This window comes from Paenibacillus montanisoli, from assembly GCF_003268025.1.
Taxonomy (GTDB): Bacteria; Bacillota; Bacilli; order Paenibacillales; family Paenibacillaceae; genus Paenibacillus_Z; species Paenibacillus_Z montanisoli.
Window position 1 is genome coordinate 461,373 of the sequence record NZ_QLUW01000004.1, and the last position, 57,671, is coordinate 519,043.

A 57,671-nucleotide genomic window follows, 5' to 3' on the forward strand; every position below is an offset into this window, starting at 1 on the left:
ACAAGTACAAACGTACTTGGAGCTTGCAAAATACCCAACCGACGCGACGTTCCAACATTGGGACGGACTTAAAGTTACCGGCCGCGAAGGCAATACGCTCAAGCTGAAGCATACTTCATTTCAAGATGGCAGCTCGAAAACAATCGACTATTCGCTCGAATGATCTAGCGAGAGACCTGCGCATGAGATGCGCGGGTCTTTATTTTTACGAAAACAGCGAAATAACAAAGAACCCGACACGCTAAATGTCGGGCTCCACTAGTAATTATAATTCCGGATAAATCACTTTGAACTGCGCTTCCTCTACCCACTCGCCCCGCTCGAAATCCCGGCCCCGCACGAGCACGCAGTCGGCATAAACCTCTACGTAATAGCCTTGGCTGCCGTCCTTATGCTCGTCCTCGTCCGTCCACAGGTACGCGGTAGACGCGGCGTTAAACATCGCCGGCAGCTCCTCGCCGCCGTCGAAATAATTATGCGGCGCCGCAAGCTCCCAGTGCGTGTGGCCGGTAAACAAAATGGCTTGGCGATGCTTGTCGAGCACGGCCTTCAGCTCCGCATCCTGCGTCACGCCGTACCAATTCTGCGCCTCGAGAGAGCCCGCCACTGTATTTTTCAGCGGCTGGTGCAAGAAGATGAACGCAGGCTTGGAAGGCGATGCGTTTTCCGCCAGCTTGACGTCCAACCAAGCCAACTGCTCCTCCGTTAACGTGCAATACAAGCCAATGCCTTCTTCCGTCCCGAGAAAGATGAAGTGGTAACCGTCAATCCAGTGATCGTGATACATGCCGGACATGCCCGTCTGCGACTGGAAGAGCTCCATGCATTCCTGCCAATTGTCGCAGATATCATGGTTGCCGCTTGTAATGTAGAGCTCTGGGAGCCGATCCTTATGCTCGTTCCATATCCGGTAGAACGCCTCGTACTCTTCCAACATGCCGTTATCCGTCATGTCTCCGGCGTGCATAATGCCGCAGCTTCCCTGCCCATTCGCGGCGATGTCCTTCAGGACGCGGGCAAAATTCCGGTTATGCTCATGTTCCGGGTCTGCGTTGATATGCGTATCCGTGATGACCTGGAACGTCAACAGCGGCCGCTTGTTCGTTTCATTTTGCATCATAGTCGATTTGCCCCCTCAAATTGAATCTCACACACTGCCAAGCCCTGCCGTCAATGACCCTTGCTGCTCGTCTGCAGGCCGATAACCCCGATTACGATCAAGCCTATCCACAGATAGGACATGACCGGCAGCTTCTCATTGAAAATAAAAATGCTTGCGATTGAGATCAGAACGATGCCGACGCCAGACCAGACAGCGTATACGACGCTGACCTGCAAGTAGTTAAGCGCGTAATTGATAAGCGTGAAACTTGCCGCATAACAGACGAACATGACGATGGACGGAATCAGCTTGGTAAAGCTAGCCGATAGTTTCATCGATATCGTTCCCGTCAGCTCAAATGCAATCGCGATCGCTAAGAGAATCCAGCCCATGGTATTCCCACCACCTTTCAACATGGCTCATTCGACAAAGCCAGCTCTGACATGGATACGATAATCGCATCCGCATCCGGCAGCTTCGCACCCCGTCCTTCATCGGCCTTGGCGGCTATCCCGATCGCAACCGCAGCTTCCGCAAGCTTCGCCATCTTCATGTCGCCGTTCGTATCGCCGATGACGGCTACCCGCGCAGGATCAAGCGACAGCCTGCTGCACGCCAGCTTCACCATATCCGGGAACGGCTTGCCCCGTTCCACCTGATCGGTACCGATGCATTCGGCAAAATAATCCGTCAGCCCCAGCCACTCCAGCTGTCTGACGGCAGCCGATGTCTCATCGGCCGTCACGACGGCGAGCGTAAGCCCGATCTCGCGGCACCGCTCCAGGAACGGGATTACACCCGGCAGCGCCTTCGCGGCGCGCGCCTCGTTCAACTGATCGTCCGCATGCTGCCGGCACTGCTGGACGGCGAGCTTCGCTTCCGCCCAGGACATGCCTGCGAGATAACCCTGCCAAGCAAGCACGGCAACCAAATCGTCGAGCGTTCCCATCGCGAGAGGACCGTTGCGGTCATAGTCAATAATGGCGCCGTCCTTATCGTGCTGCGTTCCCCATAGCGATGCGATATCGGCATGCATGGCCGGCAAGCCCCTGGCCTCCAGCTGGTTACCGAATTCGCCGAGCATTTGCTCGCTCCATTTGCCCCATGTATAAATAAAATCAATTAACGTGCCGTCCTTATCGAACAGGATCGCATCAACCTCATAGCGGCCCCCTGCTGTAGTCAATTGTGCCAAGATGCAGCACCTCCTCGTTTTCATCATTCAAAAAAATATTTATTTTATCGCTGCCGACTAACATTCATCGCTAATCCTATCATAAATTCAAAAAAAATTGAACACTAAAAAGGCGCCCATTTCGTTTCGTTCATGGGTCTGCTATAATTTCACAAAACACCCCTATGGGCGGATATGTAGTCGGAGGCGGAGTACGTGAAGAAAGCAACTTCGGGGAAAATGAAAGAACCGTTGTCGCAGCGCGAGCAGCATCGCGCGAAAGTGATTGACGCGATCGCGCAGACGATGGACTTATACGGGGTCAGTTACTCCTTCGGGCAGCTCTACGGCATCATGCTCTTCGAAGACCGGCCGATGACGCTGGACGAGATGCAAGAGAGCATGAATATGAGCAAGAGCAACATGAGCTATGCCGTGCGCGCTTTGATGGATTCCAAAATGGTGTCCAAGCTCGACGAGAAGGTCGACCGCAAGGATCTGTACGAAGCCGAGACCAACTTCTTTAAAGCGTTCCAGCTCTTCTTCGCCACGAAGCTGCAACGGGAAATCGACGTGATGCGCGGCGCCGTCGATGAGGTACTCCCGCAGCTGCAGGAAACGATTCTCGCGCTGGAAACGCCCGAGGAAGAACGGATGCTGTGCCTGAAGGACCTGCATAAGCTGAAGCACGCCGTAAGCTACTACGACTGGCTGCAGCAATTCGTAGATCAGCTGGGAAGCGGACAGTTCTTCAACGGACAGCAGGTTGAGGATCAAACAAACGAATCCTGAACCTGGCAAAATAGACGGTTTCGCCTGATACTCACGGGCGGAACCGTCTTTATTTTACCCGTCTATTCAGCCGTCATCCCCATCTTCCCTGCAAAGGCAGCCGCATCCATTTCGCCCGAAATAAACAGGCGCTTAAGCAAATACGGATCCTGCGACGAGGTCGTCATGCCGTCATCGAACGTAAACCCATAGACATAGCCGCTGTCCTTCACGATGTTAACCGTCTCGAAGCTGCGCAGCCCGTATGGATAGGCAATCGCTTGAACCGGCTTGGACAGGTGCTTCTCCAGCGCGGCTTTGGAGCCGGCAATTTCATCGGTCTGGCCCTTGGATGTATGCAGAGGCAAGTAAGGATGGGTGCGCGTATGCGACATCAGATCCCATCCGTGCCGGCTTAGCTCGTCCGCTTCGCTCCAATTCATGTAACCCGGCGCGCTTACCCAATTGGTCACCAGAAATTCAACCGCGATATAGCCGTATTTGCTTAAGATCGGATAGGCGTTCGTGAAGTTGTCCTTGTAGCCGTCGTCGAACGTGATCATCACGTTGCGGCCGTCATTCGGCGTCTCGCCTTTCATTAATGCACTAAATTGCCGCAAATTGATGCCGCGGTAACCGTGCTCGTGCAGCCAAGCCATTTGTTCTTCGAAGTCAGCTGGGCTGACCACATAATCGCCTGTCTTCGTATCCGTTACGGAATGATAGCATAATACCGGAATTCGCACCTCGGCATCGCTGCCCGAGGCAAATGCTGAAGCCGTCTTAAAGGTAATCAGCTGATCGACCGTAATGGTCATGGACACGGCTGCAAACAGCAAGCACGCGATCGTGGTCAGCAGCTTCTTTCTGGACAATGGGATCCCCTCTTCTGCTTCTTCTAGTTAGCTTCCCAATACTGCTTATAATAAAACCATACTAAATATATTTAAATATAAAATAAAATATATAATTTGATAGAGTAGTATGATACGATACATGGCAAAGACATGGAACTGGAGTGGTCGTAGTGACGATGAAACGCAAAAGCAAACGGCTGCTAAGCCTTGCCCTCCCGGCGGCATTACTCGCGGCATCGACTCAGCCCGCGGTCGCGGCCCCGAAGAAAACGGAATTGCTCGTTTCAGCCGCCGCAAGCTTAAAGGATAGTCTCGCCGAGATCGAGAAAGGCTATGAAGCAAGCCATCCCAGCATCGATCTCGTGTTCAATCTAGGCTCTTCCGGCACGCTGCAAAAGCAAATCGAGCAAGGCGCTCCGGTTGACCTGTTTTTCTCAGCAGGTTCGAAACAAATGGATGCGCTGGTGGATAAAAAGCTTATTGGGCGCAGCACGCTGTTGCTGAAAAACGAGCTGGTCATGGTTGTTCCGAAAACCAGCAAGAAAGCTTTTACCACCGTTAAGCAATTAGTCGATAAAGATATCGAAACCGTTGCGATCGGGCAGCCGGAATCGGTCCCAGCCGGCCAATACGCGAAGGAGACGCTGCAGACCCGCAAAGTGTGGGATTCGCTGCAATCCAAGCTCGTCTATGCCAAGGACGTTCGTCAGGTGCTCACCTACGTCGAGACCGGCAATGTTGATGCAGGCTTCGTCTACAAAACCGACGCGATGACCTCCAAGAAAGCCAGCATCGCGCTCCGCATAATTCCTGGCGTGCATAAGCCGATTCTTTACCCGGCCGGCATCGTGAAGGACACGAAGCATCCGAAGGAAGCGGCCGCGTTCTATTCGTATTTGCAAGGCAGCAAAGCGGATGCGATTTTCGCCAAATACGGCTTTAAGCTGCCTTAAGCAAAGGATGACGTCCTGATGGATTGGCCGACCTTCTTTGAACCTATTGCGCTATCGATTCAAGTCTCCCTCATAGCCAGCGTGCTGGTGCTGCTCGCCGCAAGCTTCATTGCATGGCGAATGGCCAAAACCCGCTTCTTCGGCAAGAGCCTTGTCGACGCGGTGCTGATGCTGCCGCTCGTGCTGCCGCCGACGGTCATCGGCTTCGTTCTGCTTGTCGCGTTCGGCCGGAGAAGCTGGCTTGGAAAGCTCTATGAATCGCTGTTCGGCGGCCCGATTATTTTCACCTGGGAGGCTGCGGTAATCGCTGCCTCGGTGGTTGCGTTTCCACTCGCTTATCGTACAATGAAAGCCGGCTTCGAGGGAATAGACGCCGCGCTGGAAAATTCGGCAAGGGTTTGCGGCGCATCCGAGTGGCAGGTGTTCCGGTATATCACGTTTCCGTTGGCCTTCCGCTCGGTCACGACCGGATACATCCTCGGCTTCGCGCGCGGCCTCGGCGAATTCGGCGCCACCTTGATGATTGCCGGCAATATTCCGGGCCGAACGCAGACGATTCCTACCGCCATTTACGTTGCCATGGACGGGGGCAGCATGCGTATGGCCTGGCTGTGGTCAGGCTCGATGATGGTACTTTCCTTGATCATGCTGCTGGTCGTGAACCGGCTTACGAAAGAAACGGATTAACGGCAATAAAGAAGCCCGTCGATGCGCGCATGCAGGCGCATCGATGGGCTTCTTTTATGGAGCACGTTACGTTTCCAGCAGAATCCGGCCCGTATCCGTCAAATCATAGCCGCGAATGCTGCGCAGCTCATTCCGGTACCCCTCTGACTGCAGGATCTGAATGACGGCGTCGATCCATCGCGCATTGTTCGGCTGCTTCAGCATGACGAGATCGTAGCGCTCTTGAATAAGCGGCACGAAATCAACGCCGCCAACGATGCTTGCGGCCTTTTCAATGCCGACGCCGACATCGGCTTCTCCCGCGGCGATCTTGCCGGCCACCGCCAAATGGCTGCTCTCTACATCCTCGTAACCTGCGATCGCCTGTGCCGATATGCCGTGCAGCCTCAGCTGCTCGTCAAGCAGGACGCGCGCGCCTGATCCCTGCTCCCGGTTCACCAGCTTCAGCCTTGGCTTGCCGAGATCCGCCCAATCGCGGATTTGCAGCGGATTGCCCTCCCGAACGTAGAAGCCGGCCGAACGAGCAAGCAAATGAACGACGACCAGCGGCTTGCCAACCAACAGTTTGCGGATATAGGGCAAATTGTACGTCCCTGTGTCGCCGTCAAGCAGATGGGTACTGACGATGTCGGATTCGCCATTGTACATGGAAATCAAGCTGTCCATGCTGCCGACGAACGACCGCAGCGGCCGTACGCCCGGTACCTGCTTCTCGATATGCTTGCTCAGCACATCAAGGCTGATATCGTGCCCGGTTATCACTAGCGAGCGGTCATGCGGCGATCGCGCAGCCGTGACCCATGTAGATTCAGCCCGCTCCGGCAGCGGCTGAAGGACAACGCCCGGCGCAGTCGCGGCTGCTCCCTTTGCGCGAACCTTATACGCTTCGATGTCGGAGGCATCAATGCGGATCTGTTTGCCTACGCGGTAAGAGGGCAGCTCGCCTTTTTTGATCAGATCGTAGACGGTAAGCTTGGAAATCTTAAGCAGCTTCGCTATTTCTTCGGTCGTATAGGACGTATCGTCTGGCATGGGCACCTCTCGCATGATCATTCTTTATCTCTTTATTATAGCACGGTGCCATTCTTTATCGCTTGTTTCATAATGTTTAGACAGTGTATGATGGATAAACACTTACAACCAGAGGGATTGCAGCACAATGAAAATCAGAGATTGGGATATGAATCTAAAAATCCGCCTTGGCGGAGAAGCGGCCTTCAACGTTATTTTCTGGACATTCTTTCCGTTCTTATCCATCTATTTCACGCGCGAGTTCGGCAAAGGCTGGACGGGCATCCTGCTAGTCATCTCGCAGCTGCTCTCGGTATTCGCCAACCTGCTCGGCGGCTATTGCGCGGACCGGTTCGGCCGCAAGCGGATGATGGTCTTTGCCGCATGGGGACAAGCCTTCGGCTACGGACTGTTCGCCGTCTCGGCGTCGCCTTGGCTGCAAATGCCGGTCGCCGGCTTTATCGGCTTTACGCTGGCGAGCTTCTTCGGCGCGCTGTATTGGCCCGCAAGCCAAGCGATGGTCGCCGACGTCGTTGAAGAGAAGCATCAAGCAAACGTCTTCGCCATCTTCTACACCGCGGCCAATATGGCCGTCGTCGTCGGTCCGTTGCTCGGTTCGCTCCTCTATGAGGACAACCCGTACAACGTGCTCGTTATCGCTGCGATCGTCTGCATGCTGCTCGCGATCTTCATGAATATTCGGCTGCAGGAAACGCTTCCGGAGCAGTCTGCCGAGCGGAAACGGTCCAACGCAGGCGAGCCGTGGTACCGATTCGTGGCGGCACAGCTGCGGGATTACAGGGTTATCGCCACCGACCGCGTCTTCCTGCTCTTCATCATCGCGGGCGTGCTGCTGTCGCAAACCTTCATGCAATTGGACCTGCTCTTCCCGGTATTTCTGAAAGAAACCGTCGCGCAGGCGACCATCTTCTCGTTCGGCGACTGGACGCTGAAGGTAACCGGGCAGCAGCTGTTCGGCCTGATCGTATCGGAGAACGGACTCTTCGTCGCGATGTTCACCGTTGTTGTCACCAAATGGATCACCGGCTTCCGCGACAGGTATATCTTTTTCGGCGCTTCCCTGCTCTATGCAGCCGGCATCCAAATGTTCGGGCTCATGTCCGGTTTCTGGGGCTTCACGCTCGCCATCGCCATCTTCACCTTGGCCGAGCTCATGTCAGCTGGACCGCAGCAGGCTTTCGTCGCGAGACTGGCCCCGGAAGAAATCCGCGGCCAATATTTCGCCGCCGCCAGCTTGCGCTTCACGCTGGGCCGGACGATAGCCCCGCTGACCATACCGCTCACGAGCTGGATCGGCTTCGCTTGGACGTTCACCCTGCTGGCCGTACTGGCCGTCCTGTCCGCATTTATCTATAACAGCATGTTTAACCGGTTTGAACGGCAATCCGCCTATACCGAGAAAGAAGCACAGCCTGCTTAGCGGCTGTGCTTCTTTGCTTAATCGCGACTCATCGAAAAGATCTCTTCCATCACGCGCCACACCGGTTCCCGCTCCGTGTCATCCGCCCACGGTTCAAAATGCGGCGCCATGGCCACGCCCCAGTCGGGCGGCGTCTCGCTCGTGGCAAGCAGTCCCTTCCGCGTCGGCTCTACGATCGCGGGCAGCTCATGATAGGAAAAAATATAGTCGCCGAAGCTGCCGATCGTATAGTACTTGTTGAACAGCCTCGGCTGCTCCTCCTGGAGCTGATAATGCAGGAAAACATAGCTGGCGTATTGCTCCGGCTTCAGCTTCGCAAGACTGCCGACCCGCTGCGTCGGACGGTAGCCGGGGCGGCGCCACGGCACATCATCGAGCGGAATGTCATCGTGAAAAATATCGTTCATGCGCAGCTCATGCGCATCCCGCTCGCCGATGCCCGGCCACGCGTCCAGCAGTGAGGACAGCCGGTCATCCCACGCCCACAAGCTATCCGCTCCGCCGGCTTCGAGATAAGTGAACAGATAACGTCCCTCGCGAAAGACGCTGCACGTCAGCACGCCCTGCCGCTGCAGCCGTTTACGCAGTTGAACTCCCGCTCCTGCCAGCTCGGTTGCGAACGCCTCCTCCATGCCGCGCTTGATCGCGGAGATCCACATGAAACGGTGAATATTAGCCGGCATTATGCTCACCCCACGGTTCTTGATAAGACGGGTCGTTTACGAAACGCGCCATGCCCAGCTCCAGCGTCGTATGGCTGCCCAGCTCAATGGCTACGCACAGCCATTTGCCATCCACTTTTTCAGTGATCTTAGCCGCGATCGGATTATACAAGCCGCTTGGCAGCTTCTCCATCGTCGTGAGCGCGCCGAGCTCGCTGCCGTCGTTCGCTGCGGAGCCGAATACGGTGTACGTGACATCCGTGAACTGGTGCTCGCCGAACGCGCCTGCCTGCAAAATGACGTTCCGAGGCTGCGTAGGATGCAGGTTCACTAGCTTCACGATCGTCCGCTCATCCTCCAGCTTCTCGACCAACGCAGCTACGTCCGGAGGGAGGCCCGGCCGCTTGGCATCAGCGTCGTAATAGCGCAGCCGTGCCATGAGCAGGCCGCCGTTATAGAGCGGCGACGGCGCGCCGAGCGTCAGCTGCAGCAGCCCTTCCAACGTCACCGTATTGCGGATCTGCACGTAGTCGTCACGGTAGCTCGCCGGATCCTCGGTATCGCTCCGCATGAAGCTAAGCCGTTGATACACCTGCGTCAGATTGTACGTCAAAATCTCTTCCGGATAGCTCGGATACTCGCCATCCAAATAAGAGACCCAGCAATAATCATGGCCGGCCTGGTCCTTATTGCGGAAATAGCGGATTTGATTGTAATCCGGCTTCGCATAGTTGCGCAGCGACTTCAACAGTTCATGGTCGGTCTCCTGCATGGACATGTACCACAAATGCGTCGGATAGAACGGCTCGATCGGCGTGAACTCGAACGCGCCGTCCTTATACACGACCGTCTTGCCGTCGTCTTCGAGAAGAATGTTAGAGGTGACGTAGCCATGCCAGCCCGGATCGCCGAATTTGTTCGGCAAGTACCGCGTGCCGTCGTCCCCGACGATTGCCTTCTCGTTCATGATCGTCATCTGCGAACGCAGAAACTCGATATAAGCTGAATCGCGCTCCAGCAGCAGCGCATTCTGCGCAGCCACGCCGACGCCTTGTCCGATGCTGACCCAGCCGTGCGGCCAAGTCCAGCCATACCAGCCTCCGTACCATTTGCCTCCCGTATGCTCGCCGATGATGCCGTTCAAGCCGACGTTGTCCGGAATGAGGCCGCCATTTTGCTTCGCCCGATCGACCCAAGCGTCGACGTATTCTTTAACCCACGCTTTGTACTTCGGATCGCCCGTATGAAGGTATGCGTTCGCAACCATGCTCGTAGCGAGCAGGTTCAGCGGGATATCGCCGCGCGAAGCACGCTCCACGATTGCTTTGCCCATGGCTAGCGCGCCTTCCTCATGCTTCAGGTCATCCAGCGTTCGAACGCCCGGGACATCCTGATAATGAAGGCCGTAATGCTTCATCCAATCGACGTAGTGCCAGCCGCTGAAATGCACCTTGAAATTACGGTCGGTCGCCCCCTTGCTGCCGGAATGCGGATAAGGAATCGTGCGGTGCACCGGGTCGTAGTTGATGGCTTCCGGATCCTCATTAAGGAACAGTCCGGCGTAGCGGATCGCCCGCTCCTTGATTTTCGGATCGTTCGGGTCCATCAACCCCATATGGTAAAACATCGTGTAGCCTTCGCCTTGGTGGAACCAATCGTATCCCTGCTCATACTCCTTCTCAACCATCTTGTGGCCGGTGCCTGAATCGTAACGGGAGAATTGCTCGGTGATCGCGTCGAATTCCTTCTTGGACAGCTGCTTGAACTTCTCATGACCGCCCAGAATGTAAAACAACGGCCAATTGAAAAAGCTCTCATACATATCATCGAGCGCATCAATGCCGGTATGGGTCTCGGTCGTTGGCCACAGCATCGTCCCGTCCGGTCGGACATAACGCGCAAGCAGCGGCTCTACCGCTTCATCAATCAGCTCGATCAGCTGGCGCTCCAGCAGCGCCCACTTCGGCGGCTCATGGAACGCAAGGTTCGCATGCAGTTTACGCATACCCATTCTCCTTCTTCCACTGCTCGAACTCGAGCCTCGCTTCGGCGTTAGGCGGGTAGTGCGTATGCAGGGAGGCGCCTTCATCCAGCTTCATTTTAATCCAGCGCTCCTCCAGCTCGTCATGGGCTCTTGCGATCTTCACGATCTCCTCCACGCATTGCGGAGGAATGGCTACGCAGCCGTCGCGGTCGGCCAGGATGATATCGCCCGGAATGACGGTTACGCCGCCGCAGCGAATCGGCTCATTGACGCCGACGGACATGAGCGAGCGGGGAATCGCGCCTCCGTGAACGCCTCTGGCCAGCACCGGAAAATCAACCTGCTTAATCCGCTGCAAATCGCGGACGCAGCCGTCCACGATGATCGCCTGGCCGCCGAGATAACGGAGACGGCGCGTGAAAATATCGCCGACGACGCCCGTTTCCATATGGCTGCCGGTATCAATGACCAGCACGTCGTTCTTCATAATCGACTCCAACGCTTCTCGGTGCGGCGATTCCGGCAGCGTATCGTACTGCTGCTTCACAAGATCTTCGCGTAACGGCACGAACCGCAGCGTTACGGCGCGGCCGACCGCGCTTTGCTGGCCCTCCGGGAAAGCCAGCGGCATGATCCCCTGCATGTAGGCGTTCCGGTAGCCCATTTCCACTAGCGTATGAGAAGCGGTGCTGACGCTGACGAGCTTCAGCTCCTCCAGTAATTCGTCGCTGACGGTATGCACATTTTTCACGATATAAGCCATGCTTGTAACCACTCCTACTCCGTTTATGAATGGGGTTAAGGATTCATGCCATGAAAAGATTACGCAAATAAGGACGGGTAGTCTCCGAACAAGCTCAGTACCCGGCTGTGATCCTCCTGCGAGAGGCCCTGGCCGTCGCAATACGAAATGTTGGCGCGCAGCGAGCGGCTGGAAGCGGTGCCGGTCAGCGTGACATGGATATCGGGGTTCTGCAGGCTGAAGCGCATGCCCGGCTCAATGAGCCCTTTCGGCTCGGTGCGCCGCAGGAAGGCCAGCTTCTCCATCCGCCTGGCGGCTTCGCTGACGAATTCTTCGCTTAGGAACTTCGCCGGAGCGTCGGCAAGAAGGCCCATGCCAAGCACGCTGCCGTTGATGACGGCGATATTCTTCTCCTTGGCAAGCGGGATGATCTCTTTGGCAGCGGAATAATCGAGCAGCATATACCGCGCGTAAAACTGGATGGAATCGAACACATCCGTCTCCATGTACCGTTTCAGCAAATCCAAGTTGCGGGTCGTCACGCCGAGGAAACGGATTTTGCCGTCGTCTCGCAGCTTCTGCAGCGCCGGAACCGCTTCCTGCATGATCATTTCATACGGCTTCTTCTCCACGTCATGCAGCTGAAGCAGGTCGATGCAGTCAGTCTGTAAGCGCTTTAAACTGCCTTCGACGGAACGGATGATTCCGGCGTAATCGTAGTCTTGGTCGTGTCGGGCCGCCTTCGTCGCCAGCACGACCTTGCCGCGCCTGCCGCCAAGCAGCGCCCGGCCGAAGCGTTCCTCCGACAGGCCGTTCCCGTATAACGGAGCCGTATCAATGAAATTAATGCCCCGATCAAGCGCCTCATGAATGACCCGCTCGATCTCCGTCTCGTCTACATCCTTGAAATCGCCGCCGATCGGCGCGCCGCCCAAGCCAAGCTTCGATACCCGAAGTCCTGTTCGGCCGAATGTCGTATATTCCATGCCGCCGTGCCATCCCTTCTTCGACATAATGTGATGATTTTGCTATTCCAAAGGCTATAAGCACACTATATACTAGAATTATTCCGAATCGGATACCTCTTTTTTGCGATTTACATATCAACTTTTTGCGGAGCTGACGAGGACTATGTATGAGGCGCAATTTCTGGCGCGGCCGGACTTCGACCGGTTTCCGGCCTATCCGATCGGCATCGGGCATATCTACGATGAACCTAACCATTTGGTTAACGGCATTCGATATGGGGCAGATCACTACAACATTCATGTTGTCGCGAAGGGAACGGGCTGGCTGCGAACGAAGGCCGGCTCGATCGAGCTGAAGCCGGGCATGGGCTTTCTATATGCCGAAGACCAAGAACAGCATTTCGGCTCGGATCCGGATGATCCATGGGAGGTATGGTGGATCTATTTGCGAGGGGAAGGCATGAACGACCTCATCGGCGAGAAACGGGTCGGCGATGTGTGGGCGTTCGCTTACGATCGCGGCGAGCGGCTGCATGCGCTATTGCAGGAACTTTGGCAGGCAGCGGCGGTGAATGACATGGCGGCTGTGCCACGGCATGCCGCGATTTTGTACGAGCTCGTGCTGGAGCTGGTCCTCCACTCCACCGATCTCGACGCCCCGGGCGAGCCCGGCCTCGTGCAGGCGATCAAACGCGCCGCCGACTTCATGCGGATGCACTGCGCGAAAGACTTGCCGCTGCAGAAGCTGGCCGACCAATGCGGAATAAGTCCGGCCTATTTTAGCCGGACCTTTCACGCGCAGATGGGGATGCCGCCGCTCGCTTATCTCAACCGGCAGCGCATCGAGCTGTCGAAGCAGATGCTGATAACAACAGCGAAACCGGTGAAACAAATCGCGCAGGAGGTCGGCTTCTCGAAGCCGAGCTATTACATCGAGCGGTTCCGGCTTGCCGAAGGGGTAACGCCGGCATTGTTCCGCGACCGGTATATGAAGCCGGATGCTTAACAAATAGGCGCCCGGACAGGGGCGCCTTATATTGCAGAGAATCCCGCCATCGTTTAATTGGCGGGCTTGTCGTCTTTTATATGGTTGGCGAGTGCGCGGCAGCATGAGAGAGCGCACGAAAAATTCTAACGGATGCTCCATTGCTTATTTGCGCAAAAATCGCCATTCTAAAAATCTAACGGTTGCCAGAGGCGTTATTTAACCCTAATCGGAAGAATTCGCTGCCCCAATCGTCAAATAGCGTCTCTGAGAACCGTTAGCCTTTCAAAAGGGCCATTTGAGGCTAAATAGCGTGCGTGGCAATCGTTAGCGTATACACGGCAGCATGGAGCAATTTCCATTCTCGAAGCCATTCAAGATGCAGGTGATCCCACGTTAGAAATGTTATGTCCAATCGAGATAAACAATAGAACTACGAGCTGAGGCGCCCGGATAGGGCGCCCCTCTAACAATTAAACTACTTCTTCAGCTCTTCCGTAATCTCTTCGATAATTTTGTTCCCGCCCTGCGCCTTCCAATCCGCCACGAACTGGTCGAACGCATTCAGCGGCGCATCGCCCAAAATGATTTTGTAGAAGGTTTCGGTCTCCAGCTTCTGCAGATTCGCCCAGTTGCGCTCCATCGTCTTCGTCGTCGCTGAGAAGACGGGGTCCGTTACGTTCATCGGCATCTTCAGAATGCCGCCGCCCAGCAAGTATGCCGCAGGAGGCCCCCAGTCGTTCGCATTGCCGCGCGGATGCTGCCGGTCGCGCAGCGCCTGCTCGTAAACGATCTGCATTTCGCCGTCCATGTCTTCCTTCTTCACCGTGCCCGCTAGTGCCTCCACCAGCAAATCATGCTTGCGCGTCGCCGCATCCGCGTAATCGATCGTCATCAGCAGCGGCCACAAGCCATGACCCGGGTCCAGCTTCTTCGCCTGTTCATCCGGCGTGCGTTCGGCTTGAACGCGCATGTTGTTGTACACCACCGCCGCCTCCGGATGCTCGTACCCTTTCCGGACGACGAAGAAGAAATTGCTGACGGGCACGCTCGCGATGTTGTACTGACCGTTCGCATCTTGAATCATGAATGGCCGCCAATCCGATTCCGGATTGTTCCTGAGCGGATCAATCAGCGCCCACGGCGTCCACCATGGCCCGAAGAAGGAGCCGGTCTTGCCGTTTAAGACCAGATCGTCCGGCGTTTTGCGCAGCGCGAATTCCTTGTCGATCAAGCCATCCACGTACATCTCGTGGAGGACGCTCAGCGCCTGCTTCGTGCCCGGAAGCGTAGAGCCGTATACGACCTGGCCTTTCTCGTCCTTCGTCCAGATCAACGGATAGGAATTAAAGGCGTTAAAGATCCCTTTGAAATCGTGCAGGCCGCCGATCGGCGAAGCCAGCGTAATGCTGTTGCCGGTCAAGCCGATCGTGTCCGCCTTCCCGTTGCCGTCCGGATCGTTCTCCACGAATGCCTTCAGGACGTTCTTAAAGTCATCGATCGTTTTCGGCGCCTGCAGCTTCAGCTTGTCCAGCCAATCCTGGCGCAGCCACAGAATCGACGGCGCATCGGCTTGAATCGATACGCTCGGCAGCGCCATCAGCTTGCCCTCATAGGTCGCCTTCTCCAGCGCCCTGCCCTCGGTCGATCGGTAGAAGTCCTGCAGCTGAGGCGAAGCGTATCGCTCATAAACGTCAGTCAGATCCTCCAGCTGGTCCGCAGCGGCCATCGCGCGAAACGTCTTCTCGTTGACGACCATCACATCCGGAATGTCGTTGCTCGCGATCGCAAGCTGCATTTTCTGATCGAAATCGGTTGAGGATGCCGACCACAGCACCCGGGTTTTGATATTCGTTTTGTCCAGGACATAATCCGTATATTCATTATCTTCAAGCGTTTCGCCGCTCTTCAGCTTCAAGCCGGGGAGCACCGGTTTGACGATGCTCATCTCCACGGTCTCCGGGAGCTTATAATAGTCGACCTTGCCGCCTTCCGATGGGTTCTTCCCATTATTGCCTATGCCGCCTGCGCAGCCCGCCAGCACCAGAGTTGCAGTTATGACCAGCGAAAATGCCCGCATAAGCTTCACGTTGTTCATCTTGCAATGTACCCCTCTCGCCGAGTGCGTCGTTCTATACCATCATACCATGAAATTTTAACGCGGCTAAATGCCTATGCCAAGTAGTATATAGGGAATCATTTGAACTATAATGAGTACGACAACGACAACGCTTACAGCAGGAGAAGGTGAACCGCAAGTGAAGCTCCGCAGATTTAGTATCGGTATCGTCAAAAAAATGATTCTCGGCTACATCGTCATCATTCTGCTGCCCACCATCTGCATCGGGATGCTGTATTACCGGCAGATTCATAATAACGCATTGCAGGATTTCGCCAACAACCGCGAATACTTCATCAAGCAGTTCGGTACCGCCCTAACGATGAACATGAGCCAAATCGAAATGATCCATGATATTTTCCAAACGAACAAAGTGCTGAGCGGCCTGCTGGCGGGCAAATACCGCGCCGAATCCGAGCAAGTCTACGTCTACTTGAGGGATCTCGTGCCGCTGTTCTCCTTCTATAAAAGCAATTCGTTCTACATCGATCAAATCCGCATCTTCAAGACGGATCCGAAGGTGCTGAGCATGGGGACGAGCATCGTCGAACCCGATGACAGCATTCCGGACGAAGCCGTCAGGCTGAATGTAGGCGAAGGCTATTGGCTCCAGCAGTTGTCCACGCCTTCCGCGCTGCAGTTAACCTACTATAAGAAACTGTACAATGATGATTTTACCAAAGCAACCGGCCTTATGGAAATCCGGCTCAAATTTACGTTCATTTCGAGCATGTTCCATACGTCCGACGTGAAGGGCACGCCGATGCATTACTATCTGGCCGGCGACGCGGACGATACGAAAGACGGGAGAATAAACGAGATCGTTGCCTTGTCGGCCAAGCTGCCGCTCGGCAGCGCCGATAAGGAGCGCATCCATTCGTCCGTGCAGGGAGCGAAAACCTATCGGTACATGGATTCCGAGATAGGGCAGCTGCTGGTGAACAGCTTCCATGTGCCGAAGCTGAAGTCTACGATCTTGACGGTGACGCCGACCAGCGAGCTGTTCCAGCAAACGAAGAACTCCGTCCAATTCTACGTGCTGATGATCGCCGCCCTGCTGCTCATTCTGACCTTCGCTTATTTCTTTACCGTCTCCACGGTCGTTCAGCGCATCGTGAAGCTCGGCAAGCATATGCGCGGCAACCTGCTGGCCAAATACCAGGAAGATCAGGACGGCGACGAAATCGGCTTCCTTGTCTCGTCTTACAATAAAATGATCGACCGCCACGACGAGCTGATGAGCAAGGTGGATATCTCGCAGCTAAGGCAGAAGGAAGCGGCCTACTTGGCGCTGCAGGCACAGATCAATCCGCATTTCATCTATAACGGCCTCGAAGCGATCCGGATGGCCGCCGAGGAAAGCGACAGTCCCGACGTCGCCAAAATGATCTATGCGCTCGGGCAGTCGATCCGCTACAGCTTGTCGAAGAGCCAGCATGTCAAGCTGCAGGACGAGCTTACCCATATTCGCAGCTACCTGCAAATCTATAAAGTGCGGATGGAGGAACGCCTGCAGTACGACATCGACGTGGAGGACGAGAGCCTGCTCCGCATCGACTGTCCGCGCTTCATCATCCAGCCGCTGGTGGAGAACGCCATCGTGCATGGCATTTCCAAGAAGCGCGGAACGGGTACGCTGCTCATCCGCGTCTATGGCGAAGACGGAACGGCCTTCGTCCGCATCCAAGATGACGGCGCCGGCATGACGCCGGAGAAGCTGGAGCAGCTTCGGCAGAAGCTCGCGGGCTATACCGCGCCGCAGGAGCCGGAGCAGCAGCAAGGCGGTATCGGCGTCATGAACGTGCATGAGCGGATGATCAGCCAGTATGGACAGGCCTACGGCCTGATCGTGGAGAGCGAGCAAGGAATCGGAACGACCATTACGTTACGGATGCCGAAGGAGGGGAATGCCGAATGAAGCTCCTCATCGTCGAAGACGAAGCGCCGATCCTGCGTGGATTGCTGCGCAAAATCAAACAATTCGAGACGCCTTTCACGGACATCGAGGGCGTCTCCAGCGCGGAGGAGGCGCTGGATGCGCTGCGCCAAAGTCCTGCCGATCTCGTCATGACGGACATCAACATGCCTGAGATGAACGGGCTGCAGCTGATTAAGGCGGCCAAGAGCGAGGGGCTTTGCCAGCGGTTCATCATCTTGACCGGGTACGACGACTTCTCGTACGCCCGTGATGCGATCCGCCTGCAAGTCATCGACTATTTGTTGAAGCCGATTGACGATGAGCAGCTGGAGGAGCTGCTGGTGCGGCTCGGTCAAGACGCGCTCGCCGAGCAGGAGCCGCATGCGCTTCAAGCCGAAGAGGAGCAGGACGATCCGGATGCCGCCGAGCACGAATATGCGGAGAAGCCGGAGGCCAGCAAGCAGATTCTGGAGTTCATTGAGGCGAACTATAATCGGGATCTGTCCCTCTCCGCCGTGGCGGAGCATGTCGGGCTTCATCCCAACTACGTCAGCTCCCTGTTCAAAAAGGAAACCGGCATGAACGTGCTTGCCTACATCCAGCAACTTAGAGTCATTAAAGCGAAGGAACTGCTCATCTCGCGCCCGAATCTGCCTTTAAGCGAGGTGGCGATGCTGACCGGCTTCGAGAGCCAGCGGCACTTCTTCAAGGTGTTCAAGAAGCATACGCAGATGACGCCGCGCCAGTTCGGCGACGCTCATCATGCGGGCAAAGAAATGGCGCAGGAGCCGGATTAACGGCTGTTCTGCGCCATTTCTTTATACTTGCGGGTCATCCATACCTCCAGCTTGCGCAGTCCCAGCTGCTCGGCATTTCTGACCATCAGCTCATATTGCACCGTGCAGGCTGCTTCCGACTCGGCAAGAATAATGTTCGTCTGTTCGCTTTCGATCAGATCCTTCACTTTGCCGGCGATATCGGCCTCCTCCGTGCCTGCGGGCGGACTCGCGAAGTACAGAAGCGGCTTGTACACGGTATGCTCCTTCTCCATGCGAAGCACCTTCATGAGATCTGGCTGTCCTTCGTCAAAGGTTGCCAGATTTTCGACGCTGCCATGCGCCCCGAACGACCATGCAGCCGCTCCGTAGGTTTGCACCCATTTATCGTAGTTTTCGTTCTTCTCCCGCAGGAACGGCTCCTTGAATACCGGATATCCCTTCGGCGACAAGTTCCAGTGCACGCCCTCGATGCCCCATACCGTCAGACGCTGTCCCTCTTCGCTGCGCAAGAACCTCATGAGCTTGATGGCCGCCTCCGGGTGCTTGCTCGTCTTCGTAATATAGGTGCCGGCCCAGCCGATCGTTTCATTCACGCGGGCAAACGATTCCGAGAGCGGCGAAGTCACCAGCCTGGCGCGGGCTTTCAGCCCTGCCGCCTTATAAGCGTCGTTGGCGGCATTCGCCTCGTACACGTTGCGGATGAACGCGAAAGCATTGCCGCTGTTGCGCTCCTTCAGATACTGCTCGTAGCTGTAAGTAAAGTTTTCCGGCTTGATCAAGCCTTCGCGGTACAGCCGATTGAGATAACGGTAATACGCGAGCATCTGCGGATTGCGCAGCTGGCTCAGCAGCTGCCCGTCATCCTCGTAGACCGCCCCGTCCATGCCGAAGCGTCCTTTGAAAAATTCGCTCCATTGATTAACCTCATCCAGCAGCAGCGGCGTCATGTTGGGATACGTCTTCTTCACCTTCAGCAGCAGGCTCTCCAGTTCGCGCAGCGACTTCAGCGGCGGATTGCCGAGCTGCTCCATCAAATCGGCGCGCACGACCATTGCCGTCGTGCCGGGTCCAGCCACGGCATAAGGGCTCTGCATATCCGCCGCGGTCAGGAAATAGTTGCGGATCGTATAATAATGGCCATCCGACGTCCGGTTCAGCTGCTTCTCTTGCTCGGATACCTCGAGATCCGGCGCATATTTCGAAATCAGCTCATCCCACGCGTAACTGATCTGCGGGCTTGCCAGCCTCTCCGAAAGGCGGTCGGAGTAGATAAGATCCGGGATGTTGCCGGCAGCGATCATCGCGGGAAGCTCGTTATCGTCTTTGCTCTTGATCACCTTCAGCTTGATGCCGGTCCGTCTCGTCAGCTCCTCGGGAATCGGCCCCTCGAAGGAATCGACCCAAAACCACGGCATATCGATGAATACGGTGAGCTCGGTCGGCGCGGCTGGATTCGACTCGCCTTCATGCCCCATGGCGGTGCGATTGCCTTGCGGCGGCGCGGAAGCCGTACTCGCGCAAGCCGTTCCCATTAGCGAAACCGCGCCCAGCAGGACTGCCTGGGTCAACATGCGCCTCCATTTGCTTCGAACCATGCGCGCAGTCCCCCCCTCCCGAGAAAAATAAAAGCTGACCCCAAATAAGGTCAGCTTTGTTGTTGGTTCTGTACGTGAACGAAGCTCCGGTTGGACAGTCTATTCTTTAACTGCACCGATCATCATGCCGGAAATGAAGTATTTCTGCATGAACGGATACACCAGCAGAATCGGAATGGACGCGATGAACACCTGAGCCGCCTTGATCGTGCGGTCCGATACTTTGCTGAGCAGCGCCGCGTATTCCTTCGTCATGACCTTCGTGTTCGATTCAAGCAGAATCGTCTGCAGATACGACTGAAGCGGATATTTATCCTGCGAATTCATATAGATCAGTCCGTCAAACCAAGAATTCCAGTGACCGACAGCCGAGAATACGATGAGCGTCGCGACGATCGGAAGCGACAACGGCAAGTACAGCGAGAACAACGTCTTGAAGTGGCCTGCCCCGTCCATGAACGCCGACTCTTCGATCTCCTTCGGCACGTTGCGGAAGAAGTTCGACAGCAGCAGCACGTTGAACACCGAGATCGCGCTCGGAATGACCAACGCCCAGATCGAATCCAGCAGGTGCGTATACTTGACGATCATGAAGCTCGGGATCAGACCGCCGGAGAACAGCATTGTCATCACCAAGTACCATGCGAACACCGGCTGATGCTTGAAGGCCGCTTTGCTCTTCGACAGCGGGTACGCCGCAAGCGTCGTCAGCAGCATGCTGATGGCTACGCCCAATAGAACCCGCTCCAGCGAAATGCCCATCGCGGTCCAGAACTCGGAGTTTTGCAAAATATATTCATACGATTTCAGCGAGAAGTTCACCGGAAACAGGGTAACCTCTCCCGCCGTAACCGAGGCGCTCGAGCTCAGCGAGATCGCCAATACGTGAATCATCGGAATCACGCAGCTCAGGGAGAAGAGGATAAAGAGCAATCCATTCAATCCGCTGAATATTTTTCTACCTAAAGAACGGTCTACCACAGAAATCCCTCCTGCTCCTCTAGAATATGCGATGATCCGATACTTTACGGGCGATATAGTAGGAAGCCGTAATTAGGATCAAACTGACGACGGAACGGAACAAGCCGATTGCCGAAGCCAATGAGTACTGCGCCTGCTGAAGGCCCATCCGGTACACCCATGTATCGATAACGTCGCCGGTCTTGTATACCAGCGGGCTGTACAACATAAGGACTTGTTCGAACCCTGCGTTCAAAATATAGCCCAGGCTGAGCGTCACCATGAGTACGATCGTCGATTTCATGCCCGGAAGCGTAATGTGCCAAATCTGTTTGAAACGGTTGGCGCCATCGATGGTGGCTGCTTCGTATTGAGTAGGGTCGATGGTCGTAATCGCAGCCAAAAACACGATCGTGCCAAAGCCGGTAATTTGCCATGTTTCGGTACCTACGAGCAAGTACGGGAACCAAGAAGCCTTCGATAAAAAGATAATCGGATCAAAGCCGAGTTTTGTCAGCATCAAGTTGATAAGTCCTTCCCGCGAAAGCATATCCCGGATAATGCCGCCGAGGATAACCCACGAGAGGAAGTAAGGGAAGTAAATGATCGTTTGAACAGTGCGTTTAAACACTTTGGATACGATTTCGTTAAGCAATATGGCAACGACGATCGCTGCTACGGTTTCGATGACGATTTTCATCGAAGCGATGAATAGGGTGTTCATGACAACCTGTTTGACATCGGGAATATGCATCAATCTCTTGAAATTATCCAAACCGATCCACTTGGAATCAAAGAAGCCCTGACTTGGTTCAAACCGTTGGAAAGCCATGACGACGCCGAACATCGGCAGATAAGAATAGATGAATACGACCAAGACCGGGAGAAGCATCATGAGATAAAGCGCGACTTGCTTTCTCGGGATTTTGAACCAATTCATTAAGCTCGCCCCTTATACATGTTAGACATGATTTGCGGGAAGAATAGCCGCAGAGCGCGGAGGGAAAAGGATCCAACCGCACTCTGCCGGCTTCTTGCCGCAAGCTTTACTTACTTGCTTTCAAACCACTTCTGCACGCTTTCTTTGTTCTTCTTCGCGAACCAGTCGTTCAGGCCCGGGTTAACCGCGGAAGCGTAAAGCGAATCGAATTGCGCCAGGAACGCGTCGTACTCTGCGATGTCGCCGCCTTTGACGACGTTCAGGAACATAACGTCCCAAGCTTTCTTGATGATCGGCGCGTTGTCGAGCATTTCTTGCGTCGGCATTGCCGTGTATTCGTTCATTTGGAAACGTTTCTCTTTGATGTACTGGTCTACGACCGCAAGGCTGCCTTTATCCGTGTAGGACAGGTAAGAAGGGAAGCCTGCTTTGTCGTTCTTGTCCGCATACGCTTTGGACTGGTCATAGAACAGTTTGTACGCCTCGGACAGTTGATCCGTTTTGCCGTCTTTGAACGCTTGGCTGATTTGCTGGAACGCCTCGTAGTTGAAGGACGGGTTGTAGATCGGCATTGGATAAGCCAGGAAGATACCCGAGTTGTCGACCGGATCCGTGTTGTACTTGCCGAATTGCATCGTTTCCGGATTGTTGTTCAGATCATGGAACAGGTTTTGCATTTTCACGAGCGCTTCAGGGTTCTTAACGCCCTTCTTCGCTACCGCGATGCCAAGCACCGTTGCCGCCGTTACCGAGGATTTGCCCGGCTTGTCGTCTGCCGAAGGAATCGCTACCGGCTCCCACTTCGCGTCCGCTTTTTTGTCGAGGTTCAGGTTAAGCGGCCACCAAGCGTCCCACAGACCGCCAAAGATAACCGTCGATTGGCCGTTCACGACTTGCTCGTTGTATTTCGTATCGTCCAATGTCGCGAAGTCCGGGTGAATGTAGCCTTTCTTGTAGTACTCTTGCAGCTTCAGAAGCGCTTTGCGCGTATTCTCGCGCTGCTCTTCGCCGAACATGCCGTGTTCAAGCTCGCCTTTGCTGTTCTCTACGAAGATGTTCGGGTACGAGTGGAACATATTGAAGTAGGCGTCGCCGATGCCCCAGTTCGCCGAGTTCAGGTTAGCGTCTGCTAGCGGAATCGGGTAGATGTCTTTGCCGGATTTGTCATAATCGTTTGCCTTGAAGGTTTCAAGGATTTTGTCCAACTCGTCGACAGTCTTAGGCGCGGTCAGGTTGGCTTTCGCCAGATTGTCTTCACGCAGCCAGAGCATGGAGCCGGAGTCGTGGTACGTTTGACCGTTCGGAATCCCGTAGATCTTGCCGTCCTTCGTAACGCCTTCCAATAGACCCGCGTAGTCGCCTGTCAGGTACTGCTTCGTGTACTTGGTAGCGTAGTCTTTCAGCACTTGCGTCAAGTCTTCCAGCTGGCCTGTAGCCGCCAGCTTCTCGAATTGCGAAGGCGAAACGTACATGAAGTCAGGCAAGTCGCCGCTTGCGATCATCAGGTTCATTTTCTCTTCGCCTTGGGCAGCCGGGGATGTCCATGTGTACTTCATCTTGATGCCAAGCTTTTCTTCCCATGTGCGGGTGTAGATATTGTTTTCGATCGTGTCGCCGTTCTTCAGGTTGTCCGCTACGCCGTTGTTCGTGTGAATCGTCGTGATTTCGATCGGCGGATCGTATTTGCCGAATGGATCTTGCGCCGGATCTGCGCTTGCATCCAACAATGGAGCGTTCTCCGCAGGTGCGTTGCCGGAATTCGTATTCGTGCCGGAGTTTGTGGACGTGCCGGAATTCGTGCTCGATGTATCATTTCCGTTGTTGCCGCAGGCTGCAAGCGGCAGCGCTAAAGCAAGGCAGAGCGTAAGGGAAGCAAATTTAACCGTATAGTTCTTTTTCATTCGTGAATCCCCCTATTTGCTAGTTTTTGTAACTGTTTATGATTTGATTTTCCATGAAGTAGAAACGTTTCAAAAAACTCGATGCTTCTTCCACAGTTCGCTTATGAACACGCTTTCCATCGAAGTCAGCGTAGGTTTCCGTCATCCGTCTCCCTCCTTCATTTCTATAACCACACTATACATGAAGCGCTTTCAGCAAGAATACGGATCATTTCTTATATCGGAGTGACCAAAATTAAGATCGCTTGTTTAACGGCATAAAAAGTGCGCAAGAACACTGAATTATTCGCTCCCTGGTAGAATCGTTTCACCGCTTCTGGAAAGTTGTTGGAGCAAACGCAAAAAAACCCGGCCGCTTTCGCGGCCAGGCTGAACATGTTTTGTGGAGCTGCTACTCCCAAGGGTATTTCGTCAACAGATAATCGGCAAACTTCTTGCTTTCTTCCCTGCGGTGCTTACGCAATTCCGACCGGTGCTCCGCCGTTTCGTGCAGCTTCTTCTCCTCTTCCGTCTCCGGCACGATCTGCGGAACGGCCGTCGGCCGGTTATTCTCGTCGAGCGCGACGAAGGTGAGAAACGCGGTCGCCGCAATTTTGCGCTCGCCGCTTCTCAAGTCCTCGCGGATCACCTTCACGAAAACCTCCATCGAGCTCTTGCCCGTCCAGGTAATGAACGACTCGAGCGAGACCGAGTCCGACGGGCGGATCGGATACAGAAAGTCGACGGAATCCGTCGACGCCGTCACTGCCGCCATCCGGCACAGCTTAGAAACCGAGATGGAGGCAATATCATCGATATACGACATGAGTTTGCCGCCGAACAGCGTATCATGGTTGTTCACATCGTTCGGAAATACCCGGGACACCTTGAAGCACCGGGTTTCTTTCGCCGTTTTCGATTCCATTCCGATCACTTTGCCTCCTGAATTCGCAGCATATCGCCCGTCTTGTCCTCCATCAGCTCCGTCACGGTTACGAGCTTAAAGCCCCTCTTTGTCAGTTCCGGCAATATGATCCGCAGCGCTTGCACGGTCTGGCCCGAGCCCGGAATATAGTCATGGAGCAGCACAATATCACCGTTTCTCGCGTTGTTCAACACCTTTTGCGCAATTCGGTTCACGCCTGGCCTTCGCCAGTCGCCCGTATCCTGATGCCACGACCACAGCACAGTCGTATAGCCGAGCTTGTGCGCGATTTGGATCGTTTGTTCGTTGTAGAAGCCGCCTGGCGGGCGGAATAGATGCGGCTTCTTGCCAGTCAGCTTCACGAGGGAATCCTCCGTTTGCATGATTTCCTTCTGAATTATCGACGGCGAGGTACCCTTCGTAAAGAAGGGATGACTGTATGTATGATTGGCCACTTCATGGCCTTCCTCGATTTCCCGCTTGATCATTTCCGGATATTGCTTCACCCGGTAACCCAGGACGAAAAAGGTCGCTTTAGCATTGTACTGCTTTAGTAAATCGAGAATTTCGTTCGTCATCTTCGGATACGGTCCGTCATCGAAGGTGAGCGCAAGCTCATTCTCCGAAAGCGGCACTTCCCACACGACATCTCCCCGGTTTTCGTAATAGTACCGATCCTTCTTCGGCATCCGAAACCCGCATAACATGCAAATGCACAGCAAAATGACTGTGCAGCGCCAAACTGCAGCCACTACGTTTCCTCCTTAATCCATTCAACACCTGTTACTATATGCTTTTGAACAGCGTTTTATCCTTGGCCCATCAAGCTTTGTCGCACAGCAAAAAGGACGTCTTCCCTAACGGAAAGACGCCCTCTGATATTCCTTATGAAGCTCGGCGTTTCTTCGACGAATCGAACGATTGCATGTCGATGCCCGCCCAAATATTCGGCACCTCGACTTCCTCCGGCTTGTCGAACACCAGAAACGCCGTCGGCAAGTAACGCGCGCCGTATTGGCTGGATGGTTTGTTGACGACTTTGTCGTCCTTCACCAGTACGGTCGATGAACCGCCATCCAGATTCGCCGCCGTCACCGCGCCTTTCTCGAGCAGAATGTTCTGCACGTCGTATAACGTCGCGCCTACCGAATAACCGGGCTGGCGGCCGTCGATGACGACGAACACGATCGTGCCGTCCTTCAGCTGCGCCATGCAGGTTCGCGGGGCGATGCCCCAGCCGTCAGCCTCGCTCTTAATGAGCCCTTTGCCGTTGACGATAAATTTCGGCTGGAACGTGACCGCTTCGGATACGCCCATGGCAAGCAGCTGCTTCGACGTGTAGCGGCCTGCGACCATAAGGCCGTTTCTGTCGATGCCGACCACGTTCACCTTGGCGTTCATCCCGTTGCCCTTGTACAGCAGCTTGCCGCCGGACATCACGATGCCGGCCGGCTTAAAGCCGTTGCCGTGCCAGTTCGGGTCGTCGAAGGCGCCGCCGTTTACGCCGGCAATCGCTCCCGTCCGCTTCACCATGCTCTCGACCCGCTCCCCTTCGCCGACGATGTTGGTCGTCACGACGCGGATCATTTTCGGATCGTGCACATACATCAGGTAGCCTTTGAAGCCCTTGCGCGAGATCGGCTCGACCTTCACCGTTCCTTGCGGATGCTTGATCAGGCTCACATTGTGGTTATCCTTCACGTCCGCCATCGCATCGAATTGCGCCGTGTAGGCTGCGACACGGTTATCAAGCTCCTCTTGGCCGATCAGATACTTGGCCAAATAACGATGCTGGGTCGTAATCAGCGTGTCGGCCATCATGTATCGTACATCCGTGCCGGATGGCGTGAAGAAAAACCAGCCGCCGGCCCCCACTGCCGCGATCAGCAGCGCTGCGGACAACCGTTTGACCGTTCTGCGCCAGTTCCGCTTCTTCTGAGGATTCTGGCGTCTTGCATTATAAGAATGCTGCCGTCCTGGGACGACAGTTTCTGTCCGATGCTCCATTGTTGCAGCTCCTCTCTTGCTGTGGTTGGTTTGTTGCCGCGGCCCGAATGCCGCAGCGGAACACATCCAAACACTATAGAAGCCGCAGCTTAAGAGAAGCTTAAAAACGTTAAATACTCCCAAGGCAAAAAAAGCGAATAACCCGCGAGGCCGAGTTATTTTGCCGGAATTGCGCAAGCTATATGGGAATACGTAAAGGAGGTCATCCATTTGCAGCAAACGCAATCTACGCAGCAACAGGCAGGCGTCATGCCCGCGCCGCCTACTGTCATCACGACGAAAGACGCTTCTTACTTAAAGGACCAACTGTCCTGGCTGCTGCTGGCCACGAAGAAATGCAGTCATTTTGCGAAGGAATGCTCCGACCCTGAAATCAGCCAAGCGATCGACAAAGCCGGCCGCATGCACGAGCGCCATTACAACCTGCTGCTGAAGCATCTGCAGACCAATAATGCCGAAGGCATGAAGCAAGTACCTCAACATTAGAAAGGAGCCGCCCTGGAATGAGCCCGAATTCAAACACGATTCAAAATCCGAAGCCGGCGTACGAGCCGCAGGTGAAAGGTCCCGAGCTGACGGACCGCGACCGCCTCAACGACATTCTGTCCACGGAAAAATATTTGGCCGACAGCTTCAGCATCGCCGCCAACGAAGCCAGCCACGCCGCACTTCACCAGGATATTATGATGGTGCTGACCGAGACGCATCAGTGCCAGCATGAAATCTTCGAGTTGATGTTCCGCAAAGGCCACTACAAGCTCGAGGCCGAGGATCAGACCAAGCTCGATCAGGCATACCAGCAGTTCAGCGGGTATGCCAGCCAGTTCCCTTACGGCGGAACGCTGCAATAGCGGATGCAAGACAGCACGTTCATCGCAAGCTTAAAAGGGGTACCCTCTCGGGTACCCCTTTACACATTCAGGCGGATGAAATCTAAACCATCACTTTGCAAATATCGTTCGTGAACGCAACCGGGTCCTGAATCGGCAAGCCTTCGATCAACAGGGCTTGGTTGTAGAGCAGCTGGGTATACAGGCTCAGCTTCTCGGCATCCTTCGCGGACGCTTCCTTCAGCGACTGATATACCGGGTGGTTGATGTTGATTTCAAGCACCTTCACCGCTTGCACGTCTTGGTTGTTCGGCATCGCCTTAAGGATTTTCTCCATCTCGATCGATACTTCGCCTTCGCTGGTGAGGCAGACCGGGTGGCTCTTCAGCCGCTTGGACGCCTTGACCTTCACGACTTTGCCGCTCAGAATTTGCTGCATGTGCTCGAAGAGCTCCTTGCTGCCACTTTCTTCCGCTTCCTGCTTCTCTTTTTCCGCATCCGACTCGATGCCAAGATCGCCGCTCGATACCGACTTGAACTGCTTGTCCTTATAGCTCATGATCGTCTTGATCGCGAACTCGTCGATGTCGTCCGTGAAATAGAGAATCTCATAGCCTTTATCCGAGACGAGCTCGATCGCCGGCAGCTTCTCGATGCGCTCGATCGAATCGCCTGCAGCATAGTAAATATACTTCTGGTCTTCCGGCATTCTCGACACGTACTGATCCAGCGTTACTTGCTTCTTCTCCTTGGAGGAGTAGAAGAGCAGCAGATCCTGTAGCGTGTCTTTATTCATGCCAAAGTCGCTGTAAACGCCGAACTTCAGCTGGCGGCCGAACGCTTTGTAGAACGTCTCGTACTTGTCGCGCTCGTCCTTCAGCAGGCTCTGCAGCTGGCTCTTGATCTTGTTCTTGATGTTCTTCGCGATCAACGTCAGCTGGCGGTCATGCTGCAGCATCTCGCGGGATATGTTGAGCGACAGGTCCTCGGAGTCGACCATCCCTTTCACGAAGCTGAAGTAGTCCGGCAGCAAGTCAGCGCATTTGTTCATGATCAGCACGCCATTGGAGTAGAGCTCAAGCCCTTTCTCGTACTCCTTCGTGTAGTAATCGAACGGCGTGCTCTCGGGAATGTACAAAATCGCCTGATACACGACCGCGCCGTCCGCGCTGATATGGATATGCTTCAGCGGCTTGTCGAAGCCGTAGCGCTTCTCGTGATAGAACTGCTCGTAGTCTTCCGCGGTCAGCTCGTTCTTGTTTTTGCGCCAGATCGGCACCATGCTGTTGATCGTTTGCTCTTCCACGTGCGATTCAAACTCCGGCTTGTCGCCTTCGCTGCCTTCTTTCGGACGCTGGCCCGTCACGTCCATCTTGATCGGATACCGGATGAAATCCGAATACTTCTTGATGATGGAGCGCAGACGGTATTCCTCCAGGAACTCGTCATAGTTATCTTCTTCCGTGTTCGGCTTGATGTGCAGCACGATTTCCGTGCCGACTTCGGCCTTTTCGCTTGGCACAATCGTATAGCCGTCCGCGCCTTCGGATTCCCACTTGAACGCTTCGCTGCTATCCAGCGCCCGGCTCGTCACCGTGACGCGGTCCGCCACCATGAAGGCCGCATAGAAGCCAACGCCGAACTGGCCGATAATATTGTGGCCGTCCTTGCTCTCATTTTCCTTCTTGAACGCCAGGGAGCCGCTCTTTGCGATTACGCCGAGGTTGTTCTCGAGCTCCTCCTGCGTCATGCCGATCCCGGTGTCGCTGATGGTGAGCGTGCGGTTTGCTTTGTCCGCCGTCACCTTTACATAATAGTCCGCTTGATTGAAGACGAGCTTGTCGTCCGTAAGCGCCTTGTAATAGATTTTATCGATAGCATCACTCGCATTGGAGATCAGCTCCCGCAGGAAAATTTCCCGCTGCGTGTAGATGGAGTTGATCATCATTTCCAGCAAACGCTTGGACTCCGCCTTGAACTCATGCTTGATCATCGATCGATACCCTCCCAATGTTGTCTTAGCACTCTGCCTATAGGAGTGCTAATTCCTCTCTTTTTTATAGCATGTTTTGGGAAGCGATACAAGTCAGGTCACGACTAAATCATGGCAGCTGCGGATTGCATTTTGATACCGCATAAAAATTAAAGTGCCGAAAATCCTGAGGACTTTCTCGACACGAACAAAAAACTGTCCTTCGTGGCGCCTTTCACGAGGGACAGATTCATTACCAGACTATGTTGATAAAAACGCAACTAGAATTTCTTTATCAATTTATTTGTAATCTATTTTAATAGGCGTTGTTAAAGCATCCGTATTATTATAGAAAATCTTAAGTTTATTATATTCAAATATCTTCACTTTTACATTCTCATTCTCATTATGTAAAACAGCAACAGATTTGACCGACGGCGACAAGATAGTTCCGATCAACAAGGAATATCGGTTCTTTTTTTCATAATAGTTCCATTTTATAGGTCCACCCTGATATTCATTGTCAAGTTTCCCATTAACCATTAATTCGTTTCAGCTAAGAAAAAAAAGTGGACCTTTTTATTTTGATCCATTCCAATTACAAGTTTTTGGATATTTTCTTTGAATTCTATTTCGACAATACTTTCTTTTGTTATGTAACTACCTTCAGCTTCTACTGCTCTCATGACTTTGTCATATGTACTCACGCTTCGTAAGGCATAATAATAATAAAATATTCCACTTAAAATTATTATAAGTATTGCGAACAAAAAAAACCGGCGGTACTGCTGCTGTTCGCCTTTTGGATAGATGCGATACTTATAGGCTTTCAGCAAGTCCTATCATCCTTTCTGACCATGTTTTAGCTTATGAGGTTGTGCGATGCAAACCGTTGCCATTATCCCCTGCTTTAGAAGACAGAGCAGCACCTTTGGTTCCAAGACTTGCAGCATATTCGTGCTGCGGTGAAACCCAAATTAGCGGGGCTTTGTAACTCTAGTTAGAAAAAAAGACCTCAGAGAAATCCCGAGGTCCATTTTCTTTTGCGCTCTAGTAGCACATTTAATAAAACAATGAGAAAAAATAACTAGCTGAAAAGCATAAAACAACAGAGAACATCAAATTGACATAAACAATCAAATTGTTTTTACGGAGACAAAAACCATCTACAAAACATATACATAGTTCAATTATTGCATTTATTAAGAAACAGGCAGTAAGCGAAAAAATTGCAAAACTAAAAATGTGATGATATTTTTCAGAATCCAAGATGTCCCCTGGAAAAGATTCGCTCGCATTAATTCGAGAGAAAGAAACCCATACCTTGGCTATAAAATAAATAGGCGTTACGGTTAAAGAGTTGAGAATAGCCACAATCAGATAAAATATACATCGTTTTGATTTTAAGACAATTTTAAATCACTCCATTGGTTTTATTGCCATCCATTTCAAGCCTTTTTAACTGATACAGTAGTATATGATAGCTGGCCAGCTTATCAACGAGAAGATCATAAATGCTAGATGACTGACAAAAACAAGCAATCTCATTTAAATAAAAGGTAGTGTCAATGTCGCTACCGTTTACTTCTAATTTATGGTTTTTATGTAAGTGATATGTTATAAATTACCATAATGATACAAAACATCACCACCCCTAAATTGGGTCAAATTTACTTAAATTTGTTTATAGTAGGCTGAATATCGGTAGAAATTGCATAATTTCTTCTAATTTCTCGTCAGATCGATAGATTACTTAATTGACATAAATAAAACAGCAACGTACAGCGAGAACTCCTCCTGTTGCTCCGCTAGGGCTGCGCCCTCCACCGGATCAAACCTCAAATAAGATAACAGGACCTCCACACAAACGCCCTCCCACCACCCTATCCCTTATGCTGCTGCAAGCCCTCGAGTAGCGGTTATTCCTCGTACCATTAATGTGGTGCCCGATGAGCTCTACATCTAGCAAATTCGCCGACTTGGAAGTTAATGTGATGCTCTGTGGGCACCTTTTCCACCAATTTCGCCGCTACTTGGCCAATGTGGTGCTCAGTGGGCTCTACATCTAGCAAATTCGCCGACTTTGGTTAATGGATGCTGCTGCGACCGGTTGTTTTATACTTTTTTTAGAATTGGTTTATGGATTATTTGCGGGTGGATACTACAATGAAATGGAAAGGGGCTGTACGCCATGTCCATCCGAACGAAATTGCTCTTCTCCTATATCGCCATGATCGTCATTCCGGTATTGCTGCTCGGCGCGACGATCCTCTTGGCGGCGAACTTGTTCACGAAGGAAATTGGCCGGGCCGACGTCTCCGGCAGCGTCCCGTTCGCGGCCATCCGCGAGCTGTTCGCCGGACGCACCGAGCTGGCGTCAGGGCTTCGCTTCATTGCGGGGCAAGACCCAAAGCTCCTCAGCGACCCGACCTTCCTCGCACAAACGGAAGCGGAATTGGCCGAGGTCGATTCCGGCATGGTGATCGCCAAAAGTGCCGGTGAAGCCGTCCTCTATGCTTCCCCAGGGCTCGACGCCGATTTGATCGTTCAGCACGCGAAGTACGAAGACGGTCAGCGCTTTGCCGGGGACTACCAAAATCTCGACCTTATCCCTTATACCGATTCGTCCGGTCAAGCAAGTTTGCTCATTATCGTGTCCGATATGGAGCCCGTCGCGAACTTCTTTAAGCGGTTCATTCCGACCGTTCTGCTGGCATTGCTTGCCGCGCTTATTCTGACGAATGGAACCCTGACCTATTTGGTGTCGCGCAGCATTATCCGGCCGCTCCACGCCCTGCGGGATGCAGCGGGTCAAATCCGAGAAGGCCAGCTGGACCGCGCCATCGTTTTGCGAAGGCAGGACGAGATCGGGCAGCTTGGCACAGCACTGGAAGAAATGCGCGTTCGGCTGAGGAGCTCCCTATCCGCGCAGCTGCAGCTGGAGCAAAGCCGCAAGGAGCTGCTCGCGAGCATTTCGCATGATCTGAAGACGCCGATTACCGCCATTCAAGGCTGCGTCGACTGTCTGCAAGGCGGCATCGCCGATACGGAGGAGAAACGGAGCAAATACGTCGCGATGATCGGCGGCAAAGCCGCTGATATGACCCGGATGATCGAGGAGCTCCTACTGTTCGCCACGCTCGACACAGGCAAGGTGCCGTTTCGCTTCGAAAAGCTGGATGCCGCGGCTTACATGAGCCAGACCGTGGATGAGCTGAAGTTGGATCCCAGGTTCAGCGGCGTCGATATTCGCTATGTGCACAGAGCCGGCGAGCGCGTGCTCATCCACGCGGACCGCGAGAAGCTGCACCGCGCCATCAGCAATATCGCGGACAACAGCTTGCGGCATATGGACAAGGCATCGCGTGCGCTTACCGTGGAGCTTGAGCATGAACCGGGCAGCACCTCCGCCGCAATCGCCATTTCGGATAACGGGGCCGGCATTTCGCCGGAAGCGCTCCCGTTTATCTTCGATCAGTTTTACCGGGAAGAAGCCTCCCGCCGTCCCGATCGCGGGAGCAGCGGCCTCGGCCTGGCCATTGTGAAGCAAATTATCGAGGAACACGGAGGAACGTTGGAAGCGCGCAGCCGCAAAGGCGAAGGCACGACGATCGTCATGCGGCTCCCCGCTATCCCGCATGCCGATCCATCTTCTGAAGGGAGCAATGAACGCCAATGAAGCGGATTCTGATTATCGAGGATGACCCTGTCATCGCCGAGGTGCAGAAAGACTTCCTGGAGGCGAGCGGTTTCACAGCGGACATTGCGGACCGGGGCGATCTTGGGCTCGACATGGCGCTCTCGGGCAGCTACGCCCTCATCCTGCTCGATCTGATGTTGCCTAGCATCGACGGATACGAGATTTGCCGCCGCGTTCGGGAAGCAAGTAATGTGCCGATTCTGATCGTCTCCGCGAAAAAGGAAGAGATTGATAAGATTCGCGGCTTCGGCCTCGGCGCTGATGATTATATTTTGAAGCCGTTCAGCCTCGGCGAGCTGGTGGCTCGCGTGAAAGCGCATTTGGCGCGATATGACAGGCTCGTCGGAAGCGGCGAATGGCGCAAGGATGAGCTGCACCTGCACAATATCCGCATCGACCGACAAGCCCGGCGCGTGTATGTGGATGAGAATGAGGTGCCGTTCACGGCCAAGGAGTACGATCTGCTGCTTTTTCTTGTGTCACACCCGAACCGAGTGTTCCGAAAAGAGGAATTGTTCGAGCGGATTTGGGGTCTCGATGCGCTAGGGGATCACGCAACAGTAACCGTTCATATCAGCAAACTGAGGGAGAAGGTCGAGCGCGATCCTTCCAAGCCGCGGTACGTCGAGACGGTCTGGGGCGTTGGCTATCGATTTAACTTATAGAAGTCTCGGGAGGAGGCCGGAGAGCTTTGAAAAAACTATCGCTGCGGGGACGTCGGATTTTGCTGCTGCTTCATCTGATGTTTGCCGCGATCATGCTGGGGGTTCAAGCGGTATTTATCATATTGACGCTGACCGCCTCAGTTACGAAAGACAGCACGGTGCTGCACGCATGCTACTCGATCATGCACCTGCTAGCCGACTCAAGCGTGCGCGCCTCGACGATCGGCACGACGGTCACCGGCATCCTGCTGTCGGTGCTGACGTCATGGAAGCTGTTCCGCTACTACTGGATTATCGCCAAAGAAGTGCTCACCCTTCTGTGCATCGGCATCGGCATGATCGGCCTGTACCAGTGGACGCTGAAAGGCATTTCCCCGGCGGCTATGCCGAACGCTTGGGATGTGCCGGGCTTCGCCGTTAACCACACCTGGCTCTGGATCGGCATCATCCTGCAAACGCTCTCGTTGATCACGATGTATATCCTATCGATCTGGAAACCCGGTGGACAGCGTAAAGGTTATCGCGAGCGGTAACCTTTACCGTACATGGACTGGAATTCGCCGCACTCTAGCCAATGAGCGGTAACTGTTACCGTACATGCTCCGGAATTCGCCGCATTGCGCCTAATGTGCGGTAACCATTACCGTACACGGACCGGAATTTACCGCATCGCGCCTAATGTGCGGTAACTGTTACCTTACACGGACCAGAATTCACCTCATTGCGCCCAATGTGCGGTAACCGTTACCGTACATGGACCAAAATTCACCTCATTGCGCCTAATGAGCTGTAACTGTTACCGTACATGGACCGGAATTCACCGCAGTGCGCCTAATGTGCGGTAACCAATACCGTACATGGACCAGAATTCCCGCTTTGAACCTAATGAACGGTAACTGTTACCGTACGAGGTCCGGAATTCACCTCATTGCACCCAATGAGCGGTAACCGTTACCGTACATGAGCGGGCACTTCGGTCTTCATCTGCCCTACAACCAACAAAGGCTGCCCTTCTCTCACCAAGAGAAGGGCAGCCTTTTCGTTAGGCCGACTGTTCAAGCAGGCGCTTGATTTTCTTCAAATCCTTATTGTTCGCACGCCGCATCATAAACGCCATAATCGGCGAGAATAAAACGGAGAAACCGGATGGATTTCCCCGGTTGCGCAGCGTCATGCGGGTTGTTTGGCTGTCTACCGATTCCCATGTGTAGGTCGTCTCCATCGGGAACGGTCCGTCTGCCGTTGCCATAATCATGGACCTTCCTTGCTCGAAGGCGTTGACGCGGTAAACGTAAGCGAGCTCTTTTCCGAGAAAATGAGCTTTGAACGCAATTTCTGAGCCGACTGCGAGCGGCTTCTGCGTCCTCCATTCCACCGACTTGATATTCACGTACCATTCAGGCGCATGGTCCGGATCGGCGGCATAGGAGGCGACCTTTTCCCGAGGACAATGAATGATGATTTCCGTTCGAACGTCAACCACACGAGCCACTCCTTTACTTCGTATTGTCTTCCCGGGTCCAGCATAGCTCATGTTCCAATATGATGCAATACTTATTAAGTTGACACTTAATTAAGTGTATGCTAAATTAATGCCATGATCGATACCGCCATTCACGCCATAACGGAACCGCGGCGCAGAGATATTTTACATCTCATTCGTGACGGGGAGCTTACCTCGAGCGCCATCGCATCACATTTTGACATATCGGCACCGGCAATCTCGCAGCATCTTAAAGTGCTGGAGGCCGCAGGGCTCGTCGTTGTCAGGCGGGCTGGCACCAAACGATTCTACGGCATCAGGAGGGAAGGTTTCGCCGAATTGAAACAATATATCGAAAGCTTCTGGGATGACAGCTTGCTGCGTCTGAAGGAAGCAGCCGAGGAAGAAGAAAGGAGAAAACATGAATCCGAATCAAATGACTAACGAAGATACCATCACGAAGCAAATTTTTATCGAGTGCCGTCCCGAGACGCTATTCGCATTCTTCACCGATCCGGACAAGCTCGTTCGCTGGATGGGCCGTCATGTCCTGCTCGATCCGAGCATCGGCGGCAAATACCGCATCGATATTAACGGCAGCGATATCGCGATGGGCGAATACAAAGAAATCGTTCCTTACGAGCGAATCGTCATGACTTGGGGTTGGGAGAAATCGAAGCTGGTTCCCCCGGGTTCCAGCACGGTGGAGTTCAAGCTGCTGCCGCAAGATAACGGCACGATGCTGCAGCTTACGCATTACGGGCTGCCGGCTTCGGAAGTCGCTTCTCATGTTCAAGGCTGGTCGCACTATATGCCGCGCATCCAAACGGTCGCGCAAGGCGGAGACCCCGGCGTCGATCCATGGTCCGAGCTGGCCATGCACTAAAATTAGTATCATTCAAAGGGAGAGAACTATTCAGATGAAAACAATAACTTGCAACTGCGGATTTACAGTGAAGGACACGAATGCGTACAAGGCTGAGGCTATCATGTGGCACCACGCCATCCATGACCACGGCGATATGCTGAAAAGCATGACGGTCGATATGCTCGAGCAATGGCTGATGAACAAAGACGAGCAGCTCAAGGCAGGTGCTTAAGCCATGACCGCAGCCATCCATCAAGAAGTCACGTTCAGCGCCTCGCCCGCTAAAATTTACGAGATCCTCACTTCCAGCGCGCAGTTCAGCCAAGCAACGGGCGGCGCACCTGCAGACATCGGCACCGAAGCCGGCAGTACGTTCTCCTGCTTCGGGGGAATGATCGAGGGCCGCCACGTCGAGCTCTTGCCTGGCAAAAGGATCGTACAAGCCTGGCGCGCGGCCAACTGGCCGGCCGGCGTATACTCGATCGTCAAATTCGAGCTTACGGAACAAGACGGCGGCACGCTCCTCATCTTCGATCATACCGGTTATCCGGAAGGCCAAGGCGAACACCTGGCATCCGGCTGGCACGCAAACTACTGGGGCCCAATCGAGAAGCTCCTCGCATAAATAAAGAAAAAGAGACACCGCATCTGGTGTCTCTTTTTCTTTATTTATGCGATTACCACTGCCAAGGCATTTTGAGGGACGCGCCTACTCTTTCGTGTCTGAACAGGCTTTTCACTTGCGGCGAAGCTTGATCGTACGCCTCTTGCGGAACATGGATCGTACCGCCGGCGCCGTACCAGTCATTGTTATAGATGAGCGCGATGTTCGTGCGGTTCTCTTGTGTACGGTTTGGCGTGCCGCGATGCCACATGCGGATGTCGCGGATGACGATCGAGCCCGCTGGCATGTAAACCTTCTCCGAATACATCGATTTCGCAGCGCGGAGCATTTCGCCGTCGATGGCCGTATGCTTCGTGCTCTCCGGATCCAGGTGCGTACCGCCCGGCCATACTTCAAGCGGACCATTGTCCTCGTTCACGTCCACGAGCGGAATGTTCAGCACGAGGCTGTACGCCGGAAGCGCTACGCCGAGGTTCGGGAATAGCGGCGGCACGTCGGAGTGCACGTTCTGATAATCCGAACCCGGGCAAGCCGTATCCGAAGCCAGGTACGTACAGCGTACGCCTTCACCCAATACCGCGTTGATAACAGGCATCGCAAATGCGTTCGCTACCATGTAGTCTTGAATGAATGGTTGTAAAAAAGGTAGATGCATCTGCGCGCGGTTTGTGCCCGTGTTATAACCGAATCTGTCGATGTACTCATTGAAGATCGGAAGGAACGCGTCTTTCAGTTCTTGTACCTGCTCTTTACTCAATACGCTTTCGAAGCCGATATAACCGTTTTTACGAATTTGCTCCACCGCAACCTCGATTGTTTCTTGCTCCGGTACACCTGTCAGCTTTTCTTGCTCAGTCAATTTCAACAACATTTATCGTCACTCCTTAAGTTCAAGTTATGACTTGATTATAAGTTGCAGATTAGATGCTGTATTGTATAATGGAATCGTTATTGTAAAAAAGTCAGAATTAAAGGAGAGGGATTTTTTGGCGGCATCCAATTCGCTCCTCACCGGCCTCGAAGAACTCATTGCCATAATGGACTCGGAGTGGCCATCGCTCGACCTGCATTCCTACGGCTTATGGCGAAATCATGGCTGGGACGGCGTGGGCCACAGCTTCGAGCTGAACTACTACATCCAGGGGAGCAACCTGATTCGCCAGGATCAGGCCAAGGTCGCGGTGAAGCAGGACGATCTTCTGTTCCTTCCCGACACGATTCGCAACAGCAACTGCGATGACGGCAGCTTTAAAGTCATCTTCCTCTCGTTCTGGTTCAAGGACGATGCGCTCAACGCCCGGCTTCGGCACATCTACAAAACGATTGGGCGCGATTCGCAGCCGCTGGCCGTACCGGGGCTTGAGGATGATTTTATAGCGTTAATTACCGAGCTTCGCTCCGGACTTCGTTCCCCGCATATCGTGAAGCATCTCTTCATTCATATTCTCGTGAAGATTTACCGGGCCGTTCACGTTTATCACGGGAGCAGACAAAAGCACAATAAGCATGAGCCGATGATCCAGGAGATTATTAAGGAGCTAAACGAAGATTACGGCTCCGCTATCGCATTAGCCGACATTGCCGAGAGATACTCGCTCAACGAGCGGTATCTCAATCATATTTTCAAGGCTGCTACCGGCATCCCGCTTGGCCGCTATCTGATGAAGATTCGCATCGAACAGGCGAAACGGCTCCTGCGCACGACGCATTTGCAAATTACGGATATCGCGATGGACACCGGCTTTTTTGATGCGGCGCATTTTTGCAAGTCGTTCAAGAAGTATACGGATTTCACTCCGGCGGAATATAAAGCGCGCATGGAATAGAGGAATGGAATTCGGCCTCGCGGCATGCTTGAATCTGAGGTGCTTGTATGTCACAATCTCCTTTAGAGCCATACATAATTCGCTTTATTTAGGAGGACTGCAGAAATGAAAACAATCAAGCTCGGAACCAGCTCACTCGAGGTACCTGTCATTGCGGTAGGCTGCATGCGCATCAACGGACTGGACAAGTCCGAGGCGGAGCGATTCGTACAAACCTCGCTTGAGGCCGGCGCTAACTTCTTTGATCATGCCGATATTTATGGCGGCGGAACCTGCGAGGAAATTTTCGCGGATGCCGTTCATATGAGCGACGACGTACGGGAAAAGCTGATTTTGCAATCCAAATGCGGAATCCGAAACGGCCAGTTCGACTTCTCCAAGGAGCATATCTTGCATTCGGTCGATGGCATCTTGAAGCGTCTGAGAACGGACTACCTCGACGTGCTGCTGCTGCACCGTCCGGACGCGCTGGTCGAGCCGCACGAAGTTGCGGAAGCGTTCGACCGCTTGGAGAGCTCGGGTAAAGTTCGCCACTTCGGCGTATCCAACCAAAATCCGATGCAAATCCAGCTGCTCAAGAAAGCGGTCAAGCAGCCGATCGTCGCGAACCAGCTGCAGCTCAGCATCACGAACGCCAATATGATTTCGAACGGCGTCAACGTCAACATGACGGTGGATTCGTCGATTAACCGCGACGGCAGCGTGCTCGACTTCTGCCGCCTGCACGACATTACGATCCAGCCATGGTCTCCGTTCCAATACGGCTTCTTCGAAGGCGTATTCCTCGGCAACGAGAAGTTCCCTGAGCTGAACAAAGCGATCGATGAAGTCGCAGCCAAATACGACGTGAGCAATACGACCATCGCTATGGCCTGGCTGCTTCGCCATCCGGCGCAAATGCAGCCGGTTACCGGCACGATGAACACCGAGCGCCTGCTCGACTGCATCAAAGCAAGCGAGGTTCAATTGACGCGCGAAGAATGGTATGCCATCTACCGTGCGGCGGGTAACATTTTGCCATAAAAAAGAGAGCTGAGCGGTCCGGAATGGATCGCTCAGCTCTTTTTTTGGTGGGCATATTGTGCTCCTTGAAGCTCTCTTTGCTCGAATTCGCCGCATTCCCGTCAATGTAGTGCTCCATGGGTACTTCTTCGCTCGAATTCGCCGCATTCTCGCCAATGTAGTGCTCTGCGGGCACCTCTTCGCTCGAATTCGCTGCACTCCCGACAATGTAGTGCTCCACGGGCACTTCTTCGCTCGAATTCGCTGCACTCCCGCCAATGTAGTGCTCCACGGGCACTTCTTCGCTCGAATTCGCTGCACTCCCGACAATGTAGTGCTCCCAGAGCCTCTCTTCGCTCGAATTCGCCGCATTCCCGTCAATGTAGTGCTCCACGGGCACTTCTTCGCTCGAATTCGCCGCATTCTCGCTAATGTAGTGCTCTGCGGGCACCTCTTCGCTCGAATTCGCCGCATTCCCGTCGATGTAGTGCTCCACGGGCACTTCTTCGCTCGAATTCGCCGCATTCCCGTCAATGTAGTGCTCCACGGGCACTTCTTCGCTCGAATTCGCCGCATTCCCGCCAATGTAGTGCTCTGCGGGCACCTCTTCGCTCGAATTCGCTGCACTCCCGACAATGTAGTGCTCCCTGAGCCTCTCTTCGCTGCATTCTAGCCAGCTTACTTCAAACCCCAAATCTGCTCGAACTTATCCGGGTCCATGCCGGAGCGCTCGTTCCGGTTGAGCGCATCGAGGTGCTGCATGTCCTCCGCCGACAGCTCGAAGCCGAGAATATCGGCGTTCTCGTAAATCCGTTCCGGCTTCGCGGATTTGGGAATCGTGACGACGCCGTTTTGCAGATCCCAGCGCAGAATGATCTGGGCTGCGGTACGCCCGTATTTCTCCGCCAGCGCACGCACAACGGGCTCTTCGAGTATGCGCCCCAGCATGAGCGGGCTCCATGCCACAAGCTGGATCCCCTTCCCGCTGCAGTAGCTGTGCAGCTCCTTCTGGGTCAGCCGCGGATGATACTCCACCTGGTTGACGGCCGGCACCACGCTGCCCGACGCCAACACCGCATCCAAATGGCGGATTTGAAAATTACTTACGCCGATCGCCTTCACCTTGCCCTCGGCATAAACCTTCTCCAGCGCACGCCATGAATCCAGATAGTGAGCACTGACCGGCCAGTGAATCAAATACAGATCGATGTAGTCTAAACCCAATTGGTCAAGCGACTTATCGAACGCCTTCAGCGCCGCATCGTAGCCATTGTCGGGGTTTGCCAGCTTAGTTGTGACAAATATCTCTTCTCTCGGCACGCCGCTTGCGCGAATCGCCTTGCCGACCCCGCGTTCGTTCTCATACGCGGCCGCCGTGTCGATGCTCCGGTAGCCGGCTTCAATCGCGGTCCTAACGGCAAGCTCCACGTGCTCTCCATCCTCAGGCCTGCCCTGCCAAACGCCAAGGCCCAGCCAAGGCATCGAAACGCCGTTGTTCAGTTTTACCTTGCTCGAAATGGAATGTGTCATTTTACCTCTCCTCCTCAATACGCTTCACGCTTAGCGCGATATCCACCTTATAGACCGGGCTGGCGACCGCAAGCAGGCCGCCGCTGCCCTCATGCTCGTACAATTCACTTGCCACTACTGTGCCGCTCGCCGGATCGACCCACTCGGCGCGATACGTCCCCGCAGGTACATCCAACTGCAAGACAGCGCTGTGCTCGCCGTGCTGCACGCGATATACCGGATCCTTGCCGACATTGAAGGTACTATGGTGCAAATACAACGCATATTGGCGGCCTCGCTCGCTGATGCTTCGGACGCGCGCGCCCTCCGGAATGCCGCCGCGTATGAAATCCGGATCGCGGCTCATGCGCTCAAAGTCGAATCCGTACATGAACCGCTTCAAATTGCGAAGCGACCCCAGCACCTGCCGGTTCTCCGGTGTATCGCCAGCCGGATCGTGAATCGTGTACAAACCGTTCAGCTGATTGAACGCCGCGCCGCCGCCCACGATAAATTCCCACGCTTCCGCCCGCGAAGCCCCTAACCGATCGTCGAAATACCAAATCGGATAAAAGCCGGTTTCATTCAATTCAATCGGCTTGTTAGACCCGTACTTGTCATCGAGAGCCTCGACGCCTCCAATCTGTCCGTACATCGGATCGCTAATATACTGGGTGACCAACATCGTATTGCGCGGGTCGTCCGTATAATCGACGTCCTTCATCAGTTGCTGGCCGACCAAATGCCGCTTCGGCAATTCCCGCTCCGTTTCCACGATGACGTCGAGCAGCTCGTCGATCCATTTCACCGTCAGCTCGGCCGGCGTACCGCCGATCGTCGGTTCGTCGCACAACTCGAGAATGACGTTGTCGAACGCATTGACCTCCTCGACAAGCTTGCGCACATAGGCTTTGTGGGCGGCAACCAAATCAGCGTGCTCCAACGTCTGAACCTCCTTCAGATCGCAATCGCCGACGCCTTGAATATTGTTCGCCGCGAACAGCGCGTGATTGGGCCAGCTTTGCTCGTATTGGCCGTTGAACAAGCAAATCTCCACCACTATGCCGCGCGCCTCCGCCTGCCTCAGGAAATCATGCAGCCTTGCAAAATACCGCTCGTCCCACGCGCTCAAATCAAACTTGTTGCCGCCGTCCGCGCAGCCCGGTTCCGAGCTTCGGACCCAAGGCACGACCAATCTGCCCGGCAGCGGGGCAAGCGTATTATCCTCGATAAACATGCCTTTAACCTCATAAAACGCGCCCGGATAAATCCGTGTGTAATTCATTTCGTAACGCTGCAGCATGTCGAAGTACGCCACATAATCAAAATCCAAATTAATGAGTGCCCCATAATGCTCGGCTGAAGTAATCAAAAGAATCGGACTGCCTTTGTAGTGCAAATAATGGGGATTCACCGTGCTGATGCCAATCGGGCCATAGCCTGATCCGGCTTCCATGCCGCCTGCTTGCATGCTTATCTCCTCCTTAAGCGCTTACATATACATCCATCATAGTACAGCGCCGGCCGGCTTGTCTTTATGGTAACACATAAAAAAATCCGCGACCGATAACTCGATCGCAGATTCTATCCATCCTTGCATCCCTACGCTTCAACCGCCAAGGTACGCGGCTCCCGGCTGACAAGCGACTTCTTCGTCCAAACCCCGCTCTTCCATCTCGCCAGCATGATCAGCCCGCGCAGCCATTCATCCACCGCGAACGAAATCCATACGCCGAGCAAGCCCATTTCCATATGGATGCCAAGATAATACGACAGCGGCACGCATACGCCCCACATCGAGAAGACGCCCATCAGCACCGGGAAGCGCGCATCGCCCGCAGCGCGAAGCGAGTTGATGACGACAATGTTGAAGACTCGGCCCGGCTCCAAAATAATCGATACGAGCAAAATGCTCGCCCCAATCGCAATGACCTTCGGGTCATCGGTAAACATGCCGACCAGCTGATACCGGAACAGCGCCGCGATCGCGACAAGCACGGCCGTCAGCAGAATGCTGATCCTTAGGCTCCGCAGCAGCCTGAAATACGCTGCCTTCTTCTCGCCTGCGCCAACCATATGGCCGACGATAATTTCCGTCCCCATGCCGATCGCCATCGCCAGCGCCATGAAATAAGCGCTGATATTGTAGACGTAGATATGAGCGCTAAGCGCTTGCTGGCCGATCAAATTGATGAAGCCCATGATCATCATGAGCTGCGACTGCCAAGCGAGATGCTCGCCGGCGGACGACAATCCGATGCTGAGTATTTTTTTCATGTACAGCTTATCGATGGTAACGTAATCCTTCAGCCGGATCCGGCTCGGCGTTACCCGGTACAGCAGCACGAACAGCACGATCAGGCCGAGCATCCGGCTCCCGATCGTCGACACGGCCGCGCCGGTGACTCCCCATTCCGGGAAGCCCATATTGCCGAAGATGAGCAGGTAATTGCCCGCCACATGGATCAAATTGACGCCAAGCGTGACGAACATGACATCCCGGGTATTGCCGTTCGCGCGGATCACCGAAGAGACCGCATAAGACACCGCTTCGATCCAAATAAACCCGCCGATCAGCTTCAAATACGTGCTCGCGATTGCGATTTGCGAAGGAGCCAGATTAAGCATCCGCATGACTTGATCGCTGAAGCCGACGATCACGATGCTCACGATGACGCCGAACAGCAGATTCATCATAATCGCCAGCGCCGATATGCGGCTTGCCGTCTCTTTTTGCCCCGCCCCCAAATATTGCGTAACGGCAACGCTCGTTCCGATGGCGACAAAGCCGAACATCATAATGCAGAACACAATAATTTCATTCGCGAGCCCAACCGCGCCGGCCACATTGTCGGAAATCCGGCTCAGCATAAAGACGTCGGCCGTTCCCAGCATCATGCGCAAAACGGAGTCGACGAGAATGGGCCACGACAACGCAAATAAACTTAACTTCTTCCATGTAGGTACAACTTCCCTATTCATAACCCGGTCTATCCCCTATCCGTAATATCCATCCCAAGTCCTACGCATGCATTTAATCGCTATTATCCCACCTGCAAGAACCGCTGTCTATGACAAGAACCTCCAATCTCGTTTGAGACGGAGGTTCCTTATCTACCGCTTCATCCATGTTTGCAGTTCAGGCATCAACCGCTTGGCATCCTCGTAGCCCTGCAAATAAAGCGCGTCCAGCTTTGCCGAATCGCGTTCCATCCGCCCTACGGTCAGCGGCAGCTGCGGCCGGATGACGAAGAGATTGCCATTGCGCTCCTGCTCGTCGATATAAGCCAGCGTTTCGTTGTAAATGGTATGCCGGCGGAGCATGACATTGACAAACTCGGGATAATTTCGGTAAGCACGCCTGATCAGCAAGCTAAAACGATTGCGCGACTTTCGGTAGCCGGCGTCCCGGGTAAGCACGATCACATTGCGCTTATGGCCGTCGCTCTCCGCTTTGCGCAGCGGGATCGGATCGGAGATCCCTCCGTCGAGCAGGTTGCGGCCGCCGTACTGCACGATCGGCGCAATGAACGGCAGCGAGCTCGAGGCGCGCAGCACCGTCAGCAGATCGAAGCCTTCCTCGAACCGGTTATAAAAGATCGTCTCGCCCGTATCGCAGTCGGTCGTGCCAATGACAAACTGCTCCTTGCTCGCTTCAAACGCCTCATAATCGAACGGAACGAGCGCATTCGGAATTTCATCGAAAATAAAATCCATGCCGAACAGCTCTCGCTTGCGCCAATAATTTTTCCACGAAATATAGCGGGGATCGCTCACCCAGTTCACGTTCACGACGCGATTGCGGCCAAGCTGTCTGGACAAATAGCTCGCCGCCATGCAGGCACCGGCCGAAACCCCGACCGTATAGGGAAGATACAGGTTTTGCTCCGTAAAATAATCAAGCACGCCGGCCGTGTACACGCCGCGCATGCCTCCGCCTTCCAGCACCAGTCCGATTGATTCCATCACGTTATCCCCTTTGTCCATCGCTATTGCTTATTGTACCTATCTGCAATTGGGAGAGTCAATTTTTGCAAAAAGAAAGAACCGGCCATAGGGCGGCCGATTCGAATTGTTGTCTGCTGCTTCAGCTTGCGATATCGATATCGCTGGACTTTACGACAGATGCGGCTGATTTATTTTTGATGACCGAGTTGAAATAAGGTACCATCTTGGCTTCCGCCAGCTCAGCCATAAAGAGCGTAAAGACGAGACCCAGCAATGCGGCGCATACCGATATAGGTATGGTCCATAGATGCGCGGAATGAGAGAAAAACGGGATCAGCGCCACGGCTGCGATCGGCGGCGCGTTCCAGTTGAATTTGCGAATCAGCCAGATCGTGATGACAGCATTGACGAATAAGGTCAGCGGACTCGGATAGAGATAGAATAATAGCGTACCTAGCAGAGCGGATATGACCGCGCCGAAGGTGATTTTGCCAAGCTCCCGCATCGAGTAGGAACGAGTGAGAAACAGGAAACTAAACGCGCCAATCGTTGGGAAAAATAACGTATCGAGAAACGAAACGTGCATCGAAAGCCAATAAATCAACATGACGTACAGGCAGATGAACAGCGACCTCATATTCATTCTAGCGGTAAAGCCTCCTATCGACGGTTTGCGCACTAATCTGTATTATATAGGCCCGGGTCCGAAAAATCATCAATAAATTAAAAGTTAGACTATAAAACCTACCCGATAACTCGGTTTTGGTGTATACTAGAGCAAAGTTGATACGATATCAAGGAGGGACTTGAATTTGGGCAACCAACCGATCCTTGCTGCTTATGAATGCGTAGACGACGTTCCTTTGCATCGCGTTCGCGGCAACCAGTTGGGCATTCTTCTCTGCGTTATCGGTAGCGTGCTCACCGGCCAGCTGTGGATACTTGCGCTTCCTCTGGTCGTTCAGCTCATTGGCCGAACCTTTGGCGTGAACTATAACTTATTCGTCCGCCTGTTTGCTCCTATCTTCCCTGCCAGCACCCGAACGGAGAGCCGCGAGCTGCTGCGGTTTAACAATTTGCTTGCGATTTTGTTCCTGACCGTCACTCTGATCGCTTATGCGCTCGGCAGCCATATAGTTGCTTATATCGCGCTCGGCATGCTGACGGTAGCGGTGGTGCTCGCGCTATGCGGATATTGCCTTGGCTGCTTTATGTACTTCCACTGGAAGCAGTACCTTTTGCGCCGGAAAGCTTAAAAGCCTGTATCTTCAATTACTTGGTAATTGAAGATACAGGCTTTTTTTAAACTTGACCTTAGGAATAAGGGAACGATAACCTCATTTAGTATGTAGTTTTGTTATTGAGGTAAATTATTAATACGACCTGCAATCTTCAGAGGAATGGTGTTATGAAAAAGTTAATCCTAATAATCCTTATTTCGATTTCTGGATTATTTTTTCCAATAGATGTTACAAAAGCAACTATTCAATCAAAGAAACCGTTACTAAAACCAGAGAATATTACTTCCGTTCAATCAAACAGTCGATCTGGCGGGTCTCGCTTATTTAAAGAAAGCGATGGGTATGAAGAAGTCACCATCAATAAGGTTATCAAGTGGATTAACGAATCAAGCCTTTCCGTTGGAACAACTGAAATAGAATTTAATAACCCCCCTACACTCCCGAATGTGATAATAAAAATGAAAAACGGAAATCGTTCAGTTATCGAACCTGCATATAACTGTTTACCTGCAACCCAAACAAAGCTATGCACGATTGCTGAAGGCGAGGTTATATACGCCTGGAACAATGATAAAGTAAGATTGAAATCCACAGAGCTGTTCGATTGGCTATTAGTCGGGTGGAAATATGAAAGTCAAGGTGCTCCTAAAGAAGAGCTGCTTGATGAAACCTTGTACTCCAGATATTATTCTTACCTCGATAAAACGTACAATGATTTTATTATGTGTCCCAAAGTAGATAAAATCGAAAGGATCAACGGCGATACAAGAAGACATATTGTTCATGCAAGCGCGTTAAATTATAGTGCGCATCATGGTGACGTTCCCTATGATAGAATCCGCATTACTTTAACTGACACTCCGGAAAATGGCGTTAAAATAAATGAAATTGTAATCCAAAAGGGGATTTCCGAAATAGAAAGTCGTAAACAGTGCAGACGAGAAAACTAAAAGAAGCCGAGCATTTCTCTAGCGGCTGTTCCGCGAAAGGAAAATCGGCTGCGTCCGCTTCTGCTTCGACCGCTCCAGATCCAACTGAATATCCTCTTTAATCCTCACCGTGCAATCGATGCAAAGCTTGCCCTGACGGATCGGTCCAGCGCAAAGGTCGCATGCGTCAGCCAAGTTCGGATAATCGCAAAGCTTCAGCTTCCCCTTGCGTATGTAAGCGCGGATGCGCTGAACGGACACCATGCTCAGCTCGGCCAGCTGATCGTTGTTCAGTTGGCGGTTGCGTCGCAGCGCTTGCTCCATGGCCGTAATCTGCTTATCCTCCTCAACCATGCAAGTCGAGCACAGATTGCGAAGATTCTTCTGAAACACGTTCCCGCAATTAGGACAATGTGCCACGAATAGTTCTGTAGACATATATTCAACCTCGCCAACATTAGTTCTTATGGACCAATGATAGCACGACATGGCAAATTATTCATCTAAAATCGTCCGCGGCAGCCGGGCGACTACGCCTGAAGGTGATGCGGCTCCCTTCCCCCTATCCAACCGGCAGCATTTAGACTAAAATGGCATTGAACCGCGATTCACCACCAATTTCTGTTCAAAAAGGAGCGCATGTCCATGAAAGTCGTTGTACTGGGCTGCGGCACGATGGGATCCATACACGCCGCCGCATTCAGCCGCATGCCGGACGTTACACTGGCAGCCGTTTGCGATATCGACGGCGAACGCGCGGAGCGCCTCGCGTCCAAGCTAGGAACGGTCCGCTATGCATCGTTCGAGGAAATGATGAATGCCGTCGAGGCCGACGTCGTTTCCATCGCCCTCCCAACTCCCCTACATAAGCCGTATGTCTTGAAGGCGGCCGCGCTAGGCAAACATGTCATCTGCGAGAAGCCGATTGCGGCGTCGCCAGAGGATGCCGAAGAAATGATCGCTGCTTGCCGCGCGAACGGCGTACGCCTTTTTATCGGCCATGTCGTCCGTTTCTTCCCTGAATATGCGGATATGAGCAGCCGCATTGAGGCCGGCGCCATCGGAACGGTCGGCGTCGCCCATGCGAAACGGATCGGCTCCCATCCCGGCGATGCCACGCCATGGTATGCGGATCAAGAAGCAAGCGGCGGCGTCATGATGGATTTGATGATCCACGACATCGACTACATGCGCTCTCTCTTTGGCGATGTCAAATCCGTCTACGCGCTGAACCGGACTGGGCCATCCTTGGATTATGCCCTTGTTACGCTGCGTTTCCACCATCATAACGCTATCGTCCATCTTGAAGCCCACTGGGGTTATCCGGGACCGTTCACGACAGCCGCCGAATTCGCCGGCACTTCCGGCGTCCTCCGTTACGACAGCAGCGCGTCGAATTCGCTGCAGATCCGCCGCGCGCAGGCAACCGCGTCGGAGAAGAAGGTCGCCGTGCCGTCGAGCCCGTCCTACCGCGATCCGTATTACTTGGAGCTGGCTCATTTTATCGGCTGCATCCGCAGCGGCGCGGAGCCGATCGTAACGGAGGAAGACGCCAAGAAAGCCGTAGAAGTCGCAAGGGCCGCCATCAAGTCCGCTGCGACCGGACAAGTTATCCGTCTAGACGCGGCTGAAGTTAATGGGGAGGAGCGCTAATATGACAACGAACATCATCTCGGTCGGCCTTCTTAGCTTTGCCCACGGCCACGCCTACAGCTACGCCTCCGCGCTGCGTCAGCGTGAAGACGTTAAGCTTGCCGGCTTCTGGGACGACGACGCGGACCGCGCGCGCTCGGTTGCGGCGCAGCTCGGCTTGACGCAGTTCGACTCGCTGCAGGAGCTGCTCGCTTCAGACATCGATGCCGTCATCATTTGCTCGGAGAATGCCAAGCACGCCGAACTGACATTGGCCGCAGCCGCCGCCAAGAAGCACGTCATGTGCGAGAAGCCGCTCGGCATCTCGGTGGATGAAATGGAGCGCATGATAGCAGCTTGCGCCGTTAACGGCGTACAGCTCATGACCGCCTTCCCGTGCCGGTACATTCCCGCCGTCATCGAAGCGAAGAAGTCGATCGAACGGGGCGATATCGGCGAAATCGTCGCCGTTAAAGGCACCAACCGCGGCTCCATGCCGGGCGGCTGGTTTGTCGTCCCTTCCGCCTCCGGCGGAGGCGCGGTGCTTGACCATACGGTCCATGTCATGGACCTGATGAACTGGTTCGTGCAATCCGACATTGTCGACGTCTATGCGGAAGCGGCTACCCTCTTCCATCCGGAGCTTGAAGTCGAGGATGCCGGCATGGTGCATGTCCGCTTCGAGAGCGGCGTCGTCGCTTCGCTCGACCCGAGCTGGTCCCGCTCCCGCTCGTTCCCGACCTGGGGCGACGTGACGATGGAGATCATCGGCACGCAAGGCGTCATCAGCATCGATGCGTTCGCCCAAAAGAGCGACCTGTACAGCGACAAGGAAACTAAAGCGCAGTGGATGTACTGGGGCGACGATATGGATGCCGGCCTTGTGGACGGCTTCATTCATGCCATTAAACAAGGAACCGAAGTGCCGATCACAGGCGAAGATGGCCTGAAATCCGCCCGGGTCGCGCTCGCCGCGCTGGAGTCGTCGAGACTGGAAGCACCGGTAAAACTATAGACAACAGTAACTCTCTCCGAACCACAGCCCTCTACCGGGCTGTGGTTTTTCGCTGCACGCCGTCTGCGCCGGGGGCATACCATGACCATGAGGTGCGCGGGCCTTGTAGCCGCGAACGCCCAGAAAGGATGCGGGCATCATGTCCATCGAATTCAAGCTGGCTGCGGTTGGAGATATTTTGATGATTGGCCCGCTTCTAAGATCCGCGAAGCAGCAAGAGGACCGCTACGCGTTCGAGCCGCTGTTTCGGAAGGTGGCGCCTATTCTTAAGCAGGCCGACCTGGTGATCGGCAATCTGGAAACGCCGCTCGCGGGCAGAGAGTCGATCTATTCGCGAGCCAACAGCCGCACGGGCTTCACCATGTTCAACTGTCCGGATGAGCTTGCTCCCGCGCTGCAATCGGTCGGGTTCGACGTCTTGACGACGGCCAACAACCATTGCATGGACCGCGGAACGAAAGGGTTGATCCGCACGCTTAACGTGCTGGATGAGACGGGCATCGCCCATACCGGCACTTACAGATCCGATCCGGATAAAGCTAACCATATAATCGTCGAGGTGAAAGGCGTTAAGGTCGGCATCGCCAGCTATTCCAAAGGAACCAACAAGCTCCCTTTGCCCGAAGGCGAAGCATGGCGGGTGAATACGGTCACTCCCGCCACCTACGGCAAAGCCGCCGCTCATATCCGCAGGCTTGCCAGCGAGGTCGATGTCGTTATCGCCTGCCTCCATATCGGAAAGGAATGCCGCCACGTTCCGCTTAAGCAGTCGCGGCAGCTTGTAGACCTGCTGCTCGCCAGCGGGGCGCATATTATCCTCGGCCATCATCCCCATGTCCTTCAACCGTCTTTTCATACGAAGGACGACCGTTTCGCCATCTACTCGCTCGGAAATTTCATCTCCACCCTGCTCTACCGCAATCCGGCCACCAAATGCGGCGTTATCGCCCAGCTGACGGTCTCGAAAGAAGATGACGGCAAAGTCCGCGTCAAAGATGTCAGCTATGTCCCCACCTGGGCGACGCGGCTGACAACCTCAAGCGGCATCAAATACCGGATCCTACAGATCCGCCAAACGCTGCAGCAGCCGGAGCCCGGTCAATCCAAGGCCGACTGGCTCTCGATGCGCAAGGTATGGCGGGCCATGTCGCCGATGCTCGTGGAGAAAAAGACGCTGCCTAAAAAATAAAAAAATGAAGCGAATACGTTGAACAGGCAGAAGCTGGTCCCCCTAATGCCAACGCTCGGAAAAATCGTAAAGAGCCGCACAATCGCGGCTCTTTATGGTCTCAACTTCGTTAGTACTACCCCTTGCTAAACTTTTTCCTTACCATGGTAATGATAAACACAATCGGAATGTAGATGTAGGCAAAATAAACCCCAATATTCGTATGCAGCATTTTCGCTGTTATAATCTGCTCCGGGTCTTTAATAAACAACTGCAAAATAATAAAAAGGAGAAGGATAACAACCAAATTGTTACTTGGTTTTGTCCGCCAGAGCTTCTTCAAACTATGACAAGAAATCCATAATCCGACACCGACGCTGGCTAGCGTTTTAAGCAGCCATACTGAAAGTACAAGGTATTCCAGCCTTTGAAACAGCGGCAATTCAAGCATCCCGATCGCTTTCAGCGTCGGCCATACTAAATGATGGAGTTGATCTTGGCCGAAATACAATAGTGCAACTACCATTGCTACTAAAAACATCAAGGCTGCGGATCCTATTGCAATATGTGCCCATTTTTGCGACTTCGCTTGCGTCTGTATATACGGATAGATCCCTAGCAAAACCTCGGCTCCATAAAAGTTAAGCGCCATCTGATGAGATGACTTCAGTATCTGCATCGGGGAATGATCAAAGAATGGCAATAAGTTTTGAGGATGCAGAAATGGTATCAACAGGACTAAAAGTGGCGGGAACAAAATGACAATAATGAAGAAGGCCCAGAAACATAACCCTGCAACGGTTTGAAAACCGCCTGACACCGCGTAGTAAATAAGCACAATAAAAACCAGACTGATTGGCCATAAACTCATTGTCGGAAATATCAAAACCAGAATGGCTTCCAAGTAAATTCGATACATAACGAAAGCAGTCAGAACAAAATACAGGATAATAGCCTGATTCATGCAGGCGCCAAGGAATTTTCCGAAATAGGCATAATTAATGGAAACGAAATCAGCGTTTACGGGATTTTGATTGGATAGGATTTTAAACATCATCCACACTAAAATATGAGAACTTAACCAGACAAGAAGGATAGAGACCCAAGCATCTTGGCCTGCATCCATTGCAACTTCGCGTTGAAAGCTCAATATACTGATATCTACGATACTCACGTACATGATAAAAAACAGGTGGATAGGAGAAACGGTAAACTTTTCGCTGATTGCATTGCTCATGAACCCATTCTCCTCTTCCTTCAACGCTTTATTGGGAAAGACTGCTCTGGACAATTTTTAGATCAATCCTGATCTTGGCCTTTAATGAGGGATATGATGCTTGAAAGTCTTTTTCATTCCAACCCCTTGACTTGCTTCGCATAAAGTCGCCTAGGCCGATCGGATCGACCTGTTTCGACTTGCAAAGGGAGATAAAATCTTCGGCTTTCTTAACTAAATACGCTGCCAGTTTACGTTCAAGAGCGGATATATCCTCTTTCGTTTCAAAACGTATATACTCAGGTTTTTCTCGCACGGAAACCTTCATCTTAATTTTAATGAGGATGACAGGTGCCGGTTCCTGGGAGACGAGTTGGATAGTCCTTTTCGAAGCTATGCTTCTCATCAATATATAATCATCAGGAAGCGCGTCAGACTCTTTCAAAGGCATTAGAATGCTTCCATTTCGAGAGTTTTCGGTAAGCAGTTTCAGAACGAAGGCATCGCGGATATCCACGTTGGTTGCGAATTTATCATCCTTAAACAAGGCGATGCCATCGATTTTTACGGTGCCGCCTTCCAAAATCAAATAAGGCAAGAAGAGGTCTCTTCCTGCTCCGTAATAATTATACAGCGAGGTTTGCAGATTCAATTTCGGCAAGTTGCCCCATTCTTCATTTTGCTCGACCATATTCATAATGAACAAGGTGTCGTGTGTGTTGACGGTAGATGACAAAAGCCCAGCAGCGTTGGTACCGGATACTGCCAGCCGCAATCGGCTTGAAATAAATTGGTCATGGAACAATCTATCCAAAACGGATCCGATTCCTTGTTTAGCAAACTGTTTTCCGAACAACACCAATCTCATCTGACCTGTATGAAGGGATTGGTTGGATTTTGTATTCTGCCTCTGCATAGTATCCATACTGGAAACCGATTCGGTACTCAGTATTTTGATATTTGTTTTTTCTTTTTCCGTATAATCGCCGATCAAAATTGTGCTTCTTACGCGCTTTCCGTCTAAATCATAACCTGCGCTTTGTATCAGCTTGATGTGATCCACGATTCGGCGATTGCCGCAAGAACTAATAAGAAAACAGGACAGAACAAGGATCCCGACACAGCCTGTATAACTTAAACATCTTGCCCGAACGGCAGCTTTACTCCTCATTAAAATCACTCTTCTTGTTAACTTTTTTAGGCCTATATCTAATGTTGGAAACCGGTTTTAAATAACTCGGTCTCATGTTGGTTATTTGGAGAGAGGATCGTACAAAGCTGTCACTAAAGTCTTTGAGCCGCAATGGGTACATCGGCACGGTGTACGGATATCCCAAAGATCTCAGTCTCGTGATATGGACGAGAAGAAAACCGACGCCGAAAAAGATGCCAACGCTCCCCCAGAAATCGGCCAAGAGGATAATGGGAAAGCGGAGAAAGCGAATCGTGCTGGACATCTTGTAAATCGGAGTTACGAAAGAGGCTAACGCCGATAAGGATACAATAATGATGAGAATGTTGCTGGTCAGAGCTGCCTCGACTGCAGCCGTTCCCAAAATAATGCCGCCTACGACGCCGAGCGTCTGACCGATCCTACTCGGCAGCCGCGCGCCGGCTTCCCGAAGAAATTCGACAGTGGTCTCAAGGACCATTACCTCAAGAACAGGGGGAAACGGGACATTTTGTCTTGAATAAATCAAACGGACAAGCAAATCCCGCGGAATCACCTCGTAATGATAGGTAGTAATAGCAACATACATGGCGGATGCAAAGAGCGAGAATATGACGCCGAATATTCGGATCGCTCTGAAGAAAGAACCTAATACCCATGGCAAATAATAATCTTCGGGAGAGACAAAAAAGTCAAACAACGTTGAAGGCCCCGTTACAAAATAGGGAGAACCTTCGCTGATTATAGCCACTTGACCCAGCAGCAAGGAATAGATGACCCGATCCCTTCGTTCCGTTGCGATAAATAAAGGAAACGGGGAAAGGGAATTGTCGGCGATGAGCTGATCCAGAAGCAGCGTATCAAAGATAACATCCATATCAATAGCCGATAACCTTTTCTCAACTTTTGCAATGTTTTCGTTATTTGTGACACCATCAAGATAGAGAATCATTACTTTCGATTTGGATATGCTTCCGATCATCAGTTCTTTCGCGATCAAATTCGGGACGTTCATTTGCGAGCGAAGCAGATGAAGGTTCGTGTCCAGATCCTCGACAAACCCGACCTTCGGTCCAAGAATGCTGAACTCATTCTCGGTTTCATTGGTCTTGCGTATGCCGTCTTTGCTTGCCAGCGGAACTAATGCGCATGTCGGGTCGAGCTCATTCCATTGAACGATGGCGTGACCCTTTAACAGCTTGGATTGTATGACATCGATTTTGTCTGTGATTTCGATCCCATCAATGGGCAGGAAAGCTCTTATGTCCTCCAGACGTTGAAGTTCTATTTCATTATGATTTTGCAGCGCGCTCATGAAATGTTGTTGAAGCAGCTTACCATCAATCAATGTTTTGTAATACGAAATTTTTAATGGCGGTTGGGTGAACGAGAGCGTATTCGTAGCGAAATCACCGGACTGCTGGGACATCGAGAGCAATTGTTCAAGATTTTTAGCATCCACGCTCACCTTGGAAATTTTCATCCTCTCTTCATTTTTTTGGTATTTTGTGTTTCGGATATTTATTTTATACGGATAAAAGAAAACCGAACGAATCGGGTAAGGCTAGGCTTATAGCGGCAAAAAAAAAAAAGGAGATCCCCGTCCCAGATGGACGAAGGAATCTCCAAATTTTTACTCTGATCAGTAACATTCTCAGGGGGTTTGCGATCGGAATCGCTGCCGTAGTCATTATGCTTTGCGCAGCACCGCGCGCACCGGACTCCCGTCCGCATCGACGAGCGGCAGCGGAAGCGCGATGAGCTCATAGTCGCCGGCTGCGACATGATCGAGGACAAGCCCCTCCAGAATATGAATGCCATGCGCGGCAAGCGCATGATGGGCAGGCAGCTCCTTGCTGTCCAGCGGATCGACGGAGGGCAAATCAAGCCCGATTAGCCGCACGCCGAAGCCTGCCAGATAAGCGGCCAGCGCCGGCTCAACAGGCGGGATGGAGGACGGGAACACCTGACGGTCCTTCCACGCACCAGTTCGAATCAACAATCTCGTGACACCCGTCAAATCGATGCCGGACAAGTCACGGATGCTGATCTGCTCACCATTCTGAAGATGGATAACCTTCGCTTCCCCGATGTACAAGTCAAGCTCCAGGTCGACGACCTTCTTGCCTCCATTGTCAAAATGAAACGGGGCGTCAATATGCGTACCCGTATGAATGCTCATGCAAACCTGGCCGACGTTCACGGACCCGCTCTCTTCCTTGCTCCAGCTCACCTTATAGGAGAACGGGGTATCCCCCGGCCAAGTGGCCGACTTCTCATCCAGCGGCTGCGAAATATCAATCCATGTGCCCATCAACATCGAGCCCCTCTTCCCTTATGATCTACAGCTTCGTCCGCAGGCTCCAAAGCTCCGGGAAGAACTGCTGGTCAAGCGCCCGCTTCAAATACGTGACGCCGGACGAACCTCCGGTTCCCATCTTGTTCCCGATAATGCGCTCCACGGTCGTCATATGATTGAACCGCCAAATCTGCTGCTGGCTGCCGATATCGACCAGCTTCTCGGCCAGCTCGTACAGATCCCAATATTGGTCCACGTCGCGATACACGGTCAGCCATGCCTCTTCTACGCTGGCATTCGGCTGATAGGGCTGCGACCAATCGCGATCGAGCGCCGCCTCGTCGACAGGCAATCCGCGCGCCGCCAGCGCGCCGATAGCCGCATCGTAGATGCTCGGCGTATGCAGCGCCTGCTGCATGATTGCGTACAGTTCGGGTTGATGCTGGAACACCGACAGCATGTGGGCATTTTTGTTCCCGAACGCGAATTCAATCAGCCGGTTCTGATGGGACTGGAAGCCGGAAGACGATCCAAGCTTATCGCGGAAGCCCATATATTCAGCCGGCGTCAGCGTCGAGAGGATGCTCCAGGACTGGATCAATTGATGCTGAATGCGCGACACGCGCGCCAGCATTTTGAAAGAAGGCTCCAGATCGTTCTTGTGGATCGACTGCGTCGCCGCCTGCATCTCATGCAGGATCAGCTTCATCCAGAGCTCGCTCGCCTGATGGATGATAATAAACAGCATTTCATCATGATGATCCGAGCATCTGTGCTGGCTAGATAGAATGGAATCGAGGTGGAGATAATCCCCGTATGACATCGATTTGGAGAAATCGGTCTGGATGCTCTGCTCCAGCTTGCCGTCTTGGTGCCGCTCCTGATTGTTCATGGCGTTAAGCCCCTCTCGTTCTTCGTTAAGCAACGACTTCACGTTCATTCTTGAATTGCTCGTACTGCTTCTCCTCCATGATCCGCTTCAAGATCCGGATGACCTCCCACACGTCCGAGTAGGAATTATACAGCGCTACGGGAGCGAGCCGAATGATGTTCGGCGCCCGGAAATCGGGAATGACGCCGTTTTGCTTCAGCGCCTTGCAGATCCGCGCCGCTTCCGGGTGCTCCAGGCTGACATGCCCGCCGCGCCGCTCATCCTCCCGGGGACTGCCGATATAGAAACCGAAATCGCCAAGCTCATGCTCGATTAAGTCCATTAAATAGTGATTGATGTGCAGCGATTTCCGGCGGATGCGATCAATCCCCGCTTCCTCGAACATCTCAAGCGATCCGATCAGCGGCGCCAGGCTGAGCACATGCGGCGTACCGATCTGGTAAGCGCCGGCCGCGTCCGCAGGCGTCAACGTGTGCTCCATATCGAATTGTTTATCTTTACGGGAGCCGAACCACCCGGACAAGCCGGGCATCGTCCCGAAATGCTTCCGGTTTACGTACAGACTGGCAACAGCGCCGGGGCCGCCGTTCAAATGCTTATAATTGCACCAATAGGCGAAATCGACGCCCCACTCGCTGAACGCATGCGGAATCGCCCCTATCGAGTGGCAGCCGTCAAAGCCGATCGGAATGCCCCGCTTGTGCGCTTCCTCCGTCAGCCGCTTCATATCCAGAATCTGACCGCTGCGGTAGAGCACCGTCGGCAAAATAATCAAGGCGATATCATCCGTCATCGCTGCGATAATATCCTCTTCCTCCAAGAACCGGCCGTCGCGGCTCTTGACTCGCACGAGGTGGGTTTCCGGGTCATAGCCTCGAAGGCGGAGCTGGCTTTGAAGCGCATAAATATCGGATGGAAACGTTAATTCATCCGCCAAAATTTTGCTGCGATCCCCTTGCGGCCGATAGAAGGTAGCGGCCAGCTGATGCAGATTGACCGTTGTCGAGCCGGTTACGATCACTTCCTCCGGCGAAGCCCCGACGAGCGCCGCGCTCATTTCGCCTAATCGCTCCGATAACGTAAACCAAGGATGAGCTCCATGCATCCAGCCATCGATCCCATGCTCTCTCCAATCGGCTAACGATTCCAATAGCGTGCGCTCCGCGCGTTTCGATAGCAGCCCCAAAGAGTTGCCGTCCATATAAATCGAATCAGGCTTC

General features: G+C 53.3%; 58 protein-coding genes (2 of these 58 cut by a window edge). 24 read left to right on the plus strand and 34 right to left on the minus strand.

The window, feature by feature from the left end:
- On the plus strand, window positions 1–163 hold the 3' end of the coding sequence (locus tag DL346_RS21720) for a copper amine oxidase N-terminal domain-containing protein (protein WP_112884458.1). Its footprint begins 1,004 nt before the window's first position; only the last 163 of its 1,167 coding nucleotides appear in the window; its start codon lies beyond the left edge, outside the window; it ends in the stop codon at window positions 161–163.
- Between the two features lie 102 nt (window positions 164–265).
- Here DL346_RS21720 and DL346_RS21725 read toward each other — a convergent pair whose 3' ends face one another.
- From DL346_RS21725 to DL346_RS21735, 3 genes are read right to left on the minus strand one after another with little or no spacing between them, the layout of a single operon-like run.
- A complete protein-coding gene (locus DL346_RS21725; protein ID WP_112884459.1) occupies window positions 266–1,120 on the minus strand; it encodes a metallophosphoesterase family protein in 855 nt (284 codons plus the stop codon).
- 50 nt (window positions 1,121–1,170) lie between these two features.
- Complete coding sequence (locus DL346_RS21730; protein WP_112884460.1) at window positions 1,171–1,494, minus strand: DMT family transporter; 324 nt, start codon at window positions 1,492–1,494, stop codon at window positions 1,171–1,173.
- A 17-nt stretch (window positions 1,495–1,511) separates the two neighbouring features.
- Window positions 1,512–2,297: an HAD family hydrolase gene (locus DL346_RS21735; protein WP_240633349.1), complete on the minus strand. Its 786-nt coding sequence runs from the start codon at window positions 2,295–2,297 to the stop codon at window positions 1,512–1,514.
- Window positions 2,298–2,492: 195 nt separating this feature from the next.
- Here DL346_RS21735 and DL346_RS21740 point away from each other — a divergent pair, with 195 nt between their 5' ends.
- Entirely contained in the window at window positions 2,493–3,068 is a 576-nt protein-coding gene (locus DL346_RS21740; protein WP_420849591.1) for a GbsR/MarR family transcriptional regulator, read from the plus strand.
- A gap of 62 nt (window positions 3,069–3,130) precedes the next feature.
- Here DL346_RS21740 and DL346_RS21745 read toward each other — a convergent pair whose 3' ends face one another.
- Window positions 3,131–3,922 carry a polysaccharide deacetylase family protein gene (locus tag DL346_RS21745; RefSeq protein WP_112884461.1) on the minus strand — a complete coding sequence of 264 codons (792 nt, stop codon included), beginning with the start codon at window positions 3,920–3,922 and terminating at the stop codon, window positions 3,131–3,133.
- Window positions 3,923–4,080: 158 nt separating this feature from the next.
- Between DL346_RS21745 and modA the strand changes: the two genes are divergently transcribed.
- Both modA and modB read left to right on the plus strand, forming a co-directional pair.
- Window positions 4,081–4,857 (plus strand): molybdate ABC transporter substrate-binding protein, encoded by a 777-nt coding sequence (modA, locus tag DL346_RS21750; RefSeq protein WP_112884673.1) that lies wholly within the window; start codon window positions 4,081–4,083, stop codon window positions 4,855–4,857.
- An 18-nt stretch (window positions 4,858–4,875) separates the two neighbouring features.
- Window positions 4,876–5,544, plus strand: coding sequence for a molybdate ABC transporter permease subunit (modB, locus tag DL346_RS21755; RefSeq protein WP_112884462.1), 669 nt, complete (start codon window positions 4,876–4,878; stop codon window positions 5,542–5,544).
- 66 nt (window positions 5,545–5,610) lie between these two features.
- Here the strand turns inward: modB and DL346_RS21760 are convergent, their stop codons facing one another.
- Entirely contained in the window at window positions 5,611–6,576 is a 966-nt protein-coding gene (locus DL346_RS21760; protein WP_112884674.1) for a helix-turn-helix transcriptional regulator, read from the minus strand.
- Window positions 6,577–6,703: 127 nt separating this feature from the next.
- On the opposite strand from DL346_RS21760, the gene DL346_RS21765 reads away from it, so the two are divergent.
- Window positions 6,704–7,996, plus strand: coding sequence for an MDR family MFS transporter (locus DL346_RS21765; RefSeq protein ID WP_112884463.1), 1,293 nt, complete (start codon window positions 6,704–6,706; stop codon window positions 7,994–7,996).
- Window positions 7,997–8,013: 17 nt separating this feature from the next.
- Here the strand turns inward: DL346_RS21765 and DL346_RS21770 are convergent, their stop codons facing one another.
- Genes DL346_RS21770 through DL346_RS21785 form a run of 4 tightly spaced genes read right to left on the minus strand, consistent with a single transcriptional unit; the run spans window position 8,014 to window position 12,370 of the window.
- A complete protein-coding gene (locus DL346_RS21770) occupies window positions 8,014–8,679 on the minus strand; it encodes a hypothetical protein (RefSeq protein WP_112884464.1) in 666 nt (221 codons plus the stop codon).
- Window positions 8,669–10,663: a DUF8034 domain-containing protein gene (locus DL346_RS21775; RefSeq protein ID WP_112884465.1), complete on the minus strand. Its 1,995-nt coding sequence runs from the start codon at window positions 10,661–10,663 to the stop codon at window positions 8,669–8,671. The genes DL346_RS21770 and DL346_RS21775 overlap by 11 nt, the downstream gene beginning before the upstream one ends.
- The gene (locus DL346_RS21780; protein WP_112884466.1) at window positions 10,656–11,405 is read right to left on the minus strand and encodes an RraA family protein; all 750 of its coding nucleotides are present in this window, start codon (window positions 11,403–11,405) and stop codon (window positions 10,656–10,658) included. Before DL346_RS21780 ends, DL346_RS21775 begins: the two co-directional genes overlap by 8 nt.
- A gap of 59 nt (window positions 11,406–11,464) precedes the next feature.
- Window positions 11,465–12,370: an aldo/keto reductase gene (locus DL346_RS21785; RefSeq protein ID WP_112884467.1), complete on the minus strand. Its 906-nt coding sequence runs from the start codon at window positions 12,368–12,370 to the stop codon at window positions 11,465–11,467.
- Between the two features lie 145 nt (window positions 12,371–12,515).
- Between DL346_RS21785 and DL346_RS21790 the strand changes: the two genes are divergently transcribed.
- Window positions 12,516–13,358 (plus strand): AraC family transcriptional regulator, encoded by an 843-nt coding sequence (locus DL346_RS21790; RefSeq protein ID WP_112884468.1) that lies wholly within the window; start codon window positions 12,516–12,518, stop codon window positions 13,356–13,358.
- Between the two features lie 457 nt (window positions 13,359–13,815).
- Here the strand turns inward: DL346_RS21790 and DL346_RS21795 are convergent, their stop codons facing one another.
- On the minus strand, window positions 13,816–15,435 hold the full coding sequence (locus DL346_RS21795) for an extracellular solute-binding protein (RefSeq protein ID WP_112884469.1): 1,620 nt from the start codon (window positions 15,433–15,435) through the stop codon (window positions 13,816–13,818).
- A 160-nt stretch (window positions 15,436–15,595) separates the two neighbouring features.
- On the opposite strand from DL346_RS21795, the gene DL346_RS21800 reads away from it, so the two are divergent.
- Window positions 15,596–17,374, plus strand: a complete 1,779-nt coding sequence (locus tag DL346_RS21800) for a sensor histidine kinase (protein WP_165822621.1) — start codon at window positions 15,596–15,598, stop codon at window positions 17,372–17,374.
- Window positions 17,371–18,171, plus strand: a complete 801-nt coding sequence (locus tag DL346_RS21805) for a response regulator transcription factor (RefSeq protein ID WP_112884471.1) — start codon at window positions 17,371–17,373, stop codon at window positions 18,169–18,171. Before DL346_RS21800 ends, DL346_RS21805 begins: the two co-directional genes overlap by 4 nt.
- Here DL346_RS21805 and DL346_RS21810 read toward each other — a convergent pair.
- The 7 genes from DL346_RS21810 to DL346_RS21840 form a co-directional block, all read right to left on the minus strand.
- Entirely contained in the window at window positions 18,168–19,748 is a 1,581-nt protein-coding gene (locus tag DL346_RS21810) for an extracellular solute-binding protein (protein ID WP_112884472.1), read from the minus strand. The two genes, DL346_RS21805 and DL346_RS21810, sit on opposite strands and share 4 nt — an antisense overlap.
- Before the next feature lie 99 nt (window positions 19,749–19,847).
- Window positions 19,848–20,729, minus strand: coding sequence for a carbohydrate ABC transporter permease (locus DL346_RS21815; protein WP_112884473.1), 882 nt, complete (start codon window positions 20,727–20,729; stop codon window positions 19,848–19,850).
- Between the two features lie 19 nt (window positions 20,730–20,748).
- On the minus strand, window positions 20,749–21,648 hold the full coding sequence (locus DL346_RS21820; RefSeq protein ID WP_112884474.1) for an ABC transporter permease: 900 nt from the start codon (window positions 21,646–21,648) through the stop codon (window positions 20,749–20,751).
- Window positions 21,649–21,758: 110 nt separating this feature from the next.
- A complete protein-coding gene (locus DL346_RS21825) occupies window positions 21,759–23,549 on the minus strand; it encodes a type 2 periplasmic-binding domain-containing protein (protein WP_112884475.1) in 1,791 nt (596 codons plus the stop codon).
- A 391-nt stretch (window positions 23,550–23,940) separates the two neighbouring features.
- Complete coding sequence (locus tag DL346_RS21830; RefSeq protein ID WP_112884476.1) at window positions 23,941–24,453, minus strand: acyl-CoA thioesterase; 513 nt, start codon at window positions 24,451–24,453, stop codon at window positions 23,941–23,943.
- A 5-nt stretch (window positions 24,454–24,458) separates the two neighbouring features.
- Window positions 24,459–25,205: a polysaccharide deacetylase family protein gene (locus DL346_RS21835; RefSeq protein ID WP_240633350.1), complete on the minus strand. Its 747-nt coding sequence runs from the start codon at window positions 25,203–25,205 to the stop codon at window positions 24,459–24,461.
- Window positions 25,206–25,338: 133 nt separating this feature from the next.
- Window positions 25,339–26,460: a phosphodiester glycosidase family protein gene (locus DL346_RS21840; protein ID WP_112884477.1), complete on the minus strand. Its 1,122-nt coding sequence runs from the start codon at window positions 26,458–26,460 to the stop codon at window positions 25,339–25,341.
- A 210-nt stretch (window positions 26,461–26,670) separates the two neighbouring features.
- On the opposite strand from DL346_RS21840, the gene DL346_RS21845 reads away from it, so the two are divergent.
- Both DL346_RS21845 and DL346_RS21850 read left to right on the plus strand, forming a co-directional pair.
- Window positions 26,671–26,946: a hypothetical protein gene (locus tag DL346_RS21845; RefSeq protein ID WP_420849592.1), complete on the plus strand. Its 276-nt coding sequence runs from the start codon at window positions 26,671–26,673 to the stop codon at window positions 26,944–26,946.
- A 17-nt stretch (window positions 26,947–26,963) separates the two neighbouring features.
- Window positions 26,964–27,311: a spore coat protein gene (locus DL346_RS21850; RefSeq protein WP_112884478.1), complete on the plus strand. Its 348-nt coding sequence runs from the start codon at window positions 26,964–26,966 to the stop codon at window positions 27,309–27,311.
- A gap of 82 nt (window positions 27,312–27,393) precedes the next feature.
- On the opposite strand, the gene htpG is transcribed toward DL346_RS21850, so the two are convergent.
- Window positions 27,394–29,283 (minus strand): molecular chaperone HtpG, encoded by a 1,890-nt coding sequence (htpG, locus tag DL346_RS21855; protein ID WP_112884479.1) that lies wholly within the window; start codon window positions 29,281–29,283, stop codon window positions 27,394–27,396.
- A gap of 521 nt (window positions 29,284–29,804) precedes the next feature.
- A complete protein-coding gene (locus tag DL346_RS21865; protein ID WP_112884481.1) occupies window positions 29,805–30,098 on the minus strand; it encodes a helix-turn-helix domain-containing protein in 294 nt (97 codons plus the stop codon).
- 1,355 nt (window positions 30,099–31,453) lie between these two features.
- Here DL346_RS21865 and DL346_RS21870 point away from each other — a divergent pair.
- Genes DL346_RS21870 through DL346_RS21880 form a run of 3 tightly spaced genes read left to right on the plus strand, consistent with a single transcriptional unit; the run spans window position 31,454 to window position 34,160 of the window.
- Entirely contained in the window at window positions 31,454–32,941 is a 1,488-nt protein-coding gene (locus DL346_RS21870) for a sensor histidine kinase (RefSeq protein ID WP_112884482.1), read from the plus strand.
- Entirely contained in the window at window positions 32,938–33,627 is a 690-nt protein-coding gene (locus tag DL346_RS21875) for a response regulator transcription factor (protein WP_112884483.1), read from the plus strand. The genes DL346_RS21870 and DL346_RS21875 overlap by 4 nt, the downstream gene beginning before the upstream one ends.
- 26 nt (window positions 33,628–33,653) lie before the next feature.
- Window positions 33,654–34,160, plus strand: coding sequence for a hypothetical protein (locus DL346_RS21880; protein ID WP_112884484.1), 507 nt, complete (start codon window positions 33,654–33,656; stop codon window positions 34,158–34,160).
- Window positions 34,161–34,669: 509 nt separating this feature from the next.
- Here the strand turns inward: DL346_RS21880 and DL346_RS21885 are convergent.
- Window positions 34,670–35,110 (minus strand): SRPBCC family protein, encoded by a 441-nt coding sequence (locus DL346_RS21885; protein ID WP_112884485.1) that lies wholly within the window; start codon window positions 35,108–35,110, stop codon window positions 34,670–34,672.
- A 114-nt stretch (window positions 35,111–35,224) separates the two neighbouring features.
- On the opposite strand from DL346_RS21885, the gene DL346_RS21890 reads away from it, so the two are divergent.
- From DL346_RS21890 to DL346_RS21905, 4 genes are read left to right on the plus strand one after another with little or no spacing between them, the layout of a single operon-like run.
- On the plus strand, window positions 35,225–35,554 hold the full coding sequence (locus tag DL346_RS21890) for an ArsR/SmtB family transcription factor (RefSeq protein ID WP_206098566.1): 330 nt from the start codon (window positions 35,225–35,227) through the stop codon (window positions 35,552–35,554).
- Entirely contained in the window at window positions 35,532–35,996 is a 465-nt protein-coding gene (locus tag DL346_RS21895; protein WP_112884486.1) for an SRPBCC family protein, read from the plus strand. The genes DL346_RS21890 and DL346_RS21895 overlap by 23 nt, the downstream gene beginning before the upstream one ends.
- Window positions 35,997–36,030: 34 nt before the next feature.
- Window positions 36,031–36,210, plus strand: coding sequence for a hypothetical protein (locus DL346_RS21900; RefSeq protein ID WP_112884487.1), 180 nt, complete (start codon window positions 36,031–36,033; stop codon window positions 36,208–36,210).
- Window positions 36,211–36,213: 3 nt separating this feature from the next.
- Entirely contained in the window at window positions 36,214–36,603 is a 390-nt protein-coding gene (locus DL346_RS21905; RefSeq protein WP_112884488.1) for an SRPBCC family protein, read from the plus strand.
- A gap of 52 nt (window positions 36,604–36,655) precedes the next feature.
- On the opposite strand, the gene DL346_RS21910 is transcribed toward DL346_RS21905, so the two are convergent.
- Window positions 36,656–37,474, minus strand: a complete 819-nt coding sequence (locus DL346_RS21910; RefSeq protein WP_112884489.1) for a phytanoyl-CoA dioxygenase family protein — start codon at window positions 37,472–37,474, stop codon at window positions 36,656–36,658.
- A gap of 115 nt (window positions 37,475–37,589) precedes the next feature.
- Here DL346_RS21910 and DL346_RS21915 point away from each other — a divergent pair, with 115 nt between their 5' ends.
- Both DL346_RS21915 and DL346_RS21920 read left to right on the plus strand, forming a co-directional pair.
- Entirely contained in the window at window positions 37,590–38,429 is an 840-nt protein-coding gene (locus tag DL346_RS21915) for a helix-turn-helix transcriptional regulator (protein ID WP_112884490.1), read from the plus strand.
- 105 nt (window positions 38,430–38,534) lie between these two features.
- Window positions 38,535–39,452 (plus strand): aldo/keto reductase, encoded by a 918-nt coding sequence (locus DL346_RS21920; protein ID WP_112884491.1) that lies wholly within the window; start codon window positions 38,535–38,537, stop codon window positions 39,450–39,452.
- Here the strand turns inward: DL346_RS21920 and DL346_RS21925 are convergent.
- The 6 genes from DL346_RS21925 to DL346_RS21950 all read right to left on the minus strand — a co-directional run bounded on the left by DL346_RS21925 (window position 39,376) and on the right by DL346_RS21950 (window position 45,531).
- Window positions 39,376–40,125 (minus strand): hypothetical protein, encoded by a 750-nt coding sequence (locus tag DL346_RS21925; RefSeq protein ID WP_112884492.1) that lies wholly within the window; start codon window positions 40,123–40,125, stop codon window positions 39,376–39,378. The genes DL346_RS21920 and DL346_RS21925 overlap by 77 nt on opposite strands.
- Window positions 40,110–40,961: an aldo/keto reductase gene (locus DL346_RS21930; protein ID WP_112884493.1), complete on the minus strand. Its 852-nt coding sequence runs from the start codon at window positions 40,959–40,961 to the stop codon at window positions 40,110–40,112. The genes DL346_RS21925 and DL346_RS21930 overlap by 16 nt, the downstream gene beginning before the upstream one ends.
- 1 nt (window position 40,962) lies before the next feature.
- Window positions 40,963–42,411, minus strand: a complete 1,449-nt coding sequence (locus DL346_RS21935) for a hypothetical protein (RefSeq protein WP_112884494.1) — start codon at window positions 42,409–42,411, stop codon at window positions 40,963–40,965.
- A gap of 131 nt (window positions 42,412–42,542) precedes the next feature.
- Window positions 42,543–43,922: an MATE family efflux transporter gene (locus DL346_RS21940; RefSeq protein WP_112884495.1), complete on the minus strand. Its 1,380-nt coding sequence runs from the start codon at window positions 43,920–43,922 to the stop codon at window positions 42,543–42,545.
- 132 nt (window positions 43,923–44,054) lie between these two features.
- Window positions 44,055–44,909 carry a patatin-like phospholipase family protein gene (locus tag DL346_RS21945; RefSeq protein ID WP_112884678.1) on the minus strand — a complete coding sequence of 285 codons (855 nt, stop codon included), beginning with the start codon at window positions 44,907–44,909 and terminating at the stop codon, window positions 44,055–44,057.
- Window positions 44,910–45,027: 118 nt separating this feature from the next.
- Window positions 45,028–45,531: an HPP family protein gene (locus tag DL346_RS21950; protein ID WP_112884496.1), complete on the minus strand. Its 504-nt coding sequence runs from the start codon at window positions 45,529–45,531 to the stop codon at window positions 45,028–45,030.
- Between the two features lie 169 nt (window positions 45,532–45,700).
- Between DL346_RS21950 and DL346_RS21955 the strand changes: the two genes are divergently transcribed.
- Window positions 45,701–46,144 (plus strand): DUF4395 domain-containing protein, encoded by a 444-nt coding sequence (locus tag DL346_RS21955; protein ID WP_112884497.1) that lies wholly within the window; start codon window positions 45,701–45,703, stop codon window positions 46,142–46,144.
- Window positions 46,145–46,296: 152 nt separating this feature from the next.
- Window positions 46,297–47,079 (plus strand): hypothetical protein, encoded by a 783-nt coding sequence (locus DL346_RS21960; RefSeq protein WP_112884498.1) that lies wholly within the window; start codon window positions 46,297–46,299, stop codon window positions 47,077–47,079.
- 18 nt (window positions 47,080–47,097) lie between these two features.
- Here DL346_RS21960 and DL346_RS21965 read toward each other — a convergent pair whose 3' ends face one another.
- Window positions 47,098–47,496 (minus strand): hypothetical protein, encoded by a 399-nt coding sequence (locus DL346_RS21965; RefSeq protein WP_133257557.1) that lies wholly within the window; start codon window positions 47,494–47,496, stop codon window positions 47,098–47,100.
- A gap of 207 nt (window positions 47,497–47,703) precedes the next feature.
- Between DL346_RS21965 and DL346_RS21970 the strand changes: the two genes are divergently transcribed.
- The 3 genes from DL346_RS21970 (at window position 47,704) to DL346_RS21980 (ending at window position 50,894) form a co-directional block, all read left to right on the plus strand.
- Complete coding sequence (locus DL346_RS21970; protein WP_112884500.1) at window positions 47,704–48,711, plus strand: Gfo/Idh/MocA family protein; 1,008 nt, start codon at window positions 47,704–47,706, stop codon at window positions 48,709–48,711.
- A gap of 1 nt (window position 48,712) precedes the next feature.
- Window positions 48,713–49,705 carry a Gfo/Idh/MocA family protein gene (locus DL346_RS21975; protein WP_112884501.1) on the plus strand — a complete coding sequence of 331 codons (993 nt, stop codon included), beginning with the start codon at window positions 48,713–48,715 and terminating at the stop codon, window positions 49,703–49,705.
- A 139-nt stretch (window positions 49,706–49,844) separates the two neighbouring features.
- Window positions 49,845–50,894, plus strand: a complete 1,050-nt coding sequence (locus tag DL346_RS21980; RefSeq protein ID WP_112884502.1) for a CapA family protein — start codon at window positions 49,845–49,847, stop codon at window positions 50,892–50,894.
- A gap of 115 nt (window positions 50,895–51,009) precedes the next feature.
- Here the strand turns inward: DL346_RS21980 and DL346_RS21985 are convergent, their stop codons facing one another.
- The 6 genes from DL346_RS21985 to kynU all read right to left on the minus strand — a co-directional run.
- Window positions 51,010–52,110, minus strand: a complete 1,101-nt coding sequence (locus DL346_RS21985) for a GerAB/ArcD/ProY family transporter (protein ID WP_112884503.1) — start codon at window positions 52,108–52,110, stop codon at window positions 51,010–51,012.
- Window positions 52,111–52,138: 28 nt separating this feature from the next.
- Window positions 52,139–53,260 carry a Ger(x)C family spore germination protein gene (locus DL346_RS21990; RefSeq protein WP_112884504.1) on the minus strand — a complete coding sequence of 374 codons (1,122 nt, stop codon included), beginning with the start codon at window positions 53,258–53,260 and terminating at the stop codon, window positions 52,139–52,141.
- Window positions 53,250–54,743 (minus strand): spore germination protein, encoded by a 1,494-nt coding sequence (locus DL346_RS21995; RefSeq protein ID WP_112884505.1) that lies wholly within the window; start codon window positions 54,741–54,743, stop codon window positions 53,250–53,252. The genes DL346_RS21990 and DL346_RS21995 overlap by 11 nt, the downstream gene beginning before the upstream one ends.
- Before the next feature lie 207 nt (window positions 54,744–54,950).
- Window positions 54,951–55,574, minus strand: a complete 624-nt coding sequence (gene kynB / locus DL346_RS22000) for an arylformamidase (protein WP_112884679.1) — start codon at window positions 55,572–55,574, stop codon at window positions 54,951–54,953.
- 28 nt (window positions 55,575–55,602) lie between these two features.
- Window positions 55,603–56,451 carry a tryptophan 2,3-dioxygenase gene (gene kynA, locus DL346_RS22005; protein WP_112884680.1) on the minus strand — a complete coding sequence of 283 codons (849 nt, stop codon included), beginning with the start codon at window positions 56,449–56,451 and terminating at the stop codon, window positions 55,603–55,605.
- A gap of 25 nt (window positions 56,452–56,476) precedes the next feature.
- On the minus strand, window positions 56,477–57,671 hold the 3' portion of the coding sequence (gene kynU / locus DL346_RS22010; RefSeq protein ID WP_112884506.1) for a kynureninase. The gene runs 92 nt beyond the window's last position; 1,195 of the gene's 1,287 nt are visible here — the last part of the coding sequence; its start codon lies off the right edge, out of view; it ends in the stop codon at window positions 56,477–56,479.

Coding starts and splice junctions, on each gene's coding strand:
- DL346_RS21725 (WP_112884459.1), bottom strand. CDS start 1,120: ATGATGCAAAATGAAACGAACAAGCGGCCGCTGTTGACGTTCCAGGTC.
- DL346_RS21730 (WP_112884460.1), bottom strand. CDS start 1,494: ATGGGCTGGATTCTCTTAGCGATCGCGATTGCATTTGAGCTGACGGGA.
- modA (WP_112884673.1), top strand. CDS start 4,081: ATGAAACGCAAAAGCAAACGGCTGCTAAGCCTTGCCCTCCCGGCGGCA.
- modB (WP_112884462.1), top strand. CDS start 4,876: ATGGATTGGCCGACCTTCTTTGAACCTATTGCGCTATCGATTCAAGTC.
- DL346_RS21760 (WP_112884674.1), bottom strand. CDS start 6,576: ATGCCAGACGATACGTCCTATACGACCGAAGAAATAGCGAAGCTGCTT.
- DL346_RS21765 (WP_112884463.1), top strand. CDS start 6,704: ATGAAAATCAGAGATTGGGATATGAATCTAAAAATCCGCCTTGGCGGA.
- DL346_RS21770 (WP_112884464.1), bottom strand. CDS start 8,679: ATGCCGGCTAATATTCACCGTTTCATGTGGATCTCCGCGATCAAGCGC.
- DL346_RS21775 (WP_112884465.1), bottom strand. CDS start 10,663: ATGCGTAAACTGCATGCGAACCTTGCGTTCCATGAGCCGCCGAAGTGG.
- DL346_RS21780 (WP_112884466.1), bottom strand. CDS start 11,405: ATGGCTTATATCGTGAAAAATGTGCATACCGTCAGCGACGAATTACTG.
- DL346_RS21785 (WP_112884467.1), bottom strand. CDS start 12,370: ATGGAATATACGACATTCGGCCGAACAGGACTTCGGGTATCGAAGCTT.
- DL346_RS21790 (WP_112884468.1), top strand. CDS start 12,516: ATGTATGAGGCGCAATTTCTGGCGCGGCCGGACTTCGACCGGTTTCCG.
- DL346_RS21795 (WP_112884469.1), bottom strand. CDS start 15,435: ATGAACAACGTGAAGCTTATGCGGGCATTTTCGCTGGTCATAACTGCA.
- DL346_RS21805 (WP_112884471.1), top strand. CDS start 17,371: ATGAAGCTCCTCATCGTCGAAGACGAAGCGCCGATCCTGCGTGGATTG.
- DL346_RS21810 (WP_112884472.1), bottom strand. CDS start 19,748: ATGGTTCGAAGCAAATGGAGGCGCATGTTGACCCAGGCAGTCCTGCTG.
- DL346_RS21820 (WP_112884474.1), bottom strand. CDS start 21,648: ATGAATTGGTTCAAAATCCCGAGAAAGCAAGTCGCGCTTTATCTCATG.
- DL346_RS21825 (WP_112884475.1), bottom strand. CDS start 23,549: ATGAAAAAGAACTATACGGTTAAATTTGCTTCCCTTACGCTCTGCCTT.
- DL346_RS21830 (WP_112884476.1), bottom strand. CDS start 24,453: ATGGAATCGAAAACGGCGAAAGAAACCCGGTGCTTCAAGGTGTCCCGG.
- DL346_RS21840 (WP_112884477.1), bottom strand. CDS start 26,460: ATGGAGCATCGGACAGAAACTGTCGTCCCAGGACGGCAGCATTCTTAT.
- DL346_RS21850 (WP_112884478.1), top strand. CDS start 26,964: ATGAGCCCGAATTCAAACACGATTCAAAATCCGAAGCCGGCGTACGAG.
- htpG (WP_112884479.1), bottom strand. CDS start 29,283: ATGATCAAGCATGAGTTCAAGGCGGAGTCCAAGCGTTTGCTGGAAATG.
- DL346_RS21870 (WP_112884482.1), top strand. CDS start 31,454: ATGTCCATCCGAACGAAATTGCTCTTCTCCTATATCGCCATGATCGTC.
- DL346_RS21875 (WP_112884483.1), top strand. CDS start 32,938: ATGAAGCGGATTCTGATTATCGAGGATGACCCTGTCATCGCCGAGGTG.
- DL346_RS21890 (WP_206098566.1), top strand. CDS start 35,225: ATGATCGATACCGCCATTCACGCCATAACGGAACCGCGGCGCAGAGAT.
- DL346_RS21895 (WP_112884486.1), top strand. CDS start 35,532: ATGAATCCGAATCAAATGACTAACGAAGATACCATCACGAAGCAAATT.
- DL346_RS21900 (WP_112884487.1), top strand. CDS start 36,031: ATGAAAACAATAACTTGCAACTGCGGATTTACAGTGAAGGACACGAAT.
- DL346_RS21905 (WP_112884488.1), top strand. CDS start 36,214: ATGACCGCAGCCATCCATCAAGAAGTCACGTTCAGCGCCTCGCCCGCT.
- DL346_RS21910 (WP_112884489.1), bottom strand. CDS start 37,474: ATGTTGTTGAAATTGACTGAGCAAGAAAAGCTGACAGGTGTACCGGAG.
- DL346_RS21920 (WP_112884491.1), top strand. CDS start 38,535: ATGAAAACAATCAAGCTCGGAACCAGCTCACTCGAGGTACCTGTCATT.
- DL346_RS21930 (WP_112884493.1), bottom strand. CDS start 40,961: ATGACACATTCCATTTCGAGCAAGGTAAAACTGAACAACGGCGTTTCG.
- DL346_RS21935 (WP_112884494.1), bottom strand. CDS start 42,411: ATGCAAGCAGGCGGCATGGAAGCCGGATCAGGCTATGGCCCGATTGGC.
- DL346_RS21940 (WP_112884495.1), bottom strand. CDS start 43,922: ATGAATAGGGAAGTTGTACCTACATGGAAGAAGTTAAGTTTATTTGCG.
- DL346_RS21950 (WP_112884496.1), bottom strand. CDS start 45,531: ATGAATATGAGGTCGCTGTTCATCTGCCTGTACGTCATGTTGATTTAT.
- DL346_RS21960 (WP_112884498.1), top strand. CDS start 46,297: ATGAAAAAGTTAATCCTAATAATCCTTATTTCGATTTCTGGATTATTT.
- DL346_RS21965 (WP_133257557.1), bottom strand. CDS start 47,496: ATGTCTACAGAACTATTCGTGGCACATTGTCCTAATTGCGGGAACGTG.
- DL346_RS21970 (WP_112884500.1), top strand. CDS start 47,704: ATGAAAGTCGTTGTACTGGGCTGCGGCACGATGGGATCCATACACGCC.
- DL346_RS21975 (WP_112884501.1), top strand. CDS start 48,713: ATGACAACGAACATCATCTCGGTCGGCCTTCTTAGCTTTGCCCACGGC.
- DL346_RS21980 (WP_112884502.1), top strand. CDS start 49,845: ATGTCCATCGAATTCAAGCTGGCTGCGGTTGGAGATATTTTGATGATT.
- DL346_RS21985 (WP_112884503.1), bottom strand. CDS start 52,110: ATGAGCAATGCAATCAGCGAAAAGTTTACCGTTTCTCCTATCCACCTG.
- DL346_RS21990 (WP_112884504.1), bottom strand. CDS start 53,260: ATGAGGAGTAAAGCTGCCGTTCGGGCAAGATGTTTAAGTTATACAGGC.
- DL346_RS21995 (WP_112884505.1), bottom strand. CDS start 54,743: ATGAAAATTTCCAAGGTGAGCGTGGATGCTAAAAATCTTGAACAATTG.
- kynB (WP_112884679.1), bottom strand. CDS start 55,574: ATGGGCACATGGATTGATATTTCGCAGCCGCTGGATGAGAAGTCGGCC.
- kynA (WP_112884680.1), bottom strand. CDS start 56,451: ATGAACAATCAGGAGCGGCACCAAGACGGCAAGCTGGAGCAGAGCATC.